The sequence below is a fragment of the Adhaeribacter soli genome (assembly GCF_008727925.1).
Classification (GTDB): Bacteria; Bacteroidota; Bacteroidia; order Cytophagales; family Hymenobacteraceae; genus Adhaeribacter_A; species Adhaeribacter_A soli.
Genome location: NZ_VTWT01000003.1, coordinates 403,700 through 461,370 on the forward strand (window position 1 = coordinate 403,700; position 57,671 = coordinate 461,370).

Below are 57,671 nucleotides of genomic sequence, written 5' to 3' on the forward strand. Positions count from 1 at the left end.
CTTATCCAGGGTGCGGTTAAGCATGGCGTGCTTGTCTTCGAAGAAGTCTTTTTTGCGGGTAAAGAAATGCTCTACGGCCGTGCGGAAACGCTCCTCAATTTCTTCGTTCAGGGCTTTTTCTACCGGTCCGGTCTTTATCCAGTTGGCGCGCAATTCTTTCAGGCGTTCCGAAGTCCCTTTCCAGTCGATGCTCTCCTGCAGGCCTTCGGCCTCGGTGATCATGGCAATTTTGGTGGAAAGGTTTTTGTCGCGGTTGCGGCTGATGGCGGCTTTAATTTCGTTTTCGGCATTGGTCAGGATCTTGTGCAGGGCCTCGAAATCGCCTACGGCATCGTACTTGCCGATCTGCTCTTTCAGGTGCATTACCTTCATCAGGAACGAGCCTTTATTTTCCGATTCCTCGATTTTCTTGATCAGGGCCATTACTTTTTCCTGGAACTGGTCGAACCGGTGGGCAAAATACACCAACGATTCATCTTCCACTTCCTTCACTTCACCAACCTGCCGGGCCGGGAAGTCCATAAAAGGCTTAAGCCACACCTGATTGTCTTGGATGAAGCCGAATTTTTTCGCTTCTTCCAACAGATCCTTATTTTCCATTTACTGGATAGCTAAATAGTTTGGAACAATTTTTTTACAAGATTATTAATTTCCGGTTATTTTCATAATTATATCCCTATTATAAATTTCCGATATTTGCCTTTTAATATTTTTTAGAGGCATTGCCGGAATAACCGGGTTATACTTACGGAAGGCAATTGTTTTAGATACCTTTACGAAACAATTTAAGCCTGAACCGGTTTGCAGATTTCTGCCGGCACCCAGGTTTTCGGATAGCTTCCGGAAAACGAATAACGATAAACGAATAACGAACAATATGAGCAACGAAACCATTATTTTCTCGATGGCCGGGGTGAGCAAGGTTTACCCGCCTCAGAAACAAGTACTGAAGAACATTTACCTTTCCTTTTTCTACGGCGCCAAGATCGGTGTTTTAGGTCTGAACGGTTCAGGTAAATCTTCTTTGCTGAAAATTATTGCCGGCGTAGACAAGCAGTTCCAGGGCGAAGTTGCTTTCAGCAAGGAATACAGCGTAGGCTACCTGGAGCAGGAACCACAGCTCGATCCGACCAAAACGGTAAAAGACATTATTGAAGAAGGCGTTGCCGAAACGGTAGCGTTACTGAAAGAATTCGACCAGATTAACGAAGCTTTCGGCGATGAGAATGCAGATTTCGATAAGTTACTGGCCCGCCAGGGCGAAGTGCAGGAAAAGCTCGACCACCTGGGCGCCTGGGAACTCGACAACAAACTGGAGCGCGCCATGGATGCTTTGCGCACGCCGCCTTCCGAAGCCATTATCGGCAACCTTTCGGGCGGGGAAAAACGCCGCGTTGCGCTTTGCCGCTTATTGCTTCAGGAGCCGGATGTATTGCTTTTAGATGAGCCTACCAACCACCTCGATGCTGAAAGCGTGTTGTGGCTGGAGCAGCATTTGCAGCAGTACAAAGGAACCGTAATTGCCGTAACCCACGATAGATATTTCCTCGATAACGTGGCCGGCTGGATCCTAGAACTGGACCGCGGCGAAGGTATTCCGTGGAAAGGCAATTACTCGAGCTGGCTGGAGCAGAAAAGCAACCGCTTAGCTCAGGAAGAAAAAACCGAAAGCAAGCGTCAGAAAACCTTACAGCGCGAATTGGAATGGGCCCGGATGAGTCCGAAAGCGCGCCAGGCCAAATCGAAAGCGCGTTTGGGCAGCTACGAGAAAATGATGAACGAAGACGTAAAGGAAAAAGAGCAGAAGTTAGAACTCTTCATTCCGGATGGTCCGCGTTTGGGTAACCAGGTTATTGAAGTGGAAGGCTTAACCAAAGCTTTCGGCGATAAATTGCTGTTCGAAAACCTGACTTTCAACTTGCCGCCGGCGGGAATCGTGGGTATTATCGGGCCGAACGGTGCGGGTAAATCTACCCTGTTCCGTTTAATTACCGGCCGCGAAAAACCGGATGCCGGTACCATTACTGTGGGGCCGACCGTAGAAGTAGCCTACGTAGACCAGCAGCACGAAAGCCTCGATCCGAACAAATCCGTTTTCGAAACCATTTCCGGCGGCACCGAAACCATGTTGCTGGCCGGCCGTCAGATCAACTCCCGTGCTTACGTAAGCAAGTTCAACTTTGCCGGCGCCGACCAGGAGAAAAAAGTAGGCGTGCTTTCCGGCGGGGAACGCAACCGCGTGCACCTGGCCATGACCTTAAAACAAGGCGCCAACTTACTCCTGCTCGATGAGCCAACCAACGACCTGGACGTAAACGCGATCCGCGCTCTGGAAGATGCTTTAGAGAACTTTGCCGGTTGCGCCGTAATCATCTCCCACGACCGCTGGTTCCTTGATAGAATTGCCACCCATATTTTAGCCTTCGAAGGCGAAAGCCAGGTAGTGTGGTTTGAAGGTAACTTCTCCGACTACGAAGAAGCCAAAAAGAAACGCCTCGGCGATGTGGAACCGAAACGCATTCGTTATAAGAAACTGGTTTAGTTTTTTAGGTAGAAACGATAGCGATTTGAATAGAAAAGGCAGCCGGAAGGCTGCCTTTTCTATTCAAATCGCTATCGTTAAGGTCCAATTAAAAACGATGTTAAAGCTTGTAACTTTTTAATACTTTATCAAAGCTCTTCGATTTAATAAAGCTCTGTTTTTTCTTATTGACTTGAATTACGTCTAGGAAGCCTAACTCAACGAGCATTTTAAGATCTGATCTGGCTGTAAAATTGGATATATTAAATCTGGTTTCAATTTCTTTCGAGTTTAATGCCCGGTCTGGATCGTCATGTAGGATTTTCAGGATCTGAGCCATCCGGTCATTTACCTGGGGGATCTTCATGAACTTGGCGGCCTGAAAAACTTCCCTTTGTTTTCGATTAATATATTCTTTTAAGGCTTCGTAAGCCTTTTCCATTGTGTTGATGTGGTAGGTAATAAAGTAGCTTAAATCATTATTATCTATTTCAGTATAAAGAAATGCTTTTTCATATTGAATTTTTGTATCCTTTATTATTCTGGAAATCGATAAGTATTCGGTTAGCCAATAGCCTTTTTTAAGCATATACCAATAAAATAGCGCTCTGGCAGTTCTCCCATTTCCATCGGTAAAGGGATGGATCCAGCCAACCATAAAATGGATAATGCAGCCTTTTATAATCGGATGGATAAAATTCTCTGAGTCATTGTTAAAAAAGAAGCAGAGGTCTTTAATTAATTCTTCTAATTCAGTTTGGTGAGGTGGGGTATGTACAATTTCGCTATCAATATGATTAACAACATGAACGTCATCATTATCTCTGAACCGGCCTTCATCTTCCGGGTCATCCAACGTTTTACTGGCTATTAATTTATGGATATAGAGAATTTTTTCCGGTGATATCTCTTCGTTTTTGAGCTGAATAATATGTTTCATGGTTGTAAAATTATTCATGATCATTTGTTCAGATTTATTTCTGGGCTTTTGCTCCTGTTGGATCATCTCCTTCGCTTTTTTCCGGGTAGTATTGGCTCCTTCCATCTGACTACTGGAAATAGCTTCTTCCATAATGGAGCTTATTATAAACTTCGTTTTGTCAGTTTCGGCAATTCCGATATTACTGCCTAAAGTGCCGCCAATATGCATATCGAATTGGTGCAAGGCTCGTTGCATAAAATCGGTTATTACAAAATTGAAGGTAAAGTTGCCGAACTTTATTCTATCGGTTTTAAGGAATCGTTGAAACTTCACGGCGCTCCAGAGTTCTTCTGGAGTATAATCTTTGCCTTTGGACTTGTATTTTATTTTATCCCAATATAGGTAGCTGTCCTGAATAGGTTTCAAAGTCCCATCAAGTTGAAGTTTTACCATTAAGGATAAAATATTGTCGTTTTGTTTTGGCTTGGGCGCTTGTTCAATCATTTACATGGCATTTTGACAAGATTAGGTAAAAATTGCGAGATTATCGCAGAATCTCGCAATTTTAACAATCACAGTTCAGTGCATTGAAATAATTTTCCCTGTAGGTTTTGATCTTTCGAAGGAGAACTTCAAGCAGCGGCTTGGCTAAAGCCATTCTCTAGCGCCATTTCAAGGATGTCCATACCGTTCGGACACGGACATGTAATAAAATCGCACTGTTCGAAAGCGAACATTTTAGAAAATCCATCTTTTTGTAATTTATTGAAATTCAGGTTTATGCAAACGCTATAAGATTCTGGCACAAAAGTAGAATACCGGCTGGCAAAATAATCACCCGCTAAATTCTACCTTATGAAAAACAGCTTCCTGTTGTTGTTCGTCTTAATACTTAACATATTTTCGCCGGTATTTGCCCAGGAAACCGGTATGCTGAAAGGCGTTTTAAAAGACAATAAAGGCGCGCCGGTTGGGTTTGCCAACGTGGCCCTGGTGCAGAAAGAAACCGGCACCGTGAAGACCGGAACCACGGCCGATGAAAAAGGAAATTTTCAGCTGAAAGCTCCGGTGCCGGGCACGTACTTTTTGCGCTGCACTTTTCTGGGTTTTCAGCATACCGAATCGGAAAGCTTTCAGGTAACGAATGAAAGTTTCAGCAAGGATTTTGGCGTACTGGTGCTGCAGGAAGAGGTTACCAACCTGAAAGAAGTAACCGTGCAAACCATGCGGCCTACTATTACTAACCACCCGGATAAAATGGTGATGAGCGTGGAAGGTACTGCCATGGCAGCCGGCAGCAGCGCTTATGATATCCTGACGAAAGCGCCCGGTGTTTGGCTTGATCAGGACGGTAACATTCAGCTGAACGGCAAGTCTGGGGTACGCGTAATGATTGACGGCAAACTGACCTACCTGAGCGGTAAAGAACTGCAAACGTTTCTGTCTGGGATGTCGGCGGATAATATTAAGGATCTGGAAATTATTACCAACCCTTCGGCTAAATACGATGCGGAAGGTTCGGCCGGCATCATTAACCTGAACCTGAAAAAGAACAGCTTATCGGGTTTTAACGGCAGCGTATATGCGGGTTATCAGTACAATACCATTCATGGGTATTCCAACGGCGGCAACCTGAACTATAAGAAAGGCAAATGGAGTTCTACGGCTATGCTGGATGTTTCGAGAAGGGCCCGGGTACGGACCAACACCATGGACCGGGCTTTTAACGAAGCCGGAAACATTACCACCTTAACCCAGAAAGGCCGCGAAAACGGCGCTACGTTTGTACCGAATTTGCGCCTGAGCACCGATTACGAATTGTCTTCAAAGCACAGTATCGGGATAATGGCCAACCTGACGTACCAGAACCAGGAAACGGATTTCGATACGGATTCCTACCTGCGCACCGGCAACCCGGAAAACGACCTGTTCATTCAGGCCCGCAATTATACCCAGCGGAATTTCGGCAACGGTACCTTCAACCTGCATTACAGCGGCAAACCCGATACCCTGGGAAGCACGCTTTCCGTTGACCTAGATTATGCCGATCTGCTTTTCAAAGGCAAAGGCGATTTCCGGAATTATTCCCGGCCTGCCGATCTTTCCCAACCGGCTTCTTTAGACCAGTTGGGCAGCGATAATCCTTCCGGTTACCGCATCTGGTCGGCTAAAACCGATTATGCGCGTCCGGTATTTACGAGCGGGAAACTGGAACTGGGAGCGAAGGCCAGCCACGTGGTTTCGGATAACGATCTGCAGTTTTTCTTTGTGCGCGAAAACCAGAAAATAGCCGATCCGTTGCGGAGCAGCCACTTTATTTACACCGAGAATATTTATGCGGCTTATGCGAACTTCAGTACCGCGCTGTCGGAAAAGATTCAGGTGCAGGGGGGCTTGCGCGCCGAACAAACCGTAGCCGAAGGGCATTCCGTTACCTTAAACGATACGAGAAATCGAGAGTATTTCGGGTTGTTTCCGAGCATATTTGTGCAGCAAAAGGTTAGCAAAAATTACCAGCTGAATTACAATTTCAGCCGTCGCCTGGACCGCCCCGGCTACAACAACCTGAACCCGTTTATTTTCTACCTCGATCCGTACAGTTGGGCCAAAGGCAACCCCGACCTGAAACCGCAATACACCAATTCGTTTCAGCTTACGCAAACCTACAAAGATGCCTATACGCTGATTCTGGGCTATGCCAACACGGCTGGTTTTATGGCCGAAATTCCGACGCAAAACAATCAGAACAAGACCACTGAATTCCAGACCCGCAACGTGGATAATTTTGAAAGCGTGAACGCCAATCTGGTGCTACCCGTAAAAATTCTGCCGAAGTGGGAGGTAAGCAATAACCTGAGCCTGGAATACCAGAACTACACCATGTACCTGGCCGATAAACATCGTCGCAACGAGCAGGTCTTCTTCTTTGCCCAGTCGAACCACAACCTGCAGCTGCCGAAGGATATCCGGATGGAGGTGAATGCCGGTTACCAGGGACCTTCGGCTTACGGCTTATACAAAATTGACCAGAACTGGTGGGTAGATGCCGGTTTTAAACGTGCCTTCCTGAATAACCAGCTGGACCTTTCGGTAAACGTAACCGATATTTTCAAAACCCGAAGGGTAATTGGCGCGGCTAATTTCGACGGCAACATCAACGAATTCGATCAGTATTTCGGCATGCAAAGCTTCCGGATAAACCTGCGTTACCGCTTCAGCCGCGGCGAAAAATTCGAACTGAAACGGAGGAATACTAACCTGGAAGAATTACGTCGCGCCGGTTCGGGAAGTTGATCTGACCGCTTTTGGGAAGCGGACTTTTTCGGTAAAATGATAGCGTTTGGAGTTGGAATAAAAAAAGGTAGCTGAATGGCTGCCTTTTTTTTATTGTATGTTTAAGGTTTGATTAAAGTAGTTTAATAGAATCTCAAGCTTAATTACTAATAATGATTCAGATTAATAAGTTAAAAGTAATTACTGGGGTAATAACTTTTATTTACAGCTTCTTTCCAGCTATTCAAGACAAAGTATTTTATAATTCTTCTGGTAGCCTTTCTGATAGATTTAATGATTATTATTTATTTTTTATATCCACTTCAGTTTATGGATTGATGCAAATGGTTTATACAAATTCAATCACTGTATACATTGTACAGGTAATATTATGGTTAATACTGTGGTCCTTTTTCTATTTTGTGTTTCGTTTATTTAAATAACTCCGCTGTTTGTAGTCTTGCGAAGGAGGACTGCAAACTTTAAATGAACCAGGAAGTCTCTGACTTCCCTACGCTTCCACGAACTTTCCAAAAATGCTTGTCCGCGTAGAGTAGCGCCGTCGGAGATGGCTTTCTTCATTCTTACTTTGCAGTCCTCCTTCGCAAGACTACAAACAGCAGAAAGTTAATTCTTTTAAGCGTAATTTTGCACCACCAAGATTATGCTTTCCCCTTCACCCGATTTCTTCCAGACCAAACGCGGCCTTTCCGACATAAAAGCGGAACTGTTGCCGGCGTATTTTAAGGTTTGGGCAGAAACAGCAGCTTCGGAGGAATTGGTATTAGCTGATCTGAATGCCGGAAACGGTTTGGAAGCGAACGGCGAAAAAGCAGTTGCTTTAAAAATTCAGGAAGCTGAAAACGCTACGGAAAACGAAGAAAAAAACCTGAACCTCTTTCTGAGTGATGCTTCCAAAGCCAACCTCGAAAAGCTGAAGCAAAGCTTGCAGCATGCAACAGAAGAAGGGGAAGATGAACCGCGGCTGCCGGAAAACACCTTTTTGCTGAACGAGCCGGAAGCCCGGGAAATGCTAGCGGAAACGCTAAAAAAAGTGCCGGGATTAGTGGCAGCCGATCCATTCAGTTATGCTTTGGGGGAGGAAATAATTGCGAACGTTATTCAGAATTCCAGCGCCGATCTGTTCCTGCTTTTCGATTTTAAGAAACTGGAAAAAGCTTTTTTAGCCGAAAACCCTACCGGTTTCTTAACCCACCTTTTCGGCGAAGCACTACCGGAGAGCAAACCAAAATACCAGTTACAGAAAAGCCCGAAGTTGCGCGAACAGTTCTTGCTGGAACACCTGGAAAGTGCCTTCCGGAAAATAGGTTTTTATCCGCTTAGTTTCAAAATAAACCCGCCGGGGAAAAGCGGTAATACTGTTTATTTACTGCTGATCAGTCGGAGTCCGGAAAATTATTTTAGGGCGAAGGAATGGCTGCAAACGTTTTCGGAAAAGCAGGAAGACGGCGTGCCGCTGTTTGGCGTGAACCTGAATTACCAACCCGCTGCTATTCCCGGTTTTTCCGATTTCCTGAACAAGTACAGCCTGGAAAGTCTGACGCAGGAACTGGCCAAACGCAAAAGTGATTTTCATTACAAGACCATCCGGGAAGTTTACGAAAGTCACAGCTGTGGCACGAATTACGGTATAGCGAATTACCTCTCCGCCTTCCGGCAACTATACAAAGCTGAAAAAGTAAACCTGGTGGATGCCAGCAATAAAAAAGTCACGAAAGTTACGCCGGAAGCCGTGGTTTTTTACCGGTTGCATAGCAAGTAATTCAACAATACTCCCTGGAGGAAGCAGGTTTTTTTTGCAAATTCTTATTTCATTGCCGTCTCTTTAGCTGACGGTTGCATAAGGCTATAATTCCGGCTTTAGCCAAACATTCCCATGTGCTTAATCCAGAACAGCCCTGAAATTTAGGCTAAAGCCAAAACGCATTTTTTTCTTTTCCGTCAGCTAAAGCAGACGGCAATGAAATTCCCCAGGAGTTTAGAGATTTCATTAAAACATCAGCTTAAACCCAAACCTCTTGCCGTAAAAGGTGCGTATGCAGGGCAAACCTATCCGGATGAAATATTCGCTGTTTTTTCTGCTGCTTTTATTACCGTTTCTGACCCTGGCGCAGGGGCAGCTGCAAGGCAAAATTACCGATGCGCAAACCCGGCAGCCTTTAGCCGGTGCGGCGATAGGAATAATGGGCGCTGCCACCGGAACCCTCAGCGATGCGAACGGTAATTTTACCCTGGGTTTTTCCGGCCCAACCGATAGCATTCTGGTTAGCCTGGTGGGTTATAAAACGCAGCGCCTGCCGGTTTCGGGCAACTTTCTGCAAATCTGGTTGGAGCCGCTTACCAGAACCCTGCCGGAAGTAGTGGTGCGTGGCTACGAAACCAATCAGCCTTTGCTGAAAACGGCCGGCAGTATTGGTTTGCTTACGCTACGGGAATTGCAGCGCTTTAACGAAAACTCGCTGGTGCCGGCGCTCAATACGTTGCCGGGTGTGCGGATGGAAGAACGCGCTACGGCCAGTTACCGCATTTCTATCCGGGGAAGTAGTTTGCGGGCGCCGTTCGGCGTGCGGAACGTAAAAATTTACCTGAACGACATTCCCCTGGTAGAAGCGAACGGGACCTTGCCTTTAAATTTGATTGATGCTGCTACCATTGGAAGAGTGGAAGTGCTGAAAGGTCCCGCGGGCAGCGTGTACGGTGCGGGAACCGGCGGCACTATTTTGCTCGAAACCGTAAAGCCAGAGTTAAACGAAAGCAGCGTTTCTTTGCAGGGAATGGCGGGGTCTTTGGGCTTGCAGAAATATGTGGTAACGGCTTCGGCAGGAATGGAAAAAGGGGGGCTGCTGGTGCGCTACGACAAGCAGATACTGGATGGTTACCGCGAGCAAAGCGCCATGAACCGCGAGGTGGTTTTACTTTCCGGCAACCTTCGGCCCACCGAAAAACAGACCTTCAGCTTTCACACTTATTATTCCAAACTGTATTACGAACTGCCGGGCGCTTTAACCAATGAACAATTCAATGAAAATCCGCGACAGGCAAGAGAACTGAACAAAGACCAGCATGCTTCTATAAACCTAAACGGGCTCAATATTGGCCTGAGTCATCAGTATACGTTCAACCAGAACTGGAGCAACAGCACGTCGGTTTTTGGCGTGTTCAGTTTTCTTGATCATCCGTTCACCACCGATTACGAACGCAATACGAACCAGGCTTTCGGCGGAAGAACCAAAACGACGTACCAGACCAGTTTCGGTAGTATCAATACCCGGTTCAGTTTGGGCGGAGAGGCGCAGCGCAGTTTCGTGAATTCCCGGCACTACCAGAACCAGAAAGGCGCAGCCGGTAACCTGAATTTTGATGATGAAGTTACCGCGCAGCAGGGCTTTGTTTTTGCCCAAACCGATGCTGATCTTCCCTGGGAATTTACGGCAACGTTGGGCGGCAGCGTTTCGGCTTTGCAGTATGAATTAAACCGGCTTTCGGATGTCACGCAAACGAATATCGGGAAACAGGAGCGCAGTTTCGAGCCGCAGTTTTCGCCGCGTATTGCGTTGGTGAAACTGCTTTCGGAAAAAGTGGCGATGCACGGCAGCATCAGCAGCGGCTTTTCGCCGCCAACTGAGGCAGAAATCAGGCCTTCGGACGGCAGTTTTAATACCCGATTGCAACCCGAACGCGGCACGAATTACGAGCTTGGTTTCCGGGGAAGCGCTTTAAAAGATAAATTGGTTTTCGATGTGGCGGGGTTCTGGTTCCTGTTGCAGGAAACCATTGTAAGCCGGACTACCGGAAATGGCACGGTCGTTTTTCAGAATGCCGGCGCTACAAAACAGCAGGGGTTGGAAACCAGCCTGAGCTATGAAATCCTGAACGATAAAAACCGCGCTGTTTCCGGGCTGAAGATCTGGAGCAATGCAGCGCTGAATCATTTCCGGTTTCAGAATTATAAACAAAACGATACCGATTATTCCGACAACAAACTTGCCGGCACGCCCGCTCAAACGGTAACTGCCGGCCTCGATCTGGAAACGCGCGCGGGTTTTTACCTGCATATCACTACCAATTTCACCTCGGAAATTCCGCTCAACGATGCCAATACGGTTTACGCGGACAGCTATTTTGTAGCCGGAGCCAGAACCGGTTTCAGGAAGACCATATTCCAGCAGCTGCAGGCGGAAATTTACGGGGGCGTGGAAAATGCCACGGATAAAAAATACAGCCTGGGCAACGATCTGAACGGGTTTGGTAACCGGTATTTCAATGCCGCGCCCGGCCGTAATTTTTACGGAGGCCTGCAACTGCAGTGGGTTTTTAAAAGTAACTGAACTGCCTGTTCCAGGCCGAAGCTGATTTAAATTGCTTTGCGTATCTTCGCTTTTTCCGATGAAATTGTTAGCGTTTTTACCTGTTTATGCCGCTTAACCCGAATTTTCGCCAAAAATACGAATCGTTGAAACGGATGCGGAAGCGGGTGCTCAATGTTGCCGGCTACGCATTTTTCTTCCTAAGCCTGCTTTCCTTCATTCTCATGCTCTACGACCTTGGTTTTGAGTATGATGCTGAAACCGAGAAGGCCATTCATCACCTGAACTCTTATTTGCTGGTTATCTTCTTTGTGGCGCTGCTTAACCGGTTTCTGGCCATTGTGATCTGGAAAGCCCGGAAAAGTAAAAGCCGCCTGACAGAAACGGCCGTGCTGCTCTTTTTTGTGGTGGCGCTCAGCATGCGGTTCTTTATGCGGAGCGAAGAACTTGCGGCTATACCCTGGATCCGGTTTTTTAACGGGTCTACCTTTACCTACATGGTTTTTGTGTACGTGTTTTTGCTCGAAATTTCGCGCCGCACGTTCAAGATCTATCATTCCCGGTTCAGTCCGGCCCTGCTTTTTATTTACTCCTTCCTGATCCTGATCTTTAGCGGGGCAGGTTTGTTGCTGCTGCCGAAAGCCTCTTACCAGGGCATTGGCGTGGAAGATGCCTTGTTTACTGCTACCAGTGCAGTGTGCATAACCGGACTTTCGGTAGTGGATGTGGCTTCTACCTTTACGCCTTTCGGCAAGAAGATCCTGCTCATGCTTATTCAGTTGGGCGGCTTGGGAGTAATGACGTTCACTAGCTTTTTTGCATTGTTGTTTCAAAAAAACTCCTCGTTTCAGAACCAGCTCTTTATGCAAAACCTTGTAAACGAAGACAAAATCGGCGAAACTTTCCGGACGATCATGAAGATTGTGATTGTCACCCTTTCCCTGGAAGCCATAGGTGCGGTTTTCCTTTTCAGTAATTTAGATCCGGAAATGTTTGATGGTGACTTAATGCAGCAGGCGGGCTTTGCAGCCTTTCATGCTGTTTCCGCCTTTTGTAACGCAGGTTTTAGTTTATTTACGGATGGTCTCTACGACGTCAGATTGCGCTATAATTATAACTTTCAACTTGTAATTGCTGCACTTATCATATTGGGGGGGCTGGGCTTTCCAATTATGTTTAACTTTTATAGATACTTAAAAGATAAATTTCTGAATTTGTTTTATCGTTTTTTTAGCAAACATCAATACAAACATACACCTCGGCTGTTACAGCTCAATTCTAAAATTGTATTAACTACCTCTGCTTTTTTACTAATTATAGGTTGTGTTTTATTCTCCATTACTGAATACAACTATTCCTTAAAGGAACATTCAGGTTTCGGTAAACTGGTAACAGCATTTTTTGGTTCAGTTACCCCGCGTACAGCCGGGTTCAATACCGTAAACATGGCCACCCTGGCGCCAACCACCATTCTGTTCTACCTGCTCCTGATGTGGATTGGGGCTGCTCCGGCATCTACCGGCGGCGGTATAAAAGTCACCACGTTTGCGGTGGCTTTCCTCAACATTCTCAGCATTGCCAAAGGCCGCGACCGTCTGGAAATCATGAACCGGGAAATACCGACCGAATCGTTGAAGCGCGCTTTCGGGGTTATGTTTCTTTCGTTCATGATCATTGGAACGGATGTTTTTCTGATCATGCTTTTCGATCCGGGGCACGACCTTATCCGGGTGGCGTTCGAGGTTTTCTCGGCTTTTGGCACGGTAGGGCTAAGTCTGAATTTAACGCCGGATCTGAACTCGTTCAGCAAAGCCATAATTATGCTTACCATGTTCCTGGGCCGGGTGGGGATCATTACTTTCGTAATCGGGTTTGTAACCAGCCACCAAACCAAACGGTACCAGTATCCGGCCGAAAACATTATTATCAGCTAAACAAAAAACAAGATGCAGTACATCATTATCGGGTTAGGGAATTTCGGTTCTACGCTGGGCATACAGCTTACCGCCATGGGCCACGAAGTAATTGCCGTAGACAACAGCATGGAGAAAGTGGATGCGTTTAAAGGCGAAATTACCCATACCATTTGCCTCGATGCCACCGAACTGCCGGCGCTTAAAACCCTGCCCCTCAACGATACGGATGTGGTGGTGATTGGTATCGGCGAACATTTCGGGGCCTCGGTTATGACTACGGCCTTGTTCAAACAGCTGAACGCCAAACGCATCATTGCCCGCGCCATTTCGCCTATTCATCAGAAAGTGCTGGAAGCCTTGGGCGTAGACCAGATCATCCGGCCGGAGCAGGAAAGCGCCGAGCGACTGGCCAAAAAACTGGAACTGAAAGGCGTGATCGATTCTTTCGGGCTGTCGGATGATTACAACATTGTGGAAGCCCTGGCGCCGGCGCGGTACGTGGGCCAAAGCATCCGGGAAGCCAATATCCGCAACGAGTACAACGTGAACGTACTTACCATTCTTCGCCCGAACCAGAGCCGTAAATTCTGGAGCACCACTTCGCCGAGCAAAACCGTTATCGGGGTGGTTTCCGCCGAAACCGTGATCGAAGCCGGCGACGTACTGGTGCTTTACGGCTTAATTAAAGACATTGAACGCCTGCTGCACGCGGAATAGAAAGGAATTAAACGGTACATTTTCAGCCGAAAAACCGGGACTTCAAGTTGAAATTGCAACAAGGACTTCCGGGCAGGGCTATTTCATTCTGGAGATTTTCCAAAACTTTCCCGGAACAACCGTTTAAGCACGCATATTGGATAAAGTCCCCCTTTGGAGGGGTAGGGGGAGGTTCACGCATTCCTGATAAAAAAAACAAATTCTGTAAAATCCTCCCTACCCCTTCTGTATCCGCCGGCTGTCTCCTGACCTAGGGTATACACATCTTTAAGTAGGGGAAACTATTAAATATTACGTACCTCCCGGCCTGTCCCCTGACAGGCCGGACTATCGCCGCTCCATTCAGGTAGCCCAACCCACCAGACATTTTACCTTTATTAACCGCATTATTGAAGCTTCTGCATAATACTCATTGCTGTAGTGCTTCCGGCCTGTCGGGGGACAGGCCGGGGTAGAAGTAGCCTTTCTTGAGGCTATCGTCTCACTGAAGTTATAAACTTCAGATCATTAATAGGTTCAGGTTACCGCTTCGCTCAAACCTGAACCAGCTAACGTGAAAATGAATCTAAAGGGAGACTTTTCACCTGCCTGCGGAATGTCAGCAATAAGCGTCAGGGGGCAGAAAGCCTTAATGCGTACAGCCGTAGTGCCCGGAAAAATCGGCAGGAGGTAAGTAGGCTTCGGGGCGCACCGGAATTATTTTCTGCAGATCCTGCTTTTCTTCTTCTTTCATTTTCAGCAGCTCCTGTTCTGAAATTCCCGCCAGTTTGTTCAGGTCGGGCTGACCGGCATCTACCCAGCAGGTGTACCAGTAGCTGCCCACCAGGGCAATGGCGTAGCGCATCTGGCGTTCTACCTGGCCGTTCAGTTTGCGGTGGTAGTCTTCGCAAAAATCGCGGGAATAAACGCGGGTGTTTACGCCGCCGCGTTCCTCAAAACTGTATTTGCGGTCATCGTCGAACTCGGAGGTTACTTTTTTCTCGAAACTCAATACCGAATCTAAAGCTAAATGGGAACGGGTAACGGCCGCCCAGGCGCGCAATTGCGGGTTTTGAATATAGGTGGCGCGGCCGACAAAGAAATCGTAATTGCCGGCTAATAATTCCGGCAGACGGCTTTCCCAGAGCGCATGAATGCCGCGCTGGCCGGTAAGCTGACCGTTGTAGTTTTCGGTGGTATGCAGGGGCACACAGGCATCGGCAATGTAGTGGCCCATTTCGCTCGAAAGGCGGAGAATGCGGTCGGTATCGCGGGCTTTAAAGGCCTCGGTGAGCTGGTACTTCATTAGGTTGACGTGCCAGGGCACAATGCCGTACGCCATTAAAGTATCTTCGGTGTAGCGGGCCACGGCCTCTTTCCAGTATCGAGGCATTTTATACAGCGCGCTGTCGCCGTACACATCAATGTCGATGTAATGCTTCGGGGCTTCGCCGGGAACCATGGTGCGGCGGCTGTCGGGCTTGGTAGAGGTTTCGGTAATGTAAACGATGTGCTTTTTATAGAACCCGATCATTTCCGGGGGCAGGGTAAACACTGCCAGCCTGTCGATGCGCTGGTGCGCCCAAAAACCCCAGGCCATACTTTTTTGGGGCAAAAGCATAGCGATTAAGAGCAGGAAAGATACAAACCGTTTCATGCTGTTAAAATACAAAACATATTCTGAATTGTAAAGAGTAGTTCGGGGATTGGTTGATTTTTAGGGCTTTAATTGCTGCCGGCGGTTCGGGAATTGCCGAAGGCAGGCTGTATCAGCACCAACGTGTATTGCCCGGGCCAATGTTGAATTACTTTCGACGGCCGCGCTTTTGCAATGGTTTATTAGTGGCTCGTGAATCCTTACTGGACTGATGAGAGGCATTCTTAAGGGTTCAGTTAGGGCTCGCTGCACTTCTTTATCTGTTGCCTGATCCGTTAGATTTTGTTCATTAAACTTACTTATTAATGTTGCGCAAGTTTTTTGAAGTCCCCCTCCAAAGGCAGGGCCATTTCATTCTAGAAAAAAACCTGTTTGCTCTTCCGGATTTATAAATCCGGAAGTAACCTGATAGGGGTCTATTGACCCCAGTGTGCCATTTTAAAGCCTAAACACGGGGATTAATAAATCCCCGACAGGTGGTTTTCGGATAAAAATATCCGAAAAAGCATTTCTTAGACCAGCAATTCTGAGAATGAAACGACCCTACCTCCAAAGGGGGACTTTTATCCTTAATGCGTGATGTCAGTTTCTTATTCATTTAAGGACTTAATGCCTTGTTCCTGCAGTTTGGCTAATCCGTCTTTCATGGCTTTTACCTTTTCGGGCGGGTGGGGCTGCCAGCTTATAACTTCGCCAACTACTCTGAACGGATGTTGCGAACGGTAAGATCTGGTTGGGTTACCCGGAAATTTCTTGTCAGTCAGATCGGGGTCGTCTTCGATTGGCCCGGTCGGTTCTACTAAATAAATTCTTTCCCTTTCATCGCCAAAGGCCAGTTCAGCACCCCAGATAGCGGCATCCAGTGTGGCTGTAAGGAAGATATACCTTGCATTTTTTCTTTCCCCGTAGTTTGAGTTAAAACCGACTTCAATAATATCTCCGGGCTTTAAATCAGCCTTCGTGCCGTGAAAGTAAGTCTGGGCAAAAGGGGTAGGGCTTTGGCTATTCGATTTGCTCTCGGCTTGGTTCTTTTCCATTGGCGAAATTTAGGATGAATGGTTTTTCGGTTTTGTGGGTGGTTTGTTGTGTGGTAATTGTTAACGGACTGGGCTATGCGATGGCGAAGCTGACGTATAGGTGTGGTTAGCACTATTTATTTTTAATCTCCATAATATTTATTGAGTTCGAATAAAAGTAATCTCCCCTGTTTTTGAAACATTTACAGTATAATAATTTAAAGTCATTGTATCAATTTCAAACCCTCCAAATTCATAAATTAGAATTTGACCATCAGGTTTTATGTAAAAAAATCTTGAAATCCAAGAATAGTCAGCCTCACGTTCTAAATACACATTTAAAACTTTGGCTTCTCTTGTTTTAGGATCAACAAATACTAAATTTCCGACTCCAGTAAAGATTACTACAGACTCTTCTCCCTTATATTTGTAATTATTGAAAGGGTTATCGGAAAAATAATAACATTCATATGGGCCTATATTTGGAAGCCGCAGCTTATAATTATTATGAGTGTTTAGAATAGATGTGTATAATTCTAGATGCCATGAATATGGCAATTGTAAATATGCCAGTTTAGATATCTTGGGCGGAGTAATAACGACTTTACTATTAGCAACTTTCTGATAGTAGTCCCTAACTTTATCTAATAAGTCTCCATTAGGGTTAGGCACATTTGGTTTCTCATGCGGAAATTCCCAACCAGATGGGAATTTATAAGTAACTAAAATTTTTGAACCATAAGGAAAGCCGGCATTAATGGATTTACCACCAGTTGCATTTTTAAAGCTGCTGGAATCTTTAATTATATTAATAACCTGCAATACATACTTCTTCCCAATAGTTATAGTGTCCCTAGCATTCTTAGGCCATTCCCTTATCTCTTCATTATTATTTCCAAGGCTGTCAATTTTCTCCTGAGTTGACTTAAGATTTGTTATCGATTTATTATTTTCTTCCGGCAGCTTTTTTAACTCTGAGACGCTATCAGATTTTCCTTCTTTTTTAGTTTCAGATGAATTACAACCTAAAACTGGAAGAATAACTAAACCAATAAAGGACCAAATTTTCATCAACTTAGCTTTCTTATAATTTAATTTACCCCAACGGCTGGGCTAAAAAGCGTTTTAATGATTTTTAGCTTTTGTTGTGGGAAGCCATTTTAAACTATTATTCCAGCATTCTTAAATTCAGCTTCCACTTTTTTTATTACTTCCTCAACTACCTTTGTTTCTACACTTTCTTGTTGAACTTCTTTAGAGTAGGATTTTAAATCATTGAAGAAACTGTCTTGTTCTAATTTCCAAAGAAGGTAAGTTCTATTTTCTCTCTGGTAACTAAAAATCACGAAGTCGTCTATAAAAGTTGTTGAGGAAACTCGGTGAACCCAATCCTCGCTTTTCTTTAACCTTTCAAAAAGCTGGTTTTTATTTAATTCAGCAATTCCATTATTTAAAATTGGCTTTTTAAATTCATATAGGGTTCTAAGTAGGTAGCCATTCAAGTAAATCAAATCTTCGCTTGTACCTATGAATTTTCCCCTAACCCATATTTTACCAAAGCCCATTTCTTTGGGGTAATTTTCTGCAAAGCTAAACTCAACAGCGAAGTTATTTATATCACCTATTATCATTCATTACTTTGGGTTACCGGTTAGGCTATGCGGCGGCGAAGCTGCCGTATAGGTGGGGTTAGCAAAAGTAATTCTTTTACTTTCTGGAATTTTCTTCATTGTGATTTATGGTTTCACGTAGCTTTCCGTTTTGATCATAATATTTCCAAGTCCCTATCTTCTTTCCCTCTTTCCAAATTCCTTCATCTTTCTTATTACCATTCTCATAAAAACCTACTGATTCACCATCTTCAAGTCCGTTTTGCCAATAAGTTTTATCTTTAAGTGAGCCACTTTCATACCAGGAAGCCCATTCTCCGTCTTGCAAGTTCTCAACCACGGTTCCTTCAGCCTTCTTATTACCATTCTGATAATAAAAAATGGCCAGGCCATTTCTTTTTCCATTCTTGAAATTGGCAATTTGGTTTAGTTTTCCATTTGGGAAATAATGTCGGCTTTCGCCTTCAGCTATTCCATCTATATGAAATTGTTCTCCCTCTTTTACACCAGTATCATAATATTCGACTGATTTTCCATTCTGTAAACCATTTTTGAATTTACATTGGAATTTAATCTTTCCATTTTTATGATAATAAGTAGCAGTACCTTCTAAATTACCATTTACAGTAAATGCTTCAGACTCTAATTCTCCTGTTTCATAATGCTGAACTACTTTTTCAGGTTTGGATTGAGCATTACAACTGTTCAAGGAAATAAAGAAAAGGAGTATGGTAAAGAGTTTCATCAAATTTTTAATTTTTATTTGGGCTAAAGCCTATACCTTGTTAGCCTATAGTTTTTATTTTTTACTTTGTTCTAAATATTCGTCAAAGGTTGAATAATCAGCAACCACGTTTCCTGCAGAATCAATTCCTAGATAGTGATTAGGTTTGTTTCTCATTTCTGCAATCAAACTTTCTTTTAAATTAAACTTCTTTAATATTTTCTTTACGTTTTCAATTTGGTTTGAATCCTTAATGATTGCTAAAGTTACTTCACCATCATCGTGGCTTCCTATTTCAATTCCATTTTCTAATACCAAGTCTAAATTGTGGATATAGTAATCAGGATGATTTAAGAAAAAGTCATTAAAATGAGCAAGCTTTTTAAAATCAATTATTTGAGAATCGGTTAAGTAATTATCCTGTTGGTCGTAAGCTTCAATTTCTATTTTTTCAATTTCAAATTCTGCTTCTAAAAGAGTCGTTGCTTGAAGAGAAGACATTTCCATAAAGTAATATCTTTCTTTACCTTCTTCTGAATTACCGAAGTGTACTAACTGAATTGTCAAATATTCATCCTCTTCTAAATTCATTATTTCAAATTATGGCTAACGTTTAGTATAAAAAGTGAACGAGGCGAAGCCGAAGTTTAATTTTTATACCTTGTTGGGCAACGATTTTCTTTTATTTTTCCTTTTCGATGATTTTAAGAAGCCTTTCAAGTTCTTCTCCTTTCTGTTTTGCTTTTTCTATCCCTTCAAGAATTATCTTTTTAGCTTCCTGATTGTTGTCCATAATCGCATATTCAAAATGAGCCAACTCAAGATAATTGTCTATATTGAATTTTTGTAGTTCTATAAGGCTACCAAGAAGCTCTCTTACATCTTGCAAATCGAATTGGCTGAAAACTGCTTCATCGTTTAACAGTAGTAGCACACTTGAAAAGTCGGTTCCCAATCCAGCGTTGAAGTCCCACTTTTGGAGTAAGTCAACATATCTTAAAGCTATTTTATCAATCACATCATTGGAATAGTCGCGACCTCCTTCTTCGTCAAGGAAGTTTAGCATTTCTTTATTCCTGTTAATGATTCGAGTAATAACTTCTTTTATTGTCATTTCATTTTTTAAATGCTGCCCAATGTTTAGTATAAAAATACTGGTGGATTTAATGCCACAAGCTTTTAAATTTTGACCAAAAGCTTAGCGTTGTTTTGCTGTTTAAATCCGCAGTATCACCGCCATAATTTTTATGCATTGTTGTAGGGCGTTTTTCTTCATTTAAGATTTTCAGATTACTTTCCTTAACAGACCAGCCTGATTTATTATCACTTTCGACTTCCGTCCACACGGTTGACTTTCTTTCTTCTTCCGTTCGCAAATCTTCATATTCGTAATGGCCGATTTCATCAGTTTTTCCTGATAATATGATTTTGCCATTTTCAATCCAAGTAATTGCTCTTTCAATGTCAGACTGTAACTGTGGATAGAAGCTCCCTATCAGTTCTAGCTTTTCTGTTTCTGATATTTCTTCCCATGTTTCAGCTTTATAGTTGCTGGGCGGAACTTCAACAGTCAAGCCATAACCTAACCCTAAGTCATTCAGAAAAGCGTATCCCTTGCAATATAGGTCGTAGAATTGTCTAAGGATATCTGGTAGCTTTTCGTCTTTATTTTTGGCGGCATATAGGAGATTGAGCATTCTCCATTTCTCGTATTCTGCAAGATCGATGTACCTGTCTGTAAGCAGATTTACAAGTTCATACTTTGCACCGTTCTTTTTGTAGTTAAAAGAAATCAGCTCAAGGTATTCGTCTTCTGACAAAATGGTTTCTATTTCCTTGTCTGAATATACCCAAGACTCAAATTCTTCCAAGGCGACCGTTCCAAAAATGGTGTCGTAGAACTTTTCTTCTATATGCCTTGGAAGCTTTTTCATATTTTAAATGGCCTACAACTACTGTATAAACAACACTACTACGTTTATCCCACCACCGTTAGTCGGATAAACGTATGTTTTTAGCAAATATAACAGAATGTTGGCAGGCGTAAGTAGTTAAAGGAAATGGATTTCGATCTAAGCTTTTCTGACCTGCTTTACGGCAGCAATAACCACCTTCCGTTTACCCCGGTAGCAGACTTCTGAGTTAATTCAGCTGGTCGTTGTAGTTCGGTTTGTGCTCAAAAACAGGGTTGTTTTGTTCAATGCCGGCTTGAATATTACTATCTGATTTAGAAAAATAAAAAACTAAGTGCAGCTGATTTACTTTTTTATTTGGGGTGAATAAGGGATCTGAGTCATTACCCAACCGATTACGTGGAGCTGGATATCGTTCTGACCGGCATTCACCAGTAATGGGCCCAACGACAGTTGTTGGTTTTCTTCTTTCGCATTGTTTATAACCCGCAGGTCCTGTCTGCTCCACTCGGCCAGAATTTCAACATTCGTCCCGATTATGACACTCGAGGGAATCATGGGAAGCACACCCCGGCCATCGTTTTTTCCGGAAGAGCAGAAGCCTTCATTTTGCCCTTTCAGATACCAGCCCGAAGTTTCAAAAAGTAAAGGATCGAACCACGGCCGGCTCAGGCTAACCATCTGGTAACTTACCTTGGCCGAACTTATTTTACTGCCCGTATGGAGTGGGATTGTGCTGGTCGAGTTATCGGGATTTACAATTTTCCATTCAGTCTGATCTTCCGGGGCATTCCCGGCACCATTTTTTTCTCCGGTTATTCCTCCCAGATCAATATCGAGTTGTTTTATGCCGTTGAATGCCTTGCTGTCGTACCAGTTATCCGGCACTGCATATACGGGACACCAACTGCCGGGCGTGCCATCCATATTCGCGAAAGTCTGGCGGGTAAGGTTCCGGACCGCGTCGCCTATTATATCGGCGGCAAACGAATCGGCATCTTCCGCTACTGCTCCTTTTATGATCTGGGTATAGGTTCTTTCGGTAGAACTACTGCCTGGAATATAGACATCGGCAAATTGGGGAATAGGATCTACCAACTGCCGGAACCGCCAAAGCGAAATAAGGTCGCCGTTGGGATTGGCCGTGGAGAGCGGGTTTTTGTAGTCTTCGGAATTTAAAGTAATAGGGTAGGCGCTTAACAAAACCGTGGGTGGCGGCGCTAAACTGCTACGGAAACCGCTGCTCTTTAATTTTTTCTCCGGGGTTTTAACCTCAGCGGCAAAAGCCGAGGAAAGCGTTTTATATAGGTTGGCACTCATGGTTCTCTTTTCTTCATAAGCAAAAAATCACCGGTGGAGCTTTAAGGTCCACCGGTGAAAGTTTAAATCTAATTTCAGGACTATGCCTCTGTTATCAGTTCTGGTTTTGCCTTTGGCTCCGACTGAAGCTTGGCTCCTGCATGCGCCATTGGTGCACACGGCGGCGTGATCTCATTTACCCAGGCAATTATCTGCATGCCCGGAATGCTGATCTCACCGTTGGCAAAGGTCGCTTTGGTTTTGTCGTGCGATTCGCTGTGGGAGTAGCTTGCACTAATGCTGAATGGTCCCCAGCCCACGCTGGTTTTACCGCTGGTTGCGCTGGCAATGTGGCTTTTGTCTTTTTCGCTGAAATCCGATTTTATTTTCACATCGCTCATTACCACAAAAGCAGTGGGAATAAGCGGCAGCATGCTGTCTGCATTTCCTTCCAGTTGACCGTTAGAGATACCATTTTGCGGCTGGTTCTTTAACCACCATCCTTTGGTTCTGAACAGCAAGGTATTAAGCCAAGGCCGCATTATTTTAACCAGGGTTAATTTGGCGCTGATCTCTACGTAGGTGCCATCGAAGTGCTCACTCGTAGCTTCATCGGTATGGTTAAAGGAACCGCCCACGCTCCAAAGACCGCCACCCCAGGAAGCGCCGCCGCCGTAGGAATTGGCTTTGGAATCGGCAGATGTGTTTACCACGGAGCTCTTATAGGTGAACTTGGTGGCTCCTTTAGAACCGGCGCCTTTGTACCAATCGCTTGGCAGCGGATAGGTCATTAAGAACTTATTAGCTCCGGAGGCAAGCCAGTTCGAATCGCTGACCTTTTTTTGACCATCGGCAATTATAGAGGAAACGATATCGTTGATGGTAGCCTGCAGGGCGTTCTGAGCGCGCTCTACGTTTGCTTTACCGCCTCTTGTCCAGTTATTCCAGGCTTTGTCTACATTCAGAGAGAGGCCCGGTTCCACGGCATTCCAGGCACGCTGATCGGCAACTTTGGTAAGATCGTACCCGAGCATGGCATTCCGGTAACCTCCTATTGCCGTGATGTAGGCGGTCTGGTTATCGTCATAGGTCTGGGCAATCGGGCTTGGGCCAGGTACTTCCGTGGGCGGCTCCGGTTCCGGGTTCGGGATCAGGGTGACCTGGTTCAGGTAATTATAATTACTGTCGTAGGTTTTCTTCTGGGCAGGATCTACTTCCGCATCGGTATTGGCATTATTTACAATTTGCTTAAAGGTGTCTGCAAGCTTAATGGAAGAAGGTTTATAAGAGGGCTCTACCGATGGAACAATATCGGTCATGGCAAAGAAGTTGTAGGCCGTATTGTAACTGCCATTCGGGTTATTAGGCGCCAACTGGCTTTTGAAGTCATCCGGATTAATGGCTTCCATTTTGGAAAATTGCAACAGCGTTCTGGCGGGATCGAAGGCAGCCGGTTTATCCGAGCCCGGCGCATAGGTGATCATGGCAAAAATGTTGTCGTAAAGCCCTTGTAAGACCTTTGATTCTTCTGCTGGTGTCATAAACGTTTTGAATTTTAGTGTTTTGCCTACTCTGTATAGTTTTCAGCTTCCCTATTGTATTACAGTTGTTTGTGGTACCAAAACAATTGCATTCAATAATTTATGATTTGCAAGAAGTAGCTTCCGGGCTTCGGATAATGAACAGCTTTTTAGTACGCTATCTAAGATCCTGGCCTGGATAAAGGGCGAGGTTGTAAAGGATATTTTCCGGCCAATACCCCCAACCTGGGGAAGGAAAAATAGCAGCCGTTATATTATTTCTTTGGAAATGTATAGAATTGTTATAAAATGACAAAATTAAATGTATCCTAATGTTAAAATATATGGTAAACAAAATAATAACCTTGGTGAAGGTTTGAAACTGGCATGTAAAAGGAACCGGGGTTGAAGGAAAAAACTTCAGATTTAACTAGATTCTTTTCTATCTGACTGAAGCGTAATGGGTTGGGTATGGAAGCATGTCTTGGCCAAGGCAGGCACAGGCAGGCCTTTTCTGAAAGAGAGTAATTTTTGGTTAACTACGAAGCGTTTTCTGATTGAAGCTTAACAGTCCGGATTTGGTGGTTAGTAAGGGAGGTTCCGAAATCGAAGGATAAGTTCTTATAGAGGTCTGGCGCTTTCCTGCGATCAGGAAAACCATTGCCGTCTGTTTTGCGGACGTATTTCAGGAAAACAAATTAATGGCTTCAGCCTAATCCGTTTTTATGAACATGGTTCGGTTGGCGAAAGCATATTTGCTATCTTCTTTTCCGTCAGCTAAAGCATACGGTAATGAATTAAACAGGGCCAACCCGACAGGGCTGTGTGATAAATATGGGGCTTTAAAAGAGGAAGAAATATCCTGGTAACGTCAGTTATTCATATAAGGACTTAATGCCTTGTTCCTGCAGTTTGGCTAATCCGTCTTTCATGGCTTTTACTTTTTCGGGTGAGTGGGCCTGCCAGTTTGTAGCTTCGCCAACTACTCTGAACGGATGTTGCGAACGGTAAGATCTGGTTGGGTTGCCCGGAAATTTTTTGTCGGTCAGGTCGGGGTCGTCTTCGATTGGCCCGGTTGGTTCTACTAAATAAATTCTTCCCCTTCCATCGCCGTAGGCCAGTTCAGCACCCCAGATAGCGGCATCCAGCGTGGCTGTCAGGAAGATATACCTTGCATTCTTTCTTTCTCCGTAGTTGGAGTTAAATCCAACTTCAATAATATCTCCGGGCTTTAAGTCTGCCTTCGTGCCGTGAAAATAGGTTTGGGCAAAAGGGGTAGGGCTTTGGCTATTCGGTTTGTCCTCGGCTTGGTTCTTTTCCATTGGCGAAATTTATGGTGAATGGTTTTTTCGTTTTTTGGGGTGGTTTGTTGTGGTGAGTGCTGATGACTGGGCTAATTGACGTTGGAGTTGACGTTTGGGGTGGTTATAGTTTGTTTTTATTTTTTGTAAATGCAATGCCTTTCTCGCGAACTGCTTGAAAATCCTCCGGCAGCTTTTCTACGGCTTTTAATTTGAATTTTGTTTTTCCTACAAAGGTGACGAAGGCAATTGCAATTATCTGAATTTTTGACTTTTTATCTTTTCGTCTTACTTCAATTTTTTCATTCTTAAACGAATTGTCATCAAATAATTTTAATGCTTGGGGTTTGTAAGAATTATCCCAGGCCCCAATTGCAGGTAACCAGGCACCTTGCCACTTTGTAAATATTTCCATAGTAGCAGAATCACCTTTAACAATCAATATTGCATATTTGGGAGTTAGTCCCCCGTCATAAGCAATATAGATTCCGTTTTCCAGTTTCTGGCCGTAAGAAAGGTTTAGGGAAAGATAGAATATGAATAGAAAGCTAATTATTCTTTTCATTTACAAATTACCTATAACGTCTCTGCTAAAAAGCGTTTTAATGATTTTTATGTTTTGTTAGCCAATGGTTTTTCTTGTTTTTTAAATAAAATAAACTGTCTTTCCTTTAACCCAAAGTAATTTTTATCTAAAGAAATTGTTCGGATATCAATTTCAATTTTTTCTTCTATTGGGTCATTCCAATCTCCCTCCCAACAACAGTAAAATTCTAAATTCTCTTTGAGTGTCTGTTGGTTAATAAATTCGAGAAATCTTTTAGGTGATTTTTTATTTATTTCCTCGTTTGGGTCATTATAATTTTTAGAATCAAATTGAAGTCCACAAGAGCAACCAGTATCAGACCCAACATAATACAGATAAGGGTTTGAAAATTTTGGTCTAAGTCCTTCTAATTCTTCTTCGGTTAGATGCTCAAAATATATGTCAGTTTTTTCAGGCACAAATTCTCCAATTTCTTGCTCTTCATTAGTACCAATGTAAACTGCGAAACACATTAATTCTTTAATTTTAAGTGATGGCTAACGTGCTGGGCTAAAACACGCCTTGGTGTGTTTTAGCTTTTGTTGGGCTTAGTTATTCTATTTTAAAATATGTAAACTAGCTCTTTGTATGATTTCTAAAAATGGTTTTATTTTATTTTCGTCTTTGTACCAAATCAAATTTGTCCAATCCCATTCTTCACTATAAATAGCTGAGAATTCAGGAAGTAAAATAGAATATCTCTGCCCAGACAAACCAGTTTGCTGGTCAATATCGCATTTTAATTGAAGATGGTTTAAGGAATTTGGAGGGTAAACAAAAATTCTATTTCTTTTTTTGTATCTCCAGATAAATGTTTCTGTTTCTACGAAAAGGTCCGAAATAACTTGCTTAAACTTTTCCCGTCTGGATTTTATTTCTTTTTCGTCCGTATTATATATTTGAACACATTCTTCTTCAGTCAACCAATGGTCGAATACACTTACTGCTAATTTTTTAAAATTTTCTTCTCCACCTTCAAGAATATTCTTAAATCCTGGTAATGACAGTTCGATAGCTTTTACTTGATTTGCTGTAAGTCTTTTTATCATTTTAATTATGCCCAACGGACTTGTGTAAACGACGGCGAGGCCATCGGCCGAAGCTGACGTTTACACGTGGTTGTAGTGAGTTATTTTTTTAGATAATATTGCTACTGTATTTTCTTATACCTTTTAACTCAGCAGTTCCATCTTCTCTTTCTGCAAGAGATTTTAACTCCTTGCAAAAATCATCTATTGCACTTGGTTCAACAATCAACTCCATTGAGAGTTTGTCCTTTTCTTCTTTTCGGTATTCTGTCGAAACATTTTCTTCCATCGTTACAAGAACACCACACCTTCCAGTCGGACTGATTTTATAGAAGTCCATTTCAAAATAAGCGTAACTATCCTTTTTTCCGCAAGAATGATTTAGCCTATCTTTTCCAAAAGGAAAACCGATGAGTTCTTTTACAAACTTTAGCAAATTATCAGAGACCTCGTAAACTTCAGTAATTCCTGAGTATCGCCCATTATTAGCAGAAATCTGTAACTCAATCATATCCTCGTCTTTCCAAATGACTTCAAATTTTAAATGATTTTCGTTCATTATTCTAATTAACTACAACTACCATATAAACAACACTACTACGTTTATCCAACCACCGTTAGTCGGATAAACGTATGTTTCTAGCAAATATAACAGAATATTGGAAGGCGCAAGTAGTTAAAGGAGATGGGTTACGGTTCAGGTTTTTCTGATCGTAAGGGCAGCGGTTTTGCCGGGGAAATGACGGCGTCCGGAATTTTCAGAAAGATCTTCCATGGGAATTTATTTAGTTTAAAAGAAACGATTAGCTGGCTAATGATGGTGTTCGTGTTCTTCCGGTTCCGGCAGTTCCCGGGCGGCCTGGGGGAGCAAGGCAGTTGGTACTTTGGGGTAGGTGTGATGCAGGTGATGAAAGGCAAAGGAAGAAATAACGGGCGTCCAGAAGCGGGCAGCTTTTACACCGGCCAGGCGGGCGGGGTTGCGACTGGCCATTTTATGCGGAATATAGGAAGCCCAAAGCGGCATAAGTGCACTTAATACAAAAGCTACGCCCCAGTAAACCAATCCAACGAGCGAGCCGGTAGAAACATACAGCAGAACGAAGGCCAGGAGCAGCACGCCGGTAAGGGCCGTTTCGAATAACTGGATGTTGCGGGTTTTAGGCGCAATGCGCAGGGAAGCAAATCGTAAGGCGAAAATATGGTAGGGTCCGTTCAGGAAAACCTGCTTCAGGGTCCATTTGGCGGGCTCGCCTTCCGGATCGTTGTCGGAAAGGCACTGACCGTGGTGGCGCAGGTGGGTAACTTTCAGGGCATGGCCGCTTTTCAGCAGTAATAAGGCGCTTAACGTTAAAGCCAGGTCGTGCCCTTTTTTGGAAAGCCCGAGCGCATTATGGATGGAATCGTGGAGCTGTACAAAAGCAGCCAGGCACGTGGCAAAAGCAAGCGGTACCGCCAGCCACCAGAGTTGCAGGGAAGCCAGCACGAGGTAGGCACTGAACAAGAGCCAGGGACGGGCCAGTTCGGTAAGCCGTTGTGCCCGCGTTAACGTGAAATTGCCGGTACTTTTTCTGCCTGTTTTCATACTGTTTTAAACCTGTTATGCCGCTTAAAGTTATGCTTTATGGTTTTGCTGCATAGTGCTGTTTCACTCCCGGACCTCTTCCCGCAACGGACGGGCATAAGCCGGAACAGCCTCCGGAGCTACTTGCTTAAACTCCGCCTTAAACCAACCGTTGTAGCCGAAGATATCGCCGAAGGTCTTGTTGCTCACTTTCACGCTGATCCGGAAAAGATCCTGTTCTTCGTCGTAGGCTTCGTTTACTTCGGCATTGCCCGAAAACATATCCGGAAAATTAAAGGCGACCGGACCTTCGTAGAACCGCTGGTTTCCGGAGCGGATGGTTACGCTGCCGTCGGAGTTTATGTGCATATCGATGTCTACGGCCAGGTGCTGCTTGTTGCCGAGGTAATCGATGATGCGGCGTTCTTTTTCGCTGTAGATCATGGTGGCATCGAAGCGGCGGAGCTTTTCAGGGAAGTGGAATTTCCGGATCCAGGTTACCGTTTCGCGGCCCAGGCTGTCTTCGTACACGTAATTTTCGATGGAGAACGGAATGTCGGTGCCGGTTTCGGGGAACATGATGTTGCGAAGGGTTCCAAAATGAAGGAAAGGCAAGGTGTGCAAACCGGCATTCCAGATCCGGTCCATTTTTCCGGTCCCGATCATAGCCAGGCCGTTGCGGCTGCTCATGCCGAAACGCTGCTGCATTTTAGGGTGCAGCTTTTCAAAATCGCTTCCGAGGTATTTTTTGTAGATCGACATTTTCGTGTGGTCCAGTTTCTGGTGTCCTTTTTTTAAAATTAAAACACAAAATAATTTAACAGGTCATCTCGACGTCAGGAGAGATCCCATCAAGTTGGTAGCAACTCTACTCAGTATTTTCTGCCTTCAAACAACCGGCAGTAGTACTTTTTGAGGCTGTCGCCTCACTGAAGTTACAAACTTCAGATTATATATAGGTCAAAGTTATAAACTTAGACCAGCATGCTTGAGAAGGAAACGACCCTGCCTCCAAAGGGGGACTTGCTGAAATTTCCTGTTTCTTTTAATTCCTATCCGGTTTTCGTTTGCAGTTTTTGGCGCTGGGCAGAAATTTCAGGATGCTTAGTATGATCAGGGATAAACCGATAACGCCGAAACTGGTGGTGGCCGGGTTGAAGGGTGCCAGGTAAACTTCCGGTTTGGCCAGTAAGGCCGTAGCTCCTAGAGCGATGAGCCCGAAAATGTTCAGGTAATGCAGCAGCCGGGAACGCCCGAAAACGAAAAATGCCAGGCCGAATAAGATCTCCCCTATACCTGCTGCGTAAACGCCTGCTTTTTCGAAACCCGTAAACAAGCCGGAGGCCGTTAGCATTTCCAGTTCGCCGGTTTCCATGAACATGAGTTTGGGTACAAGGCCGTGGTAAAGCCAGGTAAGCGCGATCAGGAAATTGGAAAGCAGGAAGGTGAAAAGCAGAGCTTTGCTCAGGCGGGGGTGTTGTCCCTGTTCGAGCCATCTTTTCAGGGCATCGAAGCTCCAGGCGGTGGCCCAGCCGATAAGCGGCCGGAAGAAAAATCTATCGGTAAGTTTGCCGAAAAAACCGTGGCGGGTCTGGTAATCGTACCAGGTCAGGAATTTAATGCCGGAGCCGTTGGGAATGTATTTCCAGTAGCCGGAACCGGTTTTTATGAGCGAGATCGGTTCGTCGGACCAGAATTTTAAGGCCGAAGTGCTTTCGCCGGTTTCTTTGCTGTGCGTGCCGGTGCTCTTGCCTTTGCCCGCAACCTTAATACCGAAGCCAATTTGGGTTTCGTAAAGAAAATGCTGGGGTTCGACTTCCGTTTCCTTGGGCAAATATTCGATCCGGTTAAACCTGAGGTCCCATTCCTGGTGAATTTCCGGGGTCTGGGTAAATTCCCAGAGCCGTTCCAGGCTGGTTTGCATGCGGGTTTCTACGTAGATCGGATCAGCTTTCATAGGCGCTTAAGTTACGCAATCTTAGCTGTTTACCCGCATTGGCTGAAATCTTAATTTTACCTCTTCGCCAATTTGCCGGAACGATTGAAAGTTAAGCGGAAATTCCAGCAGCACGTGCAGCATACTAAGCAGATACAGTACAATGAAACCCACTTTGTAATCGTAAAAGAACAAGCCGATAGAAGTCAGCCAAAGCACCGTAACCAGCAACAATTGTTTTTTAGGAACCTGATGCCACTTGATGACCGAGGTTTTGGAAAACCAGTTCAGGTAATGGTAGGTGTAGGCGAAAGCCAGAAAACGCGTGATCAGAATGCCGAACTGCGATTCGTAAAGCAGGGAAAGCAGTTGGTCGGTAGTCCGGGCGTTGGCCGTGGCAGTTGGTTGAAATATTTCCATCAGGCCGAAGTTCAGGGTAAGGAAGGAAACGTTGTATTTGTACCGGAGATCTTCGTTAACCGCGTAGCCGGCCGTTTCCGGAATGAAAAAGAAAAAGCTGAGCGCACAGGCAATGAAAATGGCTAAGGATAAAATTCCGGAAAAGCTCCGGCTTTTAAGCGCGCCCACCAAAATGAATGCGCCGGTAAACAGGAACACGTGTCCTAAGGTCGGCAGAAAGGCGGCGAAAGGCACCAGGTAGGTTTTATCTTCGCGCAGCAGGAAGCATAAACCTAGCAGCAAGCCATAACTGATTAGCTTCATTTTCCGGCTTTGCACCAGGATCATGATCAGCCCGGCGCCAAACGCGGCCAGCACAAACGTAGGCGTTAACTGGTCGGCCGCATCGGCAATGGCTTTCACCTGCGGACTGACAATAACCTGGCCCTGGCTGTCGGTTGGCAGAAACCAGCCTAAAGCAATTTTGAAGTAAAAAGAGAACACCACCAGAAAGCACAATGCCAGCAACAGCATATAATCGTTTTTTCCTTTGGTGAAGTAATTGCGTTTGTGCAGCCAGTTTATTTCGGTTAAGTAATGCAGCGGACCCAGTATGGCATACGAAAACAGGAAAAGCTCGAACGGCAACAGGAACGCCAAGGCGCAGGAAACCAGCATTAAGCCTACATTCAGGTAATTCACTTGGGTAGTTGTCATGAAATTTTAGCTTTTCTTAGAATTCGCTTTGCACCAGTTTGGTAAAGTTAAGCTTTTTGCAAATAATGTTAAAGGGAATAAAGGACTGAAGTTTTGATTGGTATCGGTAAAATAAAAAAGCCCAACGTTGCTGCGTTGGGCTTTTTAGCGAGAAAGGATAGCGTTTTAGCGGCCTTTCATGCCGAAGAACTTCATGCGGTAATCGGCATCTACATCGCCTTTGGAAATTTTGGTTAAGCGGCCTTTTATCAGGCGTTTTTTCAGCGGGCTTAAATGGTCGGTAAACAGCACGCCTTCCAGGTGGTCGTACTCGTGTTGAATTACCCGAGCGGTCATGCCGTCGAATTTTTCTTCGAAAGTGTTAAAATCTTCGTCCTGGTAGCGGATGGTGATAACGGGTTTACGGTACACGTTTTCGCGGATGCCCGGAATGCTGAGGCAGCCTTCGTTAAAGCCCCATTCTTCGCCTTCTTCGGCAATGATTTGCGGGTTAATAAATGCGCGTTTCAGGCCCGGTTTCGGCGTGATCGGGTTACCTTTTTCGTCTTCATCGTCTTCCATCGGGGCAGAATCGATCACGAACAGGCGAATGGCTTTGCCGATCTGCGGGGCGGCCAGGCCAACACCATGCGCGTAGTACATGGTGTCGTACATGTCGGCTACCAGTTTTTTCAGGTCCGGGAAATCTCGCGGAATTTCCTGGGTTTTGGTTTTCAGCACCGGATCGCCGAAGGCAACTATCGGGAATATCATATTGCTTTGCTTTCTAAATAACTCTGTAAAATAATAGTAGCGCTTACCATATCTACGGTGGCTTTGTTTTGCCGGTCTTTCTTTTTCAGGCCGCCGGCCAGCATGGTTTGCTGGGCAATGCGCGAAGTAAACCGTTCGTCTACCAGATGCACCGGCATATCCGGGAATTCCTTCTGGAGTTTCCGCACCAGGCCGGTTACGGCCGCAGTGGTATCGGTTGGCGTGTTGTCCAGGCGTTTGGGCATGCCTACTACAATAGCCTCTACCGGCTCCCGCAAAAAATAACTCTTCAGGTAAGCCAGCAGGGTATGGGTAGGCACCGTTTCCAGGCCGTTGGCAATGATCTGCAACGGATCGGTAACGGCCAGGCCGGTGCGTTTATTGCCGTAATCTATTGCCAGGATGCGTGCCACGTAGGTTTGGTTAAAAGCGTTAGGGTGCAAAATTACGCAATTTTTGGGAGATGCCCGAACCATCGGCTTATCCGCCTTTAGCGCTAACGTTTATTCCGGCATTTTACAGTCCTGTTCCGGTTGTTCAGGAAAGGTTTCTCTCTGGAAGGGATTTGTTTTATTTAAGTAGCTGGTTTACATACTATTCCGGTTGGGGCTGCGTTTTTGGGAAGCTCGTAATTAACTTCTTCTTGCCTGAAACTGAAACCGGGAAAACGGAGTTAAGGAGAAAAAACGGCTTTCCTGCTTTTTTATAATTATATTTGTATATTCCGGATATGTTTCCCGGAATTTAATCTTTTAGCCGCAACCCTATGGCTGAACCTATACAAAATTCAAAATTCCAGATCCGGTTGCCGCTGCTGGTGGCGGGCGCCATGGCGTTCGGCATGCTCATCGGGGCTACTTCGTTCCAGCCTTCCGGCTCTAATGCCCAATCCATTTCCAAAGCTTATCTGAAGTTCCGCGATATTCTAAGCTACATCGACCGCGATTACGTGGATTCGGTGAACACGGAAGACCTTTCGGATTACGCCATCAGCAAGATGCTGGAAAAACTCGATCCGCATACGGCCTATATTCCGGCCAAGGAAATGATCGTGGCCAACTCGTACCTGGAAGGCGATTTTGACGGCATTGGCGTAGAATTCAATATTTTTCAAGATACCATTTACGTAATTGCCCCGATCAGCGGCGGGCCTTCGGAAGCGGCTGGTTTGCAGGCCGGCGATAAAATAATAGCAGTAAACGGCAAAAAAGTGGCCGGCGTAAGCATTACGAACCAGGGTGTTTTCGAAAAGCTGCGCGGGCCAAAAGGTACCAAAGTAAACCTGACCATTCTGCGGAAAGAATCGAAAAAACCGCTGAGCTATACCATTACCCGTCATAAAATTCCGACCACTTCGGTGGATGTAAGCTATATGATCGATGGCCGCACCGGCTACATCAAAATAAACCGTTTCTCGGCCAATACTTACGACGAATTTAAATCGGCCCTGGGAAAACTGAAGCAAAAAGGACTGCAGCAACTCGTGCTCGACCTCCGCGATAACCCGGGCGGCTACATGGACAAAGCCATTAAGATTGCCGATGAATTTATAAGCGGCAACAAGAAAATTGTGTACACCGAGGGCAAAGGCGACCGTTACGATACCGAAACCTACGCCCAGGCCCGCGGCGAATTCGAAGACGGACCTTTGGTGGTGCTCATCAACGAAGGCAGCGCTTCGGCTTCGGAAATTCTGGCCGGTGCGCTGCAGGACAACGACCGCGCTTTGATCGTAGGCCGTCGTTCGTTTGGTAAAGGGCTGGTGCAAATGCCGATCCCGCTGAACGATGGTTCGGAATTGCGTTTAACCATTTCCCGGTATTATACGCCAAGCGGGAGGTCTATCCAGAAATCGTATCAGAACGGGGTGGAAGATTACGAGGCGGATATGATGCGGCGCTTTAAACGGGGCGAAATCTTTCACCCGGATAGCATTCATTTCGATGATTCGGTGAAGTATAAAACCCGCCGGGGTCGTTTGGTTTTTGGCGGCGGCGGCATTATGCCCGACGTGTTCGTGGCACCCGATACTTCCGAAAACTCCAAATTCCTGACCGACCTTTACAGCAAGAACATTATCCGCGAATTTGCCCTGAACTACTACCGCGACCACCGGAAAGAATTCAAGAAGATGCCGCTGGCCCAGTTCCGGAGTACGTTTGTGGTAACCGATAAAATGCTGTACGATCTGGTAAAGAAAGCTACCCAGGCGAAGATCAAGTACAAGGAAAAAGATTTTCAGCGTTCGAAGCATTTAATTGCCAACAACCTGAAAGCTTCCATTGCCCGCAGCATTTACGGCCCGGTTGGTTTCTTCCCGATCTTCCAGGAAAAGGATGTGGAGTTTCAGCAGGCAATAAAACTTTTTGACCAGGCGGAGAAGATTGCGAAGGGGCAGGTACAGGTAGAGAGTAATATTGGCCGTAAGAGTAATTAAGGTTCAGGTTAGATAAAAGTATTTTTTGGTATAACTTCAGAAAGAGGTATTGTTATTAAATAATACCTCTTTATTTTTGAGGCAAAAACCTTCGTATGAAAAGAAAAACTTTAATTTTTGCCTCATTGGTTGTTTCGCTGCTTTCCGTAAGCTGTAGTAAGGATGATGATCAAACTCGGGATGCTACTCCAAATACCAAAGGCACTTTAAATGTTATTGCCTCTCCTGCCGATGCTGCAACCCGTATAAATATTATTCGCGGTACAGATACCATTAAAGCAGTACCGGATGCTTATGGGGTATTTACAGTAAAAGATTTGCCGGAAAATAACTATAATGTTGTTTTTACTCCATCGCCCCTTTATGAAAAACCTATTGATAAAACCGCGCAAATAAAGGCCGGACAAGTTACCGATTTTGGAACGATTTCCTTTACGAAGAAATCTAATGGAATATCGGCAAAAGTAGATGGTTTAATCTGGGCTCCATATGGAATGAATAATAATTTGGATTCCCTAAATAAATTGCATATTTATGGCTTTATGTATGGCGACTATTATGTTTATTTGGGTAAAATTCCTTTTTCTAAAGGAACTTATACCCATGTCAGTAATCCAGAATTAGTTTGGGCTTATGGAGGATTTTCCCAGGGAGGACCTAATGAACATTGGGAATCTACACATGGTGGGAGTGCTTCGGTTACTATTACCAATATTGATCCTGCCGCAAAAAAGATAACAGGTTATTTCTCCTTTACAGCTAATGCGAGCCCTGGCACTAACGCTACTGGTGTAAAAAGATTAACAGAAGGTGTTTTTATTGATGTAAATTATAGATAATTTAAAATTGCCTTAAGTTCAACAGTTTTAAATGATAATGGCACCAATTAATTGGTGCCATTATCATTTAGGTGCATGTTTAAAATTCATCCTTAGCGCTGCAAATTTCCATTACCAGAACCTGAGTTCGTCTTTTTCTCGCACCATTGCGCTGCTATGCTGCTCCAAAAAGCCTTCCTCAGAATCTGGTACTGAAAACTTTCGCTTGCAAAAATAAAATTTAAACATACTCTAAAACTATTGAGGGAGAAAAGAGTTGATCAAACTTAATAAGTCTTTAAAAGATGATAGTTATCATAACTTTACTTTTTGGGACTGAAATAATACCGTTTTTTGAATTTTGGTCGTACTTTTAAGGCTGAAAACGATACTGTTCCGGAAATTAATCTGATTTAGTATGCCATTTTATCATAAATTAGGAAATATCCCGCATAAGCGGCACACCCAGTTCCGGCAGCCCGACGGCAGCCTGTACTCGGAGCAGCTGGTGGGAACGCTGGGCTTCAGCGGAGTTTCTTCTTTGCTTTACCACACCAATCCGCCAACCAAAATAGAGCGCATTGGCGAGCCGGTACCTTTCAGCTATAAATTTGCCAAGGAAGCGAAATACGCACCAAGCCATTTGCGCACGTTGGGCGAGAAAACCACCGGTGCTGATTACCTGAATGCCCGCAAAACCATGTTGGCCAATAACGATGTGGCGATCAGCATCTGTAATCCGTCGGAGGCGGAGATGAAATACTACTACAAAAATGCCATTGCCGACGAGGTGGTTTTTGTACACGAAGGCAGCGGGGAATTGCTTTCGCAAATGGGTAAGATCGAGTTCCGGCCGGGTGATTACCTGGTTATTCCGCGGACCATTATTCATAAATTCCGTTTCAACGAGGGGCAGGTGCGTTTGCTCGTAATCGAATCGTTCAGCCCGATCGAGACGCCACGCCGCTACCGTAACCACTTCGGGCAGCTGCTGGAGCATTCGCCTTTCTGTGAGCGCGACATGCGTCCGCCAACCGAGCTGATAAACGAAACCGAAAAAGGCGAATACTTGGTACAGATCAAGAAAGAAGGGTTTTTGCACCAGTATTACTACGATTTCAGTCCGTTCGATGTAGTGGGTTGGGATGGCTTTTTCTTCCCGTACGCTTTCTCCATTCACGATTTCGAACCAATAACCGGCCGCATTCACCAGCCACCTCCGGTACACCAGACCTTCGAGGCGCATAACTTCGTGATCTGCTCGTTCGTGCCGCGTTTATACGATTACCACCCGCTGGCTATTCCGGCGCCATACAACCACTCCAACGTAGATTCCGACGAGGTGCTGTACTACGTGGAAGGTAATTTTATGAGCCGCAAAGGCATCGACATTGCTTCGTTTACGGTGCATCCGGGCGGCATTCCGCACGGTCCGCACCCAGGCACGGTGGAGGCCAGCATCGGCAAAACCGGTACCGAAGAACTGGCCGTAATGATCGATACTTTCAAGCCGCTGCACCTGACCGACGAGGCCATGAAGTACATCGACGAGAAATACCCGATGAGCTGGAAAGACCACCAGGACCCGCCGCGGGCTGCCGATATGATGGATTAAGGCAACTTTTGTTTTAAATACTTGTTAGCGATGCTGAATAATCTTATATTTAGCATCGCTTTTGTTTTATTCCGGAATTTAAAATTGAAAGGTATGAGAAAGCTTTCCGTCGTGCTTTTGCTGGCTGCTGCCTTGTTCACTTCCTGTAAAAAAGAAGTGGAAACCGTAGAAAAGCTCTTTACATTCGAAATGCGGAACGAGCAGCATTTTGTTGCGTCTAAAAAGGAAGTAAATAAAGCCTACGCTAACGGATCTGCCTGGGGATTGACAGAGGCAGAGTACCCGATTGCCATTGCCTCCGACTCTGAAGCAGAGTTTAAGCGGAATAATACGACTACGCACCTGGTGAAAAACATCCGAGTACAAGAATTGAAAATGGCCATGCCTGGTAATTTATCGGCAACTTTTAACTTTTTGAAAGATATTGAAGTTTATGTGGCCGATTCTTTAAACCGCAATCCGGTACTAATGGCCTATGCCAGGGATATTCAGCCAGATGGGAAGAAAACCCTAATTCTTACGCCTACCGAAAACGTAATGGATAAATATGTGAAAACGGGTAATTACAGCCTGAGAATAAAAGGCAAGATGGTTGATACTGTTTCCAGCGACCTGAATATTAAAGTGAATATGGTGTTTAAAGTAACGGCCAGCCCATTGAACTAAGAAGACTGCAACATATTACAAGGGAAGCCTTTCCGGAAGCTGCTATGCTTTTGGAAAGGCTTTTTTGTTGGGGTTTGGTACTGTTTTAATGTTAAGACTGGTTCCATGTTCAAAATATATTGCCGTCTGCTTTCCGTCAGCTAAAGCAGACGGCAATGAAACTCGGTAAATAATCTTTCATGCTGCAGTCTCACCTTTTACACCCCGGCCTGTCCCCCGACAGGCAGAAAGCACTGCAGCAAAGCGCGTTGTGCATAAGCTTCCATAAAGCGGTTTATAAAGGTAAAATGCCTGGTGGGTTGACCTGAATGGAGCGGCGAGTCCGGCCTGTCGGGGGACCTACGGTATATACACATCTTTAAGAACCAACATCACCTCGGTCTGTACCCCCACAGACCGAAGTAGAGGCCTTAAAATTAGCAGTGGTTTGCTATCTGAACTAAGAGAAGTTCGAAATTCCGCCATTTCCGGGCAAAGCGTTTATTATGCATAAATGAGCAGGTAGCTTTTTAATCTTTAACTGCAGTGCTTCGGTCTGTGAGGGCACAGACCGAGGTGACAGTTTATTCGAAAATACCAAAGACCGAACCCTTTACATTGTAAAAAGGAGATGTGTATATACCGTAGGTCGGGGGACAGGCCGGGGTGGATGCATTTATACGATTGCAAGAATTGAATAAATCTGAAAGAAAAATCAATAGCTGATAAAGATAACGACTAAGGTAAAAATGGTGAAGACACCGGCCATGATGCCGAAATTCATTCGGGCGGGCCAGGTGAAGTCTTTGTACAGACCGGCAATGCCCAAGGCTGTTTGCAGCAATAAAAGCGCAAAGAAATTGTGGTAAATGCTGATCAGGTTCACATCGAACCAGTTTTGCAGGTACTCTATCCGGAGAACCTGCCGGAGCAAAGGAGTTTGCTGAACGGCAACGACATCGCCCAGTTGCAGACCTGTTTCCAGGAACGCTTCTTCCCGCATGCGGAAAGAAGCGGTTTCAGTAAAGATGCGCATGTATTTTTCGCCGGTATGGCCTGCTCCGTTTAAATCGTAAACCAGAATAGTTTGCCCCGGAATGGTTGTGGTAAAAAGATAATCCAGGAATAATATAGCCGAAATGAGCAAGGCCAGGGTGCAAACCTGGCGGAGCAGACCTTCATACTCGCGGTAGGAATTTACCGTGTAGTTCCGGTAATGCGAGGCATAGGAAGGCGGGGGATAAGGCGGCGTGTTCCGCGGCCGGGGCGGAGTAGGGCGTGGTGACTGGCGAGGCTGTGCTGCGGTAGTAGGTTTTGGCGGCGGAGAGTATTGAAAATTCAGCCAGCGGTAGTGGTAGATCTGCCTTTTTTCTTTATCGCCTAGGATCTGGTACGCTTCATTAATGTCAAGAAAGCGCTGGTGTTGCGTCGGATCAGTAGTTTTATCGGGATGGTACTGCTGGGCGAGCTTATAATACGCCTTGCGCACCTGTTGCTGGGTGGCGGTAGCCTCTATCTGTAAAAGCTGGTAATAGTCTTTCAAGCCGGAACCGGAATTAAATTAAACGATGCGTATGGCGTTTTTCTACCGGCAGGTTGCGGTAGCGTTGCCAGGCAAGGTAGCCGCCCAGCGTGCCGGCCATTAATTTGGCCACGAGTACCAGAATGTCGATTAAGTCAAATGGTTTGTTTGCAGTTGTTTGCGATAAAATATCTAAAAGTACGACCAGTACGCCCGTGGCAACTCCGTAGATCACCTGCCGGTTGTGGGCTTTGCGGGCTGCCCAGAAAGCCATGGCCAGCGTAGCTAGGGTGCCTGCAATCCAGCCGATCGGTTTGGCGATGCGAGTGGCAAACTCCGCGTAAACTTCCTTGTCCAGGTTCGGGGCGATCAGGTAGCTGTAAACGGTTATGGTGGCTACCAGCATAATTAGAGGAATAAGCTGGGCAAGCGTGGCGGCAATGGTCACGCGGGTAAGTCGGAAAGGCGGCTTCTTTTCTGGTTCCATAAAGATCGGTCAGGGCAATAAGTAAAGATAGTATATTAATTACGGCTGTCAGGTTTGTCGGTTAAAAAGTCAATTTTATCCCGGTTTCAGCCAGGTTGGTCGAATATTTCAGCAAACGGCTTGATCTGGTGTTAATTTTACAGCAGTTACATGAAAGAACAGGTTCTAAATTTTAAAGATATGAAAAAGCTCCTTTTTGCCGCTCTCTTATTTTTAAATGTACTCGCAGCTCGTGCCGGCGAACCAACCCTGGATCAGCAAGCCGCGAATTTTGCCCGTCAGGCCGCAGGCCGGCTGGAATTGAATGAAGACCAGATTATTGCGGTGCGCAAATTAAAGCTGGCGGCTTTGCAGGCGATGCAGGAAAATAATCCGGCAGTTTCCAGAATTCAGCTGGAAGAAGAACTCAACCAAAAAGTAGCCGAATTGCTGAACCGGCGCCAGAAGGCCCTACTTAACAACCAGGCTAACCTGTTGGAATTCATTGCAACCGGTAATTAATAAAAAAACTCTCTCCCGATTCTTGCCATATTTTGTTCCCGGGTTTTCTCATGCAAGCTTTAAGGTAACCGGAAAACCAGCTTAATTTAATTTTTCCAAAAGGAAAAATATTAAGATTTGTTATTCAAGCTGCCTGAAATGAGGCGGGAAAAAAGAAAAAGTCAGCCTATAAAGGCTGACTTTTTTATGTTAGGCAAAGGAATAAATTTGCTTTAAACTACTATGATTGTAATTCTGTAAGGAACTTATGGGTTTAAGGCTCAGAAATCACAAGTTTCTTTCAGAATGACAGAGAGGGATAGAACTTAATTTTGTAAACTAAATCAGTCCACTCCCTTAATGTGATAGGGTTTTTAGCTGATCTTTTTCAGGTACTGGGCAAATTCCTTCGCGAAATACGTGAGAATGATGTCCGCGCCGGCGCGTTTGAAGCTTAGTAAAACTTCGGCCATCGCCTTTTCGCCGTCGATCCAGCCATTGGCAGCGGCGGCTTTTACCATGGCGTATTCGCCCGAAATGTTGTAGGCGGCAATGGGCAGGTGGGAGTTATCGCGGAGGCTTTTGATAATGTCGAGGTACGGCAGGCCGGGTTTTACCATCAGGTAATCGGCGCCTTCCAGGGTGTCCAGTTCGGCTTCCAGTAAGGCTTCGCGGGCGTTGGCCGGGTTCATCTGGTAGGTTTTCTTATCACCGAATTTCGGGGCTGAATCCAGGGCGTCACGGAAGGGGCCGTAGAAAGCGCTGGCATATTTGGCGGTGTAGCTCATAATGGCTACGTTCTGGAAACCATTTTTATCGAGGTATTCGCGAATGAAACCAACGCGGCCATCCATCATGTCGGACGGACCGATGATGTCGGCACCGGCGCGGGCTTGTTCCAGGGCCATTTTCGCCAGGATCTCTAACGTTGCATCGTTCAGGATCTCGCCGTTGTCAACAATGCCGTCGTGGCCGTCGGAAGAATAAGGGTCCATGGCTACGTCGGTCATGAGAACTACATCGGGGAAGTTCTTTTTCACTTCGGCAATAAAGCTTGGGAAGAGGCCTTCTTTGTTGAAGCTTTCGGTAGCAAAGCGGTCTTTTTTGTTTTCGGCAATTACCGGGAACGGAGCAAAAGCTTTTACGCCCAGGTCTACGCAAGCAGCAATTTCGTCCAGCATGCGATCGGTGCTGTAGCGGTAAATGCCTGGCATGGAGGTTATTTCAAGGGCTTGGTTCTGGCCTTCTAAAACAAATATCGGGTAAATGAGGTCGTTTACGGTTACAAAGTTTTCCTGAACCATGTTCCGGATCACTTCGGATTTGCGGTTGCGGCGGGGCCGGCGGGTTAAATTCATACTGCTATGTATTTAAGTGAAACTACCGCAAAGGTACGGCTAAAGCACGGGGAATGAAATGTTTATCGGGAGTTTTTGGAGCGGGAAGGATAGGGTTTTGGTTTGAAGAACAGCAATTGAGTTTTCTTACTTCTGCTTTTTAACCAGCTCCGTAACCTTAGTATTGATGAATTTTAGTGCCGGTCCATAGGTTTCTATTCCGTGGGCGACATTTTCGAAAACCTTTACTTCTTTTAAACCCGGCAGTTTTTCCTGTGCATTGGCTACTGATCTCTGAAACGGAAACAGCTGGTCTTTATCGCCTTCGAGCAAATAAACCGGCACGGTTACCTGTCGTAATTCGTTGGCCATGTCGTAAGGCTTTTGGGTGCGGTCCTGGTAACGGGTTATGGCAAAGAGCTCGTAATCTATGATCAGTTTTTCAGCCCCAGGAGATAGCGTATGGGTTGGTTTGCAGAAAACGGCTTTGTCCAGAAACTTACTAACGTTTTTTCGGGAAGGTGCCAGTAGCGGAAGCAAGTTGTAGTACAGGTTTTTGGGCGAAAGCGAAAAGGATTGCAGGCAACCGGGATTCAACAGAAATGCTGCTTTTATTTTTTCGGGGTTGGTCAGGGCTAGTTTCATGCAAATGAGGCCGCCAAAGGAAGCGCCGGCTATAAATGCTTTTTCGAGCTTCAGTTGCGTTAAAACTTCGGCTGCCCAATGGCCATAACCAACAGATTTTATATCCGGGGTGTTGCCGTCGCTTAAATTAGGAAGGCCGTTGGTTTCTACCAGGAAGATGCGGAAATGGCGGCCCAGGTTATCAAGGTTTTTATCGAAATCCCAGAAAAGCGGGGTGGTGCGGGCACCGGGAAAAATGACCAGCGGTTCCAGGGTTTCGTTTTCGGTGTGCAGGCCCCAGATATGCGTTTTGCCCAGGCTGGTTTGAACCGGAAGGGGCTGATACGTGCGGTTATTCTGGCTTTCTAGTTGTTTTACCCAGTTTTCAAACCAAGCCAGGTCTTGAGCCGGGTCTTTAAAAGCTGATCTTTTCTTTATTTCCACAGGAGAGGATTTGTCTTTTTACATAATGCCAAAATTAATTTAATTGTGCGCTTTTATCGTTTTTTTTCCAAGTTTTGTCCCGACAGAACTTCTATTAGGATCAATACTTCAGCAAGGCCATAATGGCTATAATGGAGCCGGCCAGAAAAGCGCTTCCCCCAATCAGGGCCAGTGTGCCGGCTCCGGAAGTGCCAAGAATAAGCATTGCCAGGGCGGCCAGCAGCAAAGCCATGCCAATACCCAGGAAAATACCGGAAATCATGCTGAGCGGGCCTTTGGCTGGGCCGTCTTTAATACCTTTGATCTTTTTTAGCGCATTTGGTTGCAGGACTTTTTTCGGGAAAAGATTTTCAGAGACAGGAATGGCTTTGGTGTTGGTTTGCGGCAGAGCCAAGGCTATTATGGGCTTTACTTTTTTGGTGTGAAATAATAGCGTTTCAGAGGATTCTTCTGTTTGAAGCTTTCCCCCTGGCTTGTTCGTTTTTGCTTCTGCTGCGGTACCGGTTTGTAGAGGAATAACCTGCTTAGAAGGGCTTATCGGGGCGAAGGAATAGGTTGGTTTGCTTGTCTTGCAGCCGGTAAAAAAGAATGCTAAAAGTGCCAAGCTAAAGGCGTAAAAGGAAAGCGTTATTTTCATAAGGGGCGGTTTGTTCAAAAATAGAAAAAGCCGGCGAATAATCGTATCCGCCGGCTTTTATGGGTTTATGATCTATATTAATCCAGTTTAATCAAGTTCTTCGGGAGCTTCTACCGGGCTGGAAAATTGCAGCATGGTGTTTTCGATAATGTCACAGCATTCATGCAGTTGTTCTTCGGTAATTACCAACGGCGGAGCAAAGCGGATGATGTCGCCGTGGGTTGGTTTGGCCAGCAGGCCGTTTTCTTTCAGAGCTATGCAAACATCCCAGGCAGTGCGACCGTCGGCGGTTGGTTTAATAATTACGGCATTCAGCAAGCCTTTGCCGCGTACAGTGGTTACCAGTTCCGGGTGGTTTTTCTGAATCCGGCGCATGCGCTCCCGGAAGATTTCGCCCATGATGCGGGCATTTTCGGTCAGGTTCTCGTCTTCAATTACCTGCAAAGCAGCCATGGCTACGGCGCAGGCCAGCGGGTTGCCGCCGAAGGTTGAACCGTGCTCGCCTGGCTTGATGCAGAGCATGATCTCGTCGTTGCAAAGCGCGGCCGAAACCGGCAGTACGCCCCCGGATAAAGCTTTGCCTAAAATTAGAATATCGGCTTTTACAGCTTCGTAGCAGGTGGCCAGCAGCTGACCGGTACGGCCTACGCCCGTCTGAATTTCATCGGCAATAAAGAGTACGTTATGCTGCTCGCAAAGGGCTTTGGCTTTGCTTAAATACCCTTCGGAAGGTACGTAAACGCCGGCTTCGCCCTGAATAGGTTCTACCATGAAAGCGCATACGTGCGGATTTTTCAAAGCTTCTGCCAGGCTTTCGAGGTCGTCGTAAGGCACTACTTTGTAGCCCGGCATGTAAGGGCCGAAGCCTTTGGTAGAATCCGGGTCGGTGGAGAAGGAAATGATACCGGTGGTGCGACCGTGGAAGTTATGTTCGGCAACGATGATTTCGGCAGTGTTCGGGGCGAGGCCTTTCTGCATGTAGCCCCATTTGCGCGCCAGTTTCAGGGCGGTTTCTACGGCCTCGGCGCCGGAATTCATCATAAGCACCTTGTCGTAACCAAAATACTCGGCAATGTATTTTTCGGCGATGCCCAGTTTGTCGTTGTAAAAGGCGCGGGAAGTTAGGGTAAGCTGTTGGGCCTGGTCAATTAAGGCATTGATGATCTTCGGGTGGCAGTGGCCCTGGTTTACCGCGCTGTAAGCCGATAGAAAGTCGTAGTAATGCTTGCCTTCTAGGTCCCAGAGGTGCACGCCTTCGCCGCGGGTAAGCACCACTGGCAGCGGGTGGTAGTTGTGGGCACCGTATTTATCTTCGAGTTCGATAGCCTGCTGGCTGGAAGTGATAGTAGCTGTATGCATGGGGTTCTGGTTTTAAGTTCCTGATTCCGGCATTCCGGGCAAAATACTTTTCATACGGTAAATTGCTTTTTGGGTAGGAGTGCTTCGGGGTAAATTTAAAGAAAGGTGGCGGGAGAAAAAAATGGGAGGGAAAAGGTTTGTAACATTGCCTTGGTTTTCTGGTGTCCGGGTTTTTCTTTCTTAAATGGTACTGTTTTTCATAGCAGGCCGTTCCGTCAGCTAAAGCAGACGGCAATGAAATTCTTCGTTGAGGCTGTAGGGCGGATTAGCTTTGAAAGGAGAAGGTGCTTTTTTGTCTGAACACGATTTTAGGGATTATTAAGATGGACAGGATTTTTAAAATAAGATCCTGAAATTCTGCGAATTTTGAGAATTCTGTAAATTCTGATTCTGACAATTGTCCTGTAAATCCTTAAATCCTGAAAATCCTGATTTAAAAAGAAAGCATTTCGCGGACTGGGTGAGGCAGCCTTGGAAATGCTTTCTTCTGAATTGAAAAATCTGAAAAACAAACGAGAACCTATGCCTGAGCCGTTTGTGCTTTATTGATTCTGCCGAAAAGTTCGGCGAATTCGGCGGCATCGTATTCCGAATAGGTATCGAGCATGATGCCTTTTACCTGGTCGGAGGTGGTAACCGCGAACACTTCGTGGGTGTTGGCCGCGTCGGCTACCGGACCGTCTACGTGGTGCGCTTCTACCAGCGTAAGCTGTTCGGCGGGTACTTCCTGAGAGAGTTCCGGACAGTAGATTCCGTGGTTCTGCATAATGAAGGTATGGATGTAGCCGCGGTTGCGTAAATCCTGTACTACCTGGGCAATTGGATCATTTATATTCATGGCTTTATTTAATTTTGTTATTGAAATTGCATTAACTTCCATTTTTTACGCGGTACTAAACCCAGTGTTGGCGTTTGGCCGGCCTTAAAGCTGTTGGAATAATGCAAAAATGATTTAATGCAATGTGTTTGAAAATATAGTGCAAACCAAGGCGTTAAGCTTATGATAAGATTTTTGGAAGTCTTAGCGGATTCCTGTTTTAAAAGGATATTGCACTTGCCGTAAGAAGATAAGTGTCAGGCAGGCAGTTATTTATTTTAAATGGCCGGGAAATTTTATACTTTTGCAGCGGAAAAGCTACCGTTTGTGAAAAAGCCGCCGGTTTTGCCTTTAGAGCCCGATGATTATTACTTTAACGAGCAGGGATTGATGGTTTTTACGGCCAAATACCACCTGAAGCGCGGTTATTGTTGTAAAAGTGGCTGTAAGCATTGCCCCTACGGGTTTAAAAAAGAGCCGAAATTACCTCCGGAAAGCTAAAGTAAACTGTAAGCAGCAGGCCGTTAAACGGTGAAACTCAAATAATTTTAACGTTGAGGTTGACTTTCTGTTTCTTTCTTCCGATATTTGCAACCCTTTAGAATAAACTACTGATTTAAAAATAAGATGGCACGAGTTTGTGATTTAACCGGCAAAAGACCTCAGGTTGGAAACAATGTTTCCCACGCCAACAATAAAACCAAGCGTAAGTTCTACCCGAACCTGCAGAAGAAGCGTTTCTATATCCCGGAAGAAGATGCCTGGATCACGCTGAAAGTTTCTACTTCCGCGTTACGCGCAATTAATAAAAACGGTATTTCTGCCGAGTTAAAGAAAGCACACCGCGCTGGCTTTATCAGCTACTAGTTTTTAAAGGTTCCGGCTTCCCTGTTGCGAAAACAGTATAGAGCGGAATGAAAAGTTGAATGAACGGGAGGTGGTTGCAGCCCCGCTGCAGAAAAGCCTAATTACCTGTATTTAAACTTTTTAAAAGAACTTAGTTGTTATTCCCACAGGTGAATAGTATATTTGCAGTCCAAAATAAAAAAGTATAGTTGAGATGGCTAAAAAAGGTAACCGAGTACAGGTAATTATGGAATGCACCGAGCAGAAGAACTCCGGTGTGCCTGGTACTTCCCGATACATCACTACCAAGAACAGAAAAAACACGCCTGAGCGTCTGGAGATGAAGAAATTCAATCCGAATCTGAGAAAAGTAACGGTACACAAAGAAATTAAATAACGATGGCTAAGAAAGTAGTTGCGACCCTGAAAACCGCTACCGGTAAAGACTGGGCAAAAGTAATTAAAGCAGTAAAGTCTCCTAAAACCGGCGCTTATACCTTCAAAGAAGAGATGGTGCCTGTAGATAAAGTTCAGGAAACTTTAGCCGCTAAATAATTGAACTGATCTGTTCAGACAAAAGAGTCCCTCACGTTTGTGTGTCGGGACTTTTTTAGTTTATTTATTTTTGGGTACTTTTTACCTGAATTTCACGATACTTGCCCAATGGGATTATTTGACTTCTTCAAAAAAGAGCAGAAAGAATCGCTCGACAAAGGACTTGAGAAAACGAAAACCAACTTTTTTGACCAGCTTAGCAAAGCCGTAGTCGGAAAATCGAAGGTAGACGAAGAGGTGCTCGACGATCTGGAAGAAATGCTGGTGCACTCCGACGTTGGCGTAGGCACTACCATTAAGATCATCAAGCGCATAGAAGAACGGGTGGCCCGCGATAAATACGTGAGCACCTCGGAGCTGGATAAAATCCTTCGCGAAGAAGTGGCAGCCTTGCTGGAAGAAAATAGTTCCGGGAAAGGTACCGAACTGAGTCTGCCGGCCGGCATTAAGCCATACGTAATTATGGTGGTTGGCGTGAACGGCGTAGGCAAAACCACTACCATCGGTAAGCTGGCCTCCCAGTTTCACAAAGCCGGTAAAAAAGTAGTGTTAGGCGCCGCCGATACCTTCCGGGCCGCTGCTGTTGACCAGCTCATTATCTGGGGCGAACGCGTAGGCGTGCCGGTAATCTCCCACGGCATGAACACCGATCCGGCTTCCGTAGCCTTCGATGCCGTGAAGAAAGGCGTGGAGATGGATGCGGATGTGGTAATTATCGATACAGCCGGCCGTTTGCACAACAAGGTTGGCCTGATGAACGAGCTATCCAAGATCAAACGGGTAATGCAGAAGTTCATCGAGGAGGCTCCGCACGAAGTGCTGTTAGTGCTGGACGGAAGTACCGGACAAAATGCCGTTTTACAGGCTACCGAGTTTACCAAAGCTACCGATGTAACGGCGCTGGCTATTACTAAATTAGATGGTACGGCAAAAGGCGGGGTGGTAATTGGTATTTCCGACGAATTTAAGATCCCGGTGAAATACATTGGCGTTGGCGAAAAGATAGACGACCTGCAGGTTTTCAATAAATATGAATTTGTAGATTCGCTTTTCAGCCAAAATAAGAAATAAGAGATATAATAATCTCTGGAAAAAACCGTAGTTATACGTCGGCTTTTTGCCCGGCTTAGGCTACGGTTTTTTTGTGCCCTGAAAGGAAATATTTCCTGGTGCTTCAAAAAGAATATTTGTCGGGAAAAAGCTGGCTGAGTTTGGTTGTTGGTGAGAACATCATAGCCGTCAGGCTAAGCTACTTTATTGCGTCAGAATGCTTGTTCCGAATACTTTCGGGGACCTTGTGGAGGGAACTATCGCATACCGAACCTGAACGAAAGGCATTTATTGCTACGCTCAAATGCCATAGCAGTATGTATAAGTTTCTTCTGCAAGCTCAGAATGACCTGCTTTTGTCTTTAGCCTAGCGGCTATGGTGAAAATACGCAACAACGGCGAGCGGATGTGCCCGACAGTTTATAGTTTATAACTACTAAGGGACTACGGGAAATAATTTGTCTTTTCAAAAGCAACGGGTAAGGCCGGGTTAGCGTCAGGTGATAAGAGGCCGATTAATTTTTTATATTGAACCGAATTTATAAGCCAGGAACTGGCTCAGAAAACTACCGGCAGTTTTGCCAAAGCTTATGAAACAACTATACGTTTTGCTTTTAACAGGAGGACTGTTCTTTGGCGCTGTGCCTGGGTTCGGACAGCAGGAACCTCCGAAAACGCTCACGGCAACCTACCAGCAGGCGCCGCTGCCGCAAGTGTTCTCCGGCATAGAGAAGCAATTCGGCGTTAAAATATTCTACAAAGAAGAATGGCTTGCCGGCCAGAAACTTACTTTAAACCTGACCAATGCCACGTTAACCGAAGCCCTTCAGGCAGCTTTACTCGAAACCGACCTAACTTTCAATCAGTACGATGCGGCAAACGTGGTGATTTTGCCGGCGGGTGCGGCTTTAACGAATATGGCAGGCAATGGGGCAAATGCACAGGGATATACTTATGATGCGAAAGCCCTGGTTATTGGCGGTAATAAAATGGCGCCCCGCGGTCAGAAACTTACCTTGTCCGGAAACCTGAAGACTGGCAAAAGCAACGAAGAAGTGATCGGGGCGCAAGTAATGGTGGAAAGCCTGGGAGTCGGTACCGCTACCGATCTGCAGGGAAATTATAAATTAAGCCTTCCGGCCGGGAAATACGAAATTACTTTTAGGGCCATTGGCCTGGAAACCATAAAGAAAGTGGTGCAGCTGAATGGTAGCGGCAAGCTGGATGTGGAGATGTTTGAAAAGGACCTGGTACTGAACGAAGTACGGATTGAGGCTCAACGAAGCGATATAAACGTATCGGGTACGCAAATGGGCCTGAACAAACTTTCCATTAAAGAAATAAAGAAGATGCCGGCACTGCTCGGGGAAAGCGATGTGGTGAAAAGCGTGCAGATGCTGCCGGGAGTAACCTCGGTTGGCGAAGCGGCAGCCGGGTTTAACGTGCGCGGCGGCAACACCGACCAGAACCTGATATTGATGGATGAGGTGCCTATTTTTAACCCTACGCACTTATTCGGTTTCTTTTCCGTATTTAACCCCGATGCCGTGCAGGAAGCTACCTTGTACCGGGGTGCCATTCCGGCACAGTTAGGCGGCCGGCTTTCGGCTATTCTGGATGTAAAACAGAAAGAAGGCAGTTACCAGAAATGGCAGGGCACCGGCGGCATAGGCGTTGTTTCGGGCCGGTTGGCGGTAGAGGGTCCGGTAATGAATAAGCAAGGCTCCGTACTGGTAGCAGGCCGCAGCAGTTACTCGAACTGGTTATTTAAAAAAATGCCCGATGCCCAGTTACGCGATGATAAGGCTTCTTTCTACGACGCAACCGTAAAACTAAGCGGCCTGGTTTCGGAAAAAGGAAAAGTTATTTTCTCCGGTTACCGCAGCCACGACAGTTTTCAGTTCAATGCCGATACGGTTTATTCCTGGGAAACCAACAATGCCAGCTTAACCTATAACCATATTTTCTCGGAAAAACTGCAGGCTAATTTTGTGGCGCTTTACGGCGACTACGATCTGGGGCTTGATTACCTTAAACCTTTTAGCGAAGCCAAGTACAGCAGCGGTATCCGGCAGCGGGGACTGAAAGCGGATTTTATTCACCAAAGACAAAAACAGCAGCTTCGGTTTGGCGGCAGCAGTACCTATTATACGTTTTCTCCCGGCGCTTTAAAACCGCTTGGTGAACGTTCGAACATCAATGGAAAAGTGTTGCCTAAAGATAAAGCAATCGAATCGGCCATTTATGTGAACGATGAGATCGAGCTGAGTCCAAGGTTTTCGGTTAACCTGGGTTTGCGCTTTTCGATGTACCAGCATTTAGGTCCGAGCCAGGTTTATACGTACGAAGCCGGCAAGCCCCGCAGTTTACTTACCTTAACCGATACGGTTTCCTACGAAAATAATGCGTTGGTGAAACCTTATGAAGGCCTGGAGCCCCGCGCAGCCATCCGGTTTAGCCTAACCGATGAAAGCGCCCTGAAAGCAGGGTATTCCCGTACCTTGCAATACCTGCACGTAGTATCTAACACGCTAACCGTTTCGCCGATCGATATCTGGAAGACCAGCAACCAGTACATCGAGCCGCAGATCGGGAATCAGGTTTCTTTGGGCCTGTTCCAGAACTGGCAGCAGAACACCATCGAAACTTCGGTAGAAGTATATTATAAAACCATTCAGAACCAGCTCGACTATAAGAACGGCGCCGAGCTTTTCCTGAACGAAGCCATAGAAACCGAGCTGTTGCCGGCAAAGGGCGAAGCTTACGGAATAGAATTAATGGTAAACAAGAAAGTGGGTAAAGTAACCGGCTGGGCCAGCTACGCTTTTTCCCGCACGTTCCTGCAAACCGACGGTAAATTTCCGGAAGAGAAAATTAACGGTAATGAAAAATACCCGGCCAGCTACGACAAACCGCATAACCTGAACCTGGTAACTACTTACCAGGTTACCCGGCGGTTAAATATTACGACAAGCTTTACTTTTAATACCGGCCGGCCTTTTACGGCTTCAACCGGTTTTTATAATTTCTATGGAAATTCGGTTCCGATTTACGGGGATCGGAACCAGTACCGGCTTTCTGATTACCACCGGCTTGATTTATCGCTTACCGTGCTGCCCAATTTAAAAAAGAATAAAAAGTATGAAGGCAGCTGGAATTTTGCAGTTTATAATTTATATGCCCGGAAGAATGCTTATTCCATATTTTACAAGCATGTAGGCGGCACCAAAACCCAGGCTTACCAGCTTTCTGTAATAGGTACAGCCATTCCTTCCATAACCTATAATTTCAAGTTTTAACCCGGTAAAAAATGCATAAAATTTATTTAATTCTGGTACTAGTTATTCTGGGTGGCTGCATTGAGCCGGTAGATGTACCCATAGAAAAGCAGGAACGGCTACTAATGGTGGATGGGTTAATAACGGATGAGCCCGGCCCATATATTGTTAAGTTAAATAAGTCGTTTTACTATGGCGAGTATTTCGGGGATGCGCATCCGGATGTGAAAAATGCCATCGTTACAATTTTCGATGACCAGGGAACAATTGAAGTGCTTTCGGAGACTTTTCCGGGAAAATACGAAACCAATAAAAACGGGATCAGAGGAAGAATTGGTGGAAGTTACCAACTTAAAATCCGCTTAAAAAACGGGCAGGAATATATTTCAGAGCCGGAAGTACTTAAACCTGTACCCGCTATAGATAAGCTGTATACAACCTTTGCGCAGGAACATTCGCTTAATGAACAAAACGAGACTATAATTACCGATGTAGTGAGGGTACTTGTTGATGCCAAGGACCCGGCAAACGAAAAGAATTATTACCGTTGGAGCTCTGAAGGTACTTACCAAGTGTTCACCCAACCGGAAGACTATATGGAAAAGGTCAGGGATGTTTTGGTGCCCCGGCCAAAGAGTTGTTGTCCGGACTGTTGGCTGACAGATAAGAATAACCTGATAAATGTAAACGACGACCGGCAGTTTAACGGGAAAACCCTAGTTGGGCAGCCAATTCTTCAGGTGCCGGCAACTCCCCGTTTTTTTGATATAAAATATCGGGTTGAAGTTGCCCAATACTCGCTGTCGGAAACTGCTTTTAACTTTTGGGAAACCATAAAATTACAAAGCAAAGGCACTGGCTCGGTACAGGATCCGGCACCGGCTAATGCAGTCTCCAATATAAAAAATATAAGTAACGGTGCAGAAAAGGTAATCGGCTATTTTGGGGCTTCGGCAGTAGCCAGGAAAGCGCTTTTTATTACTAAACAGGATATTCCGATTCAAATTCCAAAGTTTATCTATCCTGACGACTGCCGTACGATGCCATTAAGTACCACTGAAAGGCCTGCCTTCTGGCAATAATTAATTTCTTATGAATTCATTTTTAGGTAAAGTTTCGAAGGTAAGTTTTCTTTTTGGGTGGTTGCTTTGGGCTATCCTGCTTTGCCCGGAAACGAAGGCGCAGGAAAAGCGAGCAGTGCAGAATGCAGGTTGGTTACAACAGTTGCCAACAAACTTTAAAGCTTTTACCGAAGCTCAAAATCCGGATAAAGTTTACCTGCACACCGATCGTGCTTTTTACGTTGCCGGCGATACTATTTGGTACAAAGCATATTTAATGGATGCTTACTCATGGAAGCCGGGGGGAGCCGAGGAGGTTATAAATGTTTCTATTCTTAATGCAGCTCAAAAGGAAATCGTTAAGCAGAAGGTACTGGCTAGAGCAGGTTATGCGGTTGCCCAGCTTATACTACCCGATTCGCTTCCGTCTGGGAATTATACCTTGGTAGCCTACACGAATTGGATGCGGAACGCCGGGGGAAAGTCCTTCTTTCGGAAAGCAATAACTATTCTTAACACTTATGGTAGTCCTGATGAGGCTGGTGGCTTAAAGGCACAAGTTCCGGAGAATAACCCGGTAGATCTGCAGTTTTTTCCTGAGGGAGGAGGTTTAGTAAGCGGCGTAACAAGTATAGTTGGCTTTTCGGCAAAAAACGCAGCTGGTTTTGGCGTGCCGGTAGAAGGAAAAATTATGGATGGAACCGGCAAGGTGGTTACAGCTTTCAAGGCGTATCATGCTGGCATCGGCAACTTTGTTTTTAAACCTGAAGCTCATAAAACTTATTATGCTGTAATCAATGGTTTGGGCTCAGATTCTAAAAGGTTTGATCTTCCGGTGCCACAGGAAAAAGGATTGGTACTGCACATCGATAACGCCAGCGACAATGTAACTGTTCGGGTAACGGGTACACCGGATAAGGCTAATGCTAAGCAAGTATTACTGATCCAAAGTCGGGGAGCTGTTTATTTTTCGGATGAAGTCCTGCTTAATAGTAACGCGGAAGCGGAGCTTAAAATGTTAAAAACAGGGTTCCCGGATGGTATTGCGCATGCTGCTTTATTTAACGCGGAAGGCGTAGCGGAAGCAGAAAGGCTTTTCTTTATAAATAACCGGCAACAATTAAACTTAAAGCTCACTACCAATAAACAAACTTATGGTCGCAGAGAGTTGGTTACAGTTAACCTGGAAGCAACCGATAATACCGGTAAGCCGGTCCGTTCGGAGTTCTCTATTGCTGTAACTGATATGGGCCAGAACGCTTCCTTAAGCTCTAACCCGAACCTTCCTGCATATTTGCTGCTTTCTTCCGAGTTAAAAGCATTTGTTGAAGACGCTGGCTATTATTTTAAAAATAGTAGTACGGCAACCAGCATGGCTTTGGACAACCTGCTTTTAACGCAGCGCTGGCACCGCTTTACCTGGGCACAGATTAATGGTGCTGAAACCTATAAACCGGTATTCAAGCGGGAAAATGGGCTGCATTTAAAGGGGGAGGCGTTAAATAAAGAAGGGCAGCCGTTGCAGAAAGCAGTTATCTATTTGCTGGATTTGAAATCCGGAAAAACGGATCTGGTTTCTACGAATGAAGAAGGTCTTTTTCTGGTAACCCTTTCGGAAAAAGCTTCAGAACCACAATATTTATATCAGGTTTGGCAACAGGGCATTTTTCAAAAGCAGGCACAATTAAAATTCCTTTCAGATTCTGATGCGCTGTCTGAAATTTCCCAAGGCTTTTTTGCAGCTACTACTGATACGTTGGTTTCTACCAGGCTTTTATTGCAAACCAGAATAGCGAAACAGTTTGCTTCAGCTGATAAAAAGCCTGAAACTGTAGTTTCTGATCATGCCGCCTGGATGAACATTCCGGCCGATAGAAACTACCAGCTCAGCAAGTACAATAATTTTCACGATGTGGAAGAAGCGGTTAGAGAAATTATTCCCAGCGTAAAGATTCGCAACTATAATGGCGACACCGAAACCCGGATTTTTAATGTAGCAGCAAAAAAGTACTTCCCTTATCAGCCTCTTTATTTCATAGATGGAAAGCCAACTTATAATAATGATTTAGTGCTTAGAATGAGCGCCGACCAGGTACAGGAAATAAATGTATACTTATCTTCCAATTCGTTAAAGCAGTTCGGGTTCTTAGGTAATCAGGGCGTTATTGCTATCCGTACTAAAAAAGGGAATTTTAATTTACCGGAATCAGAAAACCAGAATATTGTTTCTATAAACGGCGTTGTGCAGGCCCTGGAATTTAATATCCCGAAATTAGCCCCTCGCAGCACGGTCCTTCCGGATTTCAGGCCGGTATTATATTGGAATCCGCGGGTAACGACAGATGCTAATGGCCGGGCGGTATTTACTTTCCCAACTTCCGATGCTGCAACCCGGTTCAGAATTGAAGCACAAGGTATTTCTGCTGATGGTTTACCAGGAGCAGGTACGGCAGAATTTTCTACAATGCCAGCGCAATAGTGTGGCTTTCCTTGCTCATAGCCCTGAAGCAAGACTCCTGAATAGAAAAGGCCTAAATTAAAGCAACCGCTAAGAATTAGAAAGAAGGAGTTTCAGCCAATTTGAATTTTTGAAGTGGTTCAGTTGTTGCTTCCGGAAGCAGGGAACCGAAGCGCTTAAATGTGCTGCTTTATGCGTACCTTTGCATAATTTTTCGGCAGTAAAAAGTAGGAAGTGAAAGTAAGAAGTTTAAAGAAAGACAAGGTCAACGTTATTACGCTGGGTTGTTCAAAGAATTTAGTGGATTCGGAAGTGCTCATGGGCCAGCTTCGGGGCAACGATTTCGATGTTGCCCACGAATCGGATAAAGACGATGCCAATATCATTATTGTAAATACCTGTGGCTTTATCGACAATGCCAAGCAGGAATCCATCGATACCATTCTGCAGTACGCCGATGCCAAAGAAAGCGGCCTGATCGATAAATTATACGTTACCGGTTGCCTTTCCCAGCGTTACAAAGATTCTTTAGAAACCGAAATTCCGCAGGTGGATGCCTTTTTCGGTACGCTGGAATTGCCGCAACTTTTAAAGACCTTAGAAGCCGATTACAAGCATGAATTAATCGGCGAACGCCTGTTAACTACCCCTAAGCACTTTGCTTATTTCAAGATTGCCGAAGGCTGTAACCGTCCGTGTTCTTTCTGCGCCATTCCCTTAATGCGCGGCAAGCATGTAGACCGTTCTATTGATGATCTGGTAAAAGAAGCTTCGCGTCTGGCCAAAATGGGAACCAAAGAACTGGTACTTATTGCCCAGGACTTAACTTATTATGGCCTGGAGAAATACGGCGAACGCAAGCTGGCCGATCTGGTAAGAAACCTTTCCGACGTGCCGGGCATTGAATGGATCCGGATGCAGTACGCGTACCCAAGCCAGTTCCCGATGGAAGTTTTAGATGTGATGGCGGAACGCGAAAACGTGTGCAAATATTTAGATATGCCGCTGCAGCACATTACCGACAACATGCTGAAGACCATGCGCCGCGGTATTTCCAAAAGAAGAACTATTGAGTTGGTAGATCAGATTCGTCAGCGGGTACCGGAAATTGCCTTACGCACGACCCTTATTGCAGGCCATCCGGGCGAAACCCAGAAAGATTTCGAAGAGCTTTACGATTTCGTAGAACAGACACGCTTCGATCGTTTAGGCATTTTTACGTATTCGCACGAAGACAATACCCACGCTTATACCCTGGAAGACAACGTGCCGGACGAAGTGAAACAGGAACGGGCCGATGCCATTATGGAGCTGCAGCAGGGAATTTCCATGGAGCTGAACGAAGCAAAAGTAGGCCAGACCTATAAAGTTTTATTCGACCGGAAAGAAAGCGGCTACTTCGTAGGCCGCACCCAGTTCGATTCTCCTGAAGTAGACAACGAAGTGCTTGTGCCTGCTACCAATACCTACGTACGCATCGGCGATTTTGCCAACGTAAAGATCACTGAATCTACCGACTTCGACCTGTACGGCGATGTAGTTTTGTAAGCCATAACGCTACCGATTTAATAAAAAAACCTCACCGGAGATTAAAAGCTGGTGAGGTTTTTTTATGGGCAATTTTGAGTTTACTTTGCAGTAATTTCCGCCGGAAACCGGAATTGCCGCCTTTTATTGAATGACAAATGCTTGTCTTCAGAAGCGAGGTTTCCGTACTATTTCAAATCCTTTAACGCGCCGCATGAAAATATCTTACCTGCCTTACGCTGCCACCAATGCTTTTTCCAGACTGGTTGTCGATTATACTTCTCAGGAACCGCATTTAAAGTCTTTCCTAAACCGTTTTCCGACGCTGGAAGCCTTCGAAGCTCAGATAAAAGAGAAGCAGGATTTCCCCCAAACCCAACGGGAAACGCTGGTAAACGTGCTGGAAAAACAGTATGTAAAGCTGGAAAAAAGTCCGGCGCTGGAGCTGAACCTGGCATTGTTGCGGCAGGAAAAAACCTTTACCGTTACCACCGGACATCAGCTGAATCTCTTTACCGGCCCGCTTTACTTTGTGTATAAGATTGTAAGCACCATTAAAACCTGCCGGCTATTAAAAGAAGCTTACCCGGAATATGAGTTCGTGCCGGTGTATTGGATGGCTTCCGAAGACCACGATTTTGCCGAGATCAACCACTTTAACGTATTCGGAAAACGCTACGAATGGCAAACCGAGCAGAAGGGCGCCGTTGGCAGGTTTAGCCTGGAAGGCTTGGAAACCCTGTTGGCGGAATTACCTGAGAAATTCCCGGTTTTTGAAAGTGCGTACCGCGAAAGTGCCACCCTTTCCGAGGCTACCCGCAAAATTGTGAATGCCCTTTTCGGCGAGTATGGTCTGGTAGCTTTGGATGCCGACGAACCGGAACTGAAAAAAGTGCTCGTGCCGGTAATCCAAAAGGAACTGACCGAGGAGCTTTCTTTTCAGCTAATGAACCGTACGAACGAAACCCTGGCAGCCTATTACAAACCCCAGGTAACGGCCCGCGAAATAAACCTTTTCTACCTGGAAAATGGCCTTCGGGAGCGGATCGTAGCCGAAGACGGAAAATTTAAAGTACTGAATACGGACCTGGTGTTTTCGGTGGAAGAAATGCAAAAGCTGGCCCAGGAACATCCGGAAAAATTCAGCCCGAATGTGGTATTGCGGCCGCTTTACGAAGAAATGCTGTTGCCGAACCTGGCTTATATTGGCGGCGGAGCAGAGGTGGCCTATTGGCTGCAGCTTAAAAAAGTATTCGAATATTACCAGGTGCCTTTCCCGATCCTGATGCTGCGCAATTCGGCCTTATACCTGAATAAAACCAATGCAGCGCGCATGCACAAGCTCGGCCTGCCGCCTGAAGAAATGTTCCTCGATCTAAATACGCTGAAAAAGCAGGTAAGCGAACACCTGAATTTGCCAGAGGTAAGCCTGGAACAACAGCAGCAGCAGCTAGGCGAAATATTTAAGGAAGTAGAAAAGCTGGCCGTAAGCATAGAACCTACGCTCGAAAAATTGGTAGCCGCTGAAGCCCAGAAAGTTCAGAATGCCTTATCGGCGCTGGAAAAACGGATAAGCAAGGCATTGGAGAATAAACATGAAACCGTTTTCAAGCAGCTTGCCACCCTGAAAGAAAAACTATTCCCGGAGGGAAGCCTGCAGGAGCGGAGCGATAACGTCCTTTCGATCTATGCCAACAACCCGGATTTTATCGCGAACCTGATGCAGGCCTTCGATCCGTTTAATAACCAGTTCACCATTCTGGAGGAGGAAGCCTGATGCAAAAAGCCGTACTTCGAAAACAATACCTGGCCAAACGCCGGCAATGCAGCCTTGAGGTAGTGAAAGATGGAAGCGAAAGAATTTGCCAGCGTTACTTTGAAAGTTTCAAGCCGGAGGCGCCGCTTACCGTACACGTATTCCTGCCCATTCTGAAGAACTGCGAAATAAATACCTGGCTAATCATTAGAAAACTGTGGCAGGATTTTCCAGAAGTACGG

At 45.4% G+C, this 57,671-nt stretch carries 52 protein-coding genes (2 of these 52 running past the window's edge); 22 read left to right on the forward strand and 30 right to left on the reverse strand.

Going from position 1 to position 57,671, the window contains the following annotated elements:
• Positions 1–600 carry the 5' end (the start) of a DUF349 domain-containing protein gene (locus F0P94_RS07820; RefSeq protein WP_150903318.1) on the reverse strand. The gene continues 765 nt to the left of window position 1, outside the view, so the window shows 600 of its 1,365 coding nt (coding positions 1–600); it begins with the start codon at positions 598–600; its stop codon lies off the left edge, out of view.
• A 277-nt stretch (positions 601–877) separates the two neighbouring features.
• On the opposite strand from F0P94_RS07820, the gene ettA reads away from it, so the two are divergent.
• Complete coding sequence (ettA, locus tag F0P94_RS07825; protein WP_150903319.1) at positions 878–2,542, forward strand: energy-dependent translational throttle protein EttA; 1,665 nt, start codon at positions 878–880, stop codon at positions 2,540–2,542.
• A gap of 100 nt (positions 2,543–2,642) precedes the next feature.
• On the opposite strand, the gene F0P94_RS07830 is transcribed toward ettA, so the two are convergent.
• The gene (locus tag F0P94_RS07830) at positions 2,643–3,947 is read right to left on the reverse strand and encodes a Fic family protein (RefSeq protein WP_150903320.1); all 1,305 of its coding nucleotides are present in this window, start codon (positions 3,945–3,947) and stop codon (positions 2,643–2,645) included.
• A gap of 351 nt (positions 3,948–4,298) precedes the next feature.
• On the opposite strand from F0P94_RS07830, the gene F0P94_RS07835 reads away from it, so the two are divergent.
• From F0P94_RS07835 to F0P94_RS07855, 5 genes are all read left to right on the forward strand, one after another.
• Positions 4,299–6,737, forward strand: a complete 2,439-nt coding sequence (locus tag F0P94_RS07835) for an outer membrane beta-barrel family protein (protein ID WP_150903321.1) — start codon at positions 4,299–4,301, stop codon at positions 6,735–6,737.
• A gap of 643 nt (positions 6,738–7,380) precedes the next feature.
• The gene (gene tcmP / locus F0P94_RS07840; RefSeq protein WP_150903322.1) at positions 7,381–8,499 is read left to right on the forward strand and encodes a three-Cys-motif partner protein TcmP; all 1,119 of its coding nucleotides are present in this window, start codon (positions 7,381–7,383) and stop codon (positions 8,497–8,499) included.
• Positions 8,500–8,773: 274 nt separating this feature from the next.
• Positions 8,774–11,065 carry a TonB-dependent receptor gene (locus tag F0P94_RS07845; RefSeq protein ID WP_225307150.1) on the forward strand — a complete coding sequence of 764 codons (2,292 nt, stop codon included), beginning with the start codon at positions 8,774–8,776 and terminating at the stop codon, positions 11,063–11,065.
• 86 nt (positions 11,066–11,151) lie between these two features.
• A complete protein-coding gene (locus tag F0P94_RS07850) occupies positions 11,152–12,978 on the forward strand; it encodes a TrkH family potassium uptake protein (protein WP_150903323.1) in 1,827 nt (608 codons plus the stop codon).
• Between the two features lie 12 nt (positions 12,979–12,990).
• Positions 12,991–13,677 carry a potassium channel family protein gene (locus F0P94_RS07855; protein ID WP_150903324.1) on the forward strand — a complete coding sequence of 229 codons (687 nt, stop codon included), beginning with the start codon at positions 12,991–12,993 and terminating at the stop codon, positions 13,675–13,677.
• A gap of 628 nt (positions 13,678–14,305) precedes the next feature.
• On the opposite strand, the gene F0P94_RS07860 is transcribed toward F0P94_RS07855, so the two are convergent.
• From F0P94_RS07860 to ruvX, 21 genes are all read right to left on the reverse strand, one after another.
• Positions 14,306–15,256: a S1/P1 Nuclease gene (locus F0P94_RS07860; RefSeq protein ID WP_191906966.1), complete on the reverse strand. Its 951-nt coding sequence runs from the start codon at positions 15,254–15,256 to the stop codon at positions 14,306–14,308.
• Between the two features lie 647 nt (positions 15,257–15,903).
• Positions 15,904–16,350 (reverse strand): NAD(+)--rifampin ADP-ribosyltransferase, encoded by a 447-nt coding sequence (gene arr, locus F0P94_RS07865; protein ID WP_150903325.1) that lies wholly within the window; start codon positions 16,348–16,350, stop codon positions 15,904–15,906.
• Between the two features lie 138 nt (positions 16,351–16,488).
• On the reverse strand, positions 16,489–17,400 hold the full coding sequence (locus F0P94_RS07870) for a hypothetical protein (protein ID WP_150903326.1): 912 nt from the start codon (positions 17,398–17,400) through the stop codon (positions 16,489–16,491).
• An 89-nt stretch (positions 17,401–17,489) separates the two neighbouring features.
• Positions 17,490–17,960 carry a hypothetical protein gene (locus F0P94_RS07875; protein ID WP_150903327.1) on the reverse strand — a complete coding sequence of 157 codons (471 nt, stop codon included), beginning with the start codon at positions 17,958–17,960 and terminating at the stop codon, positions 17,490–17,492.
• 76 nt (positions 17,961–18,036) lie between these two features.
• Positions 18,037–18,684, reverse strand: coding sequence for a toxin-antitoxin system YwqK family antitoxin (locus F0P94_RS07880; RefSeq protein WP_150903328.1), 648 nt, complete (start codon positions 18,682–18,684; stop codon positions 18,037–18,039).
• Between the two features lie 54 nt (positions 18,685–18,738).
• Entirely contained in the window at positions 18,739–19,254 is a 516-nt protein-coding gene (locus F0P94_RS07885; protein WP_150903329.1) for a hypothetical protein, read from the reverse strand.
• 91 nt (positions 19,255–19,345) lie between these two features.
• Positions 19,346–19,777 (reverse strand): hypothetical protein, encoded by a 432-nt coding sequence (locus tag F0P94_RS07890; protein ID WP_150903330.1) that lies wholly within the window; start codon positions 19,775–19,777, stop codon positions 19,346–19,348.
• Positions 19,778–19,826: 49 nt separating this feature from the next.
• A complete protein-coding gene (locus F0P94_RS07895) occupies positions 19,827–20,597 on the reverse strand; it encodes a hypothetical protein (RefSeq protein WP_150903331.1) in 771 nt (256 codons plus the stop codon).
• A 324-nt stretch (positions 20,598–20,921) separates the two neighbouring features.
• Positions 20,922–21,896, reverse strand: a complete 975-nt coding sequence (locus F0P94_RS07900) for a hypothetical protein (RefSeq protein WP_150903332.1) — start codon at positions 21,894–21,896, stop codon at positions 20,922–20,924.
• A gap of 80 nt (positions 21,897–21,976) precedes the next feature.
• Complete coding sequence (locus F0P94_RS07905) at positions 21,977–23,416, reverse strand: hypothetical protein (RefSeq protein WP_150903333.1); 1,440 nt, start codon at positions 23,414–23,416, stop codon at positions 21,977–21,979.
• A gap of 854 nt (positions 23,417–24,270) precedes the next feature.
• Complete coding sequence (arr, locus tag F0P94_RS07910; protein ID WP_150903334.1) at positions 24,271–24,717, reverse strand: NAD(+)--rifampin ADP-ribosyltransferase; 447 nt, start codon at positions 24,715–24,717, stop codon at positions 24,271–24,273.
• Positions 24,718–24,820: 103 nt separating this feature from the next.
• Positions 24,821–25,261, reverse strand: coding sequence for a hypothetical protein (locus F0P94_RS07915; RefSeq protein ID WP_150903335.1), 441 nt, complete (start codon positions 25,259–25,261; stop codon positions 24,821–24,823).
• A gap of 47 nt (positions 25,262–25,308) precedes the next feature.
• Entirely contained in the window at positions 25,309–25,755 is a 447-nt protein-coding gene (locus F0P94_RS07920; protein WP_150903336.1) for a hypothetical protein, read from the reverse strand.
• An 84-nt stretch (positions 25,756–25,839) separates the two neighbouring features.
• Positions 25,840–26,331: a hypothetical protein gene (locus F0P94_RS07925; protein ID WP_150903337.1), complete on the reverse strand. Its 492-nt coding sequence runs from the start codon at positions 26,329–26,331 to the stop codon at positions 25,840–25,842.
• 88 nt (positions 26,332–26,419) lie between these two features.
• Positions 26,420–26,869, reverse strand: a complete 450-nt coding sequence (locus tag F0P94_RS07930; protein ID WP_150903338.1) for a hypothetical protein — start codon at positions 26,867–26,869, stop codon at positions 26,420–26,422.
• Between the two features lie 252 nt (positions 26,870–27,121).
• The gene (locus tag F0P94_RS07935; protein WP_150903339.1) at positions 27,122–27,892 is read right to left on the reverse strand and encodes a fatty acid desaturase; all 771 of its coding nucleotides are present in this window, start codon (positions 27,890–27,892) and stop codon (positions 27,122–27,124) included.
• 63 nt (positions 27,893–27,955) lie between these two features.
• Positions 27,956–28,633: a DUF4166 domain-containing protein gene (locus F0P94_RS07940; RefSeq protein ID WP_150903340.1), complete on the reverse strand. Its 678-nt coding sequence runs from the start codon at positions 28,631–28,633 to the stop codon at positions 27,956–27,958.
• A 283-nt stretch (positions 28,634–28,916) separates the two neighbouring features.
• Positions 28,917–29,828: a DoxX-like family protein gene (locus F0P94_RS07945; protein WP_150903341.1), complete on the reverse strand. Its 912-nt coding sequence runs from the start codon at positions 29,826–29,828 to the stop codon at positions 28,917–28,919.
• 21 nt (positions 29,829–29,849) lie between these two features.
• Positions 29,850–30,923, reverse strand: a complete 1,074-nt coding sequence (locus tag F0P94_RS07950) for a hypothetical protein (RefSeq protein WP_150903342.1) — start codon at positions 30,921–30,923, stop codon at positions 29,850–29,852.
• A gap of 165 nt (positions 30,924–31,088) precedes the next feature.
• Positions 31,089–31,676 carry a peptide deformylase gene (def, locus tag F0P94_RS07955; protein WP_150903343.1) on the reverse strand — a complete coding sequence of 196 codons (588 nt, stop codon included), beginning with the start codon at positions 31,674–31,676 and terminating at the stop codon, positions 31,089–31,091.
• On the reverse strand, positions 31,673–32,089 hold the full coding sequence (gene ruvX, locus F0P94_RS07960) for a Holliday junction resolvase RuvX (RefSeq protein WP_150903412.1): 417 nt from the start codon (positions 32,087–32,089) through the stop codon (positions 31,673–31,675). Before ruvX ends, def begins: the two co-directional genes overlap by 4 nt.
• 353 nt (positions 32,090–32,442) lie before the next feature.
• Between ruvX and F0P94_RS07965 the strand changes: the two genes are divergently transcribed.
• The 4 genes from F0P94_RS07965 to F0P94_RS07980 all read left to right on the forward strand — a co-directional run bounded on the left by F0P94_RS07965 (position 32,443) and on the right by F0P94_RS07980 (position 37,212).
• The gene (locus tag F0P94_RS07965; protein WP_150903344.1) at positions 32,443–34,113 is read left to right on the forward strand and encodes a S41 family peptidase; all 1,671 of its coding nucleotides are present in this window, start codon (positions 32,443–32,445) and stop codon (positions 34,111–34,113) included.
• 95 nt (positions 34,114–34,208) lie between these two features.
• On the forward strand, positions 34,209–34,952 hold the full coding sequence (locus F0P94_RS07970) for a DUF6252 family protein (RefSeq protein ID WP_150903345.1): 744 nt from the start codon (positions 34,209–34,211) through the stop codon (positions 34,950–34,952).
• A 397-nt stretch (positions 34,953–35,349) separates the two neighbouring features.
• Positions 35,350–36,546: a homogentisate 1,2-dioxygenase gene (locus F0P94_RS07975; RefSeq protein WP_150903346.1), complete on the forward strand. Its 1,197-nt coding sequence runs from the start codon at positions 35,350–35,352 to the stop codon at positions 36,544–36,546.
• Between the two features lie 93 nt (positions 36,547–36,639).
• On the forward strand, positions 36,640–37,212 hold the full coding sequence (locus F0P94_RS07980; protein ID WP_150903347.1) for a hypothetical protein: 573 nt from the start codon (positions 36,640–36,642) through the stop codon (positions 37,210–37,212).
• A gap of 694 nt (positions 37,213–37,906) precedes the next feature.
• Here F0P94_RS07980 and F0P94_RS07985 read toward each other — a convergent pair.
• Together F0P94_RS07985 and F0P94_RS07990 are read right to left on the reverse strand one after the other, a co-directional pair.
• Positions 37,907–38,734 (reverse strand): J domain-containing protein, encoded by an 828-nt coding sequence (locus F0P94_RS07985; protein WP_150903348.1) that lies wholly within the window; start codon positions 38,732–38,734, stop codon positions 37,907–37,909.
• 13 nt (positions 38,735–38,747) lie between these two features.
• A complete protein-coding gene (locus F0P94_RS07990; protein ID WP_150903349.1) occupies positions 38,748–39,200 on the reverse strand; it encodes a TIGR04086 family membrane protein in 453 nt (150 codons plus the stop codon).
• 180 nt (positions 39,201–39,380) lie between these two features.
• Here F0P94_RS07990 and F0P94_RS07995 point away from each other — a divergent pair, with 180 nt between their 5' ends.
• Complete coding sequence (locus F0P94_RS07995) at positions 39,381–39,701, forward strand: hypothetical protein (RefSeq protein ID WP_150903350.1); 321 nt, start codon at positions 39,381–39,383, stop codon at positions 39,699–39,701.
• 353 nt (positions 39,702–40,054) lie between these two features.
• Here the strand turns inward: F0P94_RS07995 and hemB are convergent, their stop codons facing one another.
• The 5 genes from hemB to F0P94_RS08020 form a co-directional block, all read right to left on the reverse strand.
• Complete coding sequence (gene hemB, locus F0P94_RS08000; RefSeq protein ID WP_150903351.1) at positions 40,055–41,038, reverse strand: porphobilinogen synthase; 984 nt, start codon at positions 41,036–41,038, stop codon at positions 40,055–40,057.
• Between the two features lie 126 nt (positions 41,039–41,164).
• Positions 41,165–42,085, reverse strand: a complete 921-nt coding sequence (locus F0P94_RS08005; protein ID WP_150903352.1) for an alpha/beta fold hydrolase — start codon at positions 42,083–42,085, stop codon at positions 41,165–41,167.
• 100 nt (positions 42,086–42,185) lie between these two features.
• Positions 42,186–42,722: a hypothetical protein gene (locus F0P94_RS08010; RefSeq protein WP_150903353.1), complete on the reverse strand. Its 537-nt coding sequence runs from the start codon at positions 42,720–42,722 to the stop codon at positions 42,186–42,188.
• Between the two features lie 87 nt (positions 42,723–42,809).
• Positions 42,810–44,081, reverse strand: coding sequence for an ornithine--oxo-acid transaminase (gene rocD / locus F0P94_RS08015; RefSeq protein ID WP_150903354.1), 1,272 nt, complete (start codon positions 44,079–44,081; stop codon positions 42,810–42,812).
• 520 nt (positions 44,082–44,601) lie between these two features.
• Positions 44,602–44,919 (reverse strand): hypothetical protein, encoded by a 318-nt coding sequence (locus F0P94_RS08020; RefSeq protein ID WP_150903355.1) that lies wholly within the window; start codon positions 44,917–44,919, stop codon positions 44,602–44,604.
• Between the two features lie 261 nt (positions 44,920–45,180).
• Between F0P94_RS08020 and F0P94_RS19630 the strand changes: the two genes are divergently transcribed.
• From F0P94_RS19630 to F0P94_RS08070, 11 genes are all read left to right on the forward strand, one after another.
• Positions 45,181–45,399, forward strand: coding sequence for a DUF5522 domain-containing protein (locus F0P94_RS19630; protein ID WP_191906967.1), 219 nt, complete (start codon positions 45,181–45,183; stop codon positions 45,397–45,399).
• A 126-nt stretch (positions 45,400–45,525) separates the two neighbouring features.
• Positions 45,526–45,765 carry a 50S ribosomal protein L28 gene (gene rpmB / locus F0P94_RS08025; protein ID WP_150903356.1) on the forward strand — a complete coding sequence of 80 codons (240 nt, stop codon included), beginning with the start codon at positions 45,526–45,528 and terminating at the stop codon, positions 45,763–45,765.
• 193 nt (positions 45,766–45,958) lie between these two features.
• Positions 45,959–46,141, forward strand: a complete 183-nt coding sequence (gene rpmG, locus F0P94_RS08030; protein ID WP_115375234.1) for a 50S ribosomal protein L33 — start codon at positions 45,959–45,961, stop codon at positions 46,139–46,141.
• Positions 46,142–46,143: 2 nt separating this feature from the next.
• Positions 46,144–46,299: a DUF4295 domain-containing protein gene (locus F0P94_RS08035; protein ID WP_150903357.1), complete on the forward strand. Its 156-nt coding sequence runs from the start codon at positions 46,144–46,146 to the stop codon at positions 46,297–46,299.
• Positions 46,300–46,407: 108 nt separating this feature from the next.
• Positions 46,408–47,370 (forward strand): signal recognition particle-docking protein FtsY, encoded by a 963-nt coding sequence (gene ftsY, locus F0P94_RS08040; protein WP_150903358.1) that lies wholly within the window; start codon positions 46,408–46,410, stop codon positions 47,368–47,370.
• Between the two features lie 569 nt (positions 47,371–47,939).
• Entirely contained in the window at positions 47,940–50,648 is a 2,709-nt protein-coding gene (locus tag F0P94_RS08045) for a TonB-dependent receptor (RefSeq protein WP_150903359.1), read from the forward strand.
• A gap of 11 nt (positions 50,649–50,659) precedes the next feature.
• Positions 50,660–51,709: a DUF4249 domain-containing protein gene (locus F0P94_RS08050; protein WP_150903360.1), complete on the forward strand. Its 1,050-nt coding sequence runs from the start codon at positions 50,660–50,662 to the stop codon at positions 51,707–51,709.
• A 10-nt stretch (positions 51,710–51,719) separates the two neighbouring features.
• Positions 51,720–54,167 carry a hypothetical protein gene (locus F0P94_RS08055; RefSeq protein WP_150903361.1) on the forward strand — a complete coding sequence of 816 codons (2,448 nt, stop codon included), beginning with the start codon at positions 51,720–51,722 and terminating at the stop codon, positions 54,165–54,167.
• A gap of 213 nt (positions 54,168–54,380) precedes the next feature.
• Positions 54,381–55,694, forward strand: a complete 1,314-nt coding sequence (gene rimO, locus F0P94_RS08060) for a 30S ribosomal protein S12 methylthiotransferase RimO (protein ID WP_150903362.1) — start codon at positions 54,381–54,383, stop codon at positions 55,692–55,694.
• A 193-nt stretch (positions 55,695–55,887) separates the two neighbouring features.
• A complete protein-coding gene (gene bshC / locus F0P94_RS08065; RefSeq protein ID WP_150903363.1) occupies positions 55,888–57,450 on the forward strand; it encodes a bacillithiol biosynthesis cysteine-adding enzyme BshC in 1,563 nt (520 codons plus the stop codon).
• Positions 57,450–57,671, forward strand: the beginning of a protein-coding gene (locus F0P94_RS08070) for a 5-formyltetrahydrofolate cyclo-ligase (RefSeq protein WP_150903364.1). 351 nt of this gene lie beyond the right edge of the window; the window shows 222 of its 573 coding nt (coding positions 1–222); the start codon lies at positions 57,450–57,452; its stop codon lies beyond the right edge, outside the window. Before bshC ends, F0P94_RS08070 begins: the two co-directional genes overlap by 1 nt.

Bases quoted from the DNA above. Each gene is read 5' to 3' on its own strand.
- arr (WP_150903325.1), bottom strand. From the start codon at position 16,350: ATGGAAAAGAACCAAGCCGAGAGCAAATCGAATAGCCAAAGCCCTACC.
- F0P94_RS08055 (WP_150903361.1), top strand. From the start codon at position 51,720: ATGAATTCATTTTTAGGTAAAGTTTCGAAGGTAAGTTTTCTTTTTGGG.
- F0P94_RS08035 (WP_150903357.1), top strand. From the start codon at position 46,144: ATGGCTAAGAAAGTAGTTGCGACCCTGAAAACCGCTACCGGTAAAGAC.
- F0P94_RS07895 (WP_150903331.1), bottom strand. From the start codon at position 20,597: ATGAAAAAGCTTCCAAGGCATATAGAAGAAAAGTTCTACGACACCATT.
- arr (WP_150903334.1), bottom strand. From the start codon at position 24,717: ATGGAAAAGAACCAAGCCGAGGACAAACCGAATAGCCAAAGCCCTACC.
- F0P94_RS07935 (WP_150903339.1), bottom strand. From the start codon at position 27,892: ATGAAAACAGGCAGAAAAAGTACCGGCAATTTCACGTTAACGCGGGCA.
- F0P94_RS07995 (WP_150903350.1), top strand. From the start codon at position 39,381: ATGAAAAAGCTCCTTTTTGCCGCTCTCTTATTTTTAAATGTACTCGCA.
- F0P94_RS07920 (WP_150903336.1), bottom strand. From the start codon at position 25,755: ATGTGTTTCGCAGTTTACATTGGTACTAATGAAGAGCAAGAAATTGGA.
- F0P94_RS08050 (WP_150903360.1), top strand. From the start codon at position 50,660: ATGCATAAAATTTATTTAATTCTGGTACTAGTTATTCTGGGTGGCTGC.
- F0P94_RS08010 (WP_150903353.1), bottom strand. From the start codon at position 42,722: ATGAAAATAACGCTTTCCTTTTACGCCTTTAGCTTGGCACTTTTAGCA.
- F0P94_RS07890 (WP_150903330.1), bottom strand. From the start codon at position 19,777: ATGACAATAAAAGAAGTTATTACTCGAATCATTAACAGGAATAAAGAA.
- F0P94_RS07970 (WP_150903345.1), top strand. From the start codon at position 34,209: ATGAAAAGAAAAACTTTAATTTTTGCCTCATTGGTTGTTTCGCTGCTT.
- F0P94_RS07990 (WP_150903349.1), bottom strand. From the start codon at position 39,200: ATGGAACCAGAAAAGAAGCCGCCTTTCCGACTTACCCGCGTGACCATT.
- F0P94_RS07925 (WP_150903337.1), bottom strand. From the start codon at position 26,331: ATGATAAAAAGACTTACAGCAAATCAAGTAAAAGCTATCGAACTGTCA.
- ettA (WP_150903319.1), top strand. From the start codon at position 878: ATGAGCAACGAAACCATTATTTTCTCGATGGCCGGGGTGAGCAAGGTT.
- F0P94_RS07885 (WP_150903329.1), bottom strand. From the start codon at position 19,254: ATGAATTTAGAAGAGGATGAATATTTGACAATTCAGTTAGTACACTTC.
- F0P94_RS07850 (WP_150903323.1), top strand. From the start codon at position 11,152: ATGCCGCTTAACCCGAATTTTCGCCAAAAATACGAATCGTTGAAACGG.
- F0P94_RS07875 (WP_150903327.1), bottom strand. From the start codon at position 17,960: ATGATAATAGGTGATATAAATAACTTCGCTGTTGAGTTTAGCTTTGCA.
- hemB (WP_150903351.1), bottom strand. From the start codon at position 41,038: ATGAATTTAACCCGCCGGCCCCGCCGCAACCGCAAATCCGAAGTGATC.
- F0P94_RS07950 (WP_150903342.1), bottom strand. From the start codon at position 30,923: ATGACAACTACCCAAGTGAATTACCTGAATGTAGGCTTAATGCTGGTT.
- F0P94_RS07860 (WP_191906966.1), bottom strand. From the start codon at position 15,256: ATGGCCTGGGGTTTTTGGGCGCACCAGCGCATCGACAGGCTGGCAGTG.
- F0P94_RS07835 (WP_150903321.1), top strand. From the start codon at position 4,299: ATGAAAAACAGCTTCCTGTTGTTGTTCGTCTTAATACTTAACATATTT.
- F0P94_RS07980 (WP_150903347.1), top strand. From the start codon at position 36,640: ATGAGAAAGCTTTCCGTCGTGCTTTTGCTGGCTGCTGCCTTGTTCACT.
- ftsY (WP_150903358.1), top strand. From the start codon at position 46,408: ATGGGATTATTTGACTTCTTCAAAAAAGAGCAGAAAGAATCGCTCGAC.
- F0P94_RS07945 (WP_150903341.1), bottom strand. From the start codon at position 29,828: ATGAAAGCTGATCCGATCTACGTAGAAACCCGCATGCAAACCAGCCTG.
- tcmP (WP_150903322.1), top strand. From the start codon at position 7,381: ATGCTTTCCCCTTCACCCGATTTCTTCCAGACCAAACGCGGCCTTTCC.
- F0P94_RS07965 (WP_150903344.1), top strand. From the start codon at position 32,443: ATGGCTGAACCTATACAAAATTCAAAATTCCAGATCCGGTTGCCGCTG.
- F0P94_RS07900 (WP_150903332.1), bottom strand. From the start codon at position 21,896: ATGAGTGCCAACCTATATAAAACGCTTTCCTCGGCTTTTGCCGCTGAG.
- F0P94_RS07915 (WP_150903335.1), bottom strand. From the start codon at position 25,261: ATGAAAAGAATAATTAGCTTTCTATTCATATTCTATCTTTCCCTAAAC.
- rpmG (WP_115375234.1), top strand. From the start codon at position 45,959: ATGGCTAAAAAAGGTAACCGAGTACAGGTAATTATGGAATGCACCGAG.
- def (WP_150903343.1), bottom strand. From the start codon at position 31,676: ATGATATTCCCGATAGTTGCCTTCGGCGATCCGGTGCTGAAAACCAAA.
- F0P94_RS07940 (WP_150903340.1), bottom strand. From the start codon at position 28,633: ATGTCGATCTACAAAAAATACCTCGGAAGCGATTTTGAAAAGCTGCAC.
- F0P94_RS07855 (WP_150903324.1), top strand. From the start codon at position 12,991: ATGCAGTACATCATTATCGGGTTAGGGAATTTCGGTTCTACGCTGGGC.
- F0P94_RS19630 (WP_191906967.1), top strand. From the start codon at position 45,181: ATGGCCGGGAAATTTTATACTTTTGCAGCGGAAAAGCTACCGTTTGTG.
- rocD (WP_150903354.1), bottom strand. From the start codon at position 44,081: ATGCATACAGCTACTATCACTTCCAGCCAGCAGGCTATCGAACTCGAA.
- F0P94_RS07930 (WP_150903338.1), bottom strand. From the start codon at position 26,869: ATGAACGAAAATCATTTAAAATTTGAAGTCATTTGGAAAGACGAGGAT.
- F0P94_RS08045 (WP_150903359.1), top strand. From the start codon at position 47,940: ATGAAACAACTATACGTTTTGCTTTTAACAGGAGGACTGTTCTTTGGC.
- F0P94_RS07870 (WP_150903326.1), bottom strand. From the start codon at position 17,400: ATGAAAATTTGGTCCTTTATTGGTTTAGTTATTCTTCCAGTTTTAGGT.
- F0P94_RS07905 (WP_150903333.1), bottom strand. From the start codon at position 23,416: ATGACACCAGCAGAAGAATCAAAGGTCTTACAAGGGCTTTACGACAAC.
- F0P94_RS07845 (WP_225307150.1), top strand. From the start codon at position 8,774: ATGCAGGGCAAACCTATCCGGATGAAATATTCGCTGTTTTTTCTGCTG.
- bshC (WP_150903363.1), top strand. From the start codon at position 55,888: ATGAAAATATCTTACCTGCCTTACGCTGCCACCAATGCTTTTTCCAGA.
- F0P94_RS07830 (WP_150903320.1), bottom strand. From the start codon at position 3,947: ATGATTGAACAAGCGCCCAAGCCAAAACAAAACGACAATATTTTATCC.
- F0P94_RS07880 (WP_150903328.1), bottom strand. From the start codon at position 18,684: ATGAAACTCTTTACCATACTCCTTTTCTTTATTTCCTTGAACAGTTGT.
- rpmB (WP_150903356.1), top strand. From the start codon at position 45,526: ATGGCACGAGTTTGTGATTTAACCGGCAAAAGACCTCAGGTTGGAAAC.
- F0P94_RS07975 (WP_150903346.1), top strand. From the start codon at position 35,350: ATGCCATTTTATCATAAATTAGGAAATATCCCGCATAAGCGGCACACC.
- F0P94_RS08020 (WP_150903355.1), bottom strand. From the start codon at position 44,919: ATGAATATAAATGATCCAATTGCCCAGGTAGTACAGGATTTACGCAAC.